Origin of the sequence: Bacillus sp. CH_48, assembly GCF_038008465.1 — a bacterium.
Classification (GTDB): domain Bacteria; phylum Bacillota; class Bacilli; order Bacillales; family Bacillaceae_G; genus Bacillus_A; species Bacillus_A thuringiensis_S.
In genome coordinates, this window is the sequence record NZ_JBBOZF010000001.1 from 2,685,843 (window position 1) to 2,741,732 (window position 55,890).

Here is a 55,890-nt window from a genome sequence, read left to right on the forward strand (position 1 = left end):
CGGTTATTGTAAGGCTCGGATATGTACAAATTGTTCGCGGTGAAGAATATAAGAATGAAGTGGAGAAGAAAGAAAACTCAACGATAAGTAATCCTGTACCGCGTGGGAAAATATTTGACCGTTATGGGCGACCTGTAGTAGATAATGCAGCCATTCGTACTATTACATTTACAAAAATGAAAGGATCAACGGCAGAGGATCGCTTAGAAACAGCGAAAAAGCTAGCAGATTTGATTGAAGTACCGACAGATAAATTAACAGATCGCGATAAAAAAGATTATTGGCTTGCTATGCATAAAGAGGAAGCTAAAGAAAAAATTACGAATAAAGATCGTCAAGAGTTTAAAGATAAAAAAATTGATGATAAAGAATTAGACGAGCGTCAGCGAAGTCGTGTAACAGAAGAAGAGATTAATCAATTATCCGCAAAAGATCTAGAAATATTAGCGATTAAAAGTAAGATGGACGGCGGATATGCAATGACACCTCAAGTTATTAAAAAGGATGCTACAGAAAAGGAATATTCGATTATTAGTGAAAACCTAGCAGCATTACCAGGTGTAGATACGAATGTTGATTGGGATCGAAAATATACGTACGATGATTTATTCCGAAGTGTACTTGGTGGGGTGTCGACATCTGATGAAGGCTTACCGAGAGAAAGACTAGATTACTATCTTGTTCGTGATTATAATCGAAATGACCGAGTAGGAAAAAGTTATCTTGAACAACAGTATGAAGATAGCCTGCACGGTACGAAAGCAGAAGTTAGAAATGTTACAGATAAAAACGGTAATATTTTAGAAACGATTAATGTATCAAAAGGACAAAGTGGTAATGACTTGAACTTAACAATTGATATGGAATTACAAAAGCGTGTGGAAGATATTCTTGCGAAGAATTTAATGAGATTTAAAGGAAGCGAACCTCTTTTAGATCGCGCATTCGTTGTAATGATGAATCCAAAAAATGGTGAAGTTTTATCTATGGCGGGGAAACAATTAGTTAACGAAGATGGTCAAACGAAAGTAAATGACTTTGCATTAGGTACCATGACAAGTTCTTATCCGATGGGGTCAACTGTAAAAGGTGCAACAGTACTTACTGGATATCAAACTGGTGCGATTCAACCAGGGTCGGTGCAATTGGATGAACCAATTAAATTAAAAGGTACACCTACGAAATCATCTTGGAAAACGATGGGATACATTAATGACCTTACAGCTTTAAAAATGTCTTCTAACGTTTATATGTTTAAAACAGCGATGAATATCGCCGGTGTTCAATATGTGAGAGGTGGTACGTTAGATATACCTCAAAAAGCATTTGATACGATGCGTTATTATTTCGGACAGTTTGGACTGGGTGTAAAAACAGGAATTGATTTACCCAATGAATCTGCTGGTCAGATGGGTAGAAGTAGTCAACCAGGTTTCTTACTAGATTTATCAATTGGACAGTATGATACGTATACACCGCTTCAATTAGCGCAATATATTTCGACGATTGCCAATGGCGGATATCGTATGCAACCACAAGTTGTAAAAGAAATTCGTCAACCAGCAGTGAAACCAGATGAAGTTGGGAAAGTTGTTCAATCTATGGAACCGAAAGTATTAAATCGTGTTGATATGCCAGAATCGCAAATTAAACGTGTTCAAGAAGGATTTAGACAAGTGTATAATGATTCAGGTGGTACAGCTACAAAATACTTTACAGGTGCAAAATATAAAGCGGCAGGGAAGACAGGTACCGCGCAAACTGTGTATGGCGGAGATAAAGAGATTGGTAGAAAGGCAAACGGTGAACGTGTGGAAACATATAACCTAACATTAGTAGGTTATGCGCCACTTGAAGATCCAGAAGTAGCATTCTCTGTTGTCGTTCCGTGGGTACATGATGATAAGACTGGTATTAATGGATATATTGGTCGTGAAATTATGGACGCTTACTTTGATTTGAAAAACAAAGAAGTAAATGGTGAAACTCCAAAAGATGACAAAGACAATAAAAATAAAGATCAAGATGATGAATAAAAAAATTGTAAAAAAGCACACTATCTGAAAAGATAGTGTGCTTTTTTTTATGGTTTATGCATATCGTGTAATAAATGTGGACAAGTATACAACACTGAAAAACACGCGGCCGTATAAATGATACTTGTATATGATGAGATAGGGGATAACTGTTTTATAGGGAAATCATCAGAGAAAATGAATAGCTACTACTGATTAAAATTGTATCGTATGTTGATCTTTGTGGAACTTTACAAAACTTTTACAAACAATTAAAACCGAATTAATAGTTTAGCAGTATTCTTATATCTGTAATCCTGTTATTTCCGGTTACTTCTAGGAGGAAGAACACGTGAAATGGATGCGTACACCGATTAAAATTTTCGTACTATCAATATGGTTCCTCTGTTTTGAAATGTCTACTGCATTTGCTTTAAATGATACGGGAGAAGTGAGAGTTGATGGATCCTCAACGGTTTTTCCTATTATAGAAGCAGTAGCGGAGGAATATACAAAGGTGCATCCAGACGTGAAAATTTCCATCAGTATTTCTGGAACTGGGGGAGGATTTAATCGTTTCGGTAAAGGAGAAGTAGATATAAATAATGCTTCGAGAGTAATGAAACAAGTCGAGAAAAATGAAATGAAGAAAAATTCTATTCAATTCACACCTTTTGAGGTGGCTAAAGATGGTCTTACAATTGTTGTGAATTGGCACAATACATGGGTAGACGATATGTCAGTAGACGAGTTACGTCTACTGTGGAGTGAAGATGGAAGTGAGAAGCGATGGTCACAAATTCATTCAACATGGCCACGTGAACAAGTGAACTTTTATGCACCAGGCGTAGACTCTGGTACGTATGATTATTTTCAAAATGTCATCTTACAAAATCATCGCATTGTAAAAAAAGTCTCTTTGTCTGAAGACGATCAAGTTATTATGCAAGGGGTAATGAATGATAAACATGCCATTGCTTTTGTAGGATATGCTTATTATATGGCTAATCGAGATAAGGTGAAAGCAATAAAAGTAAATGGTGTATTTCCGACGAAAGAGACCATTCAATCAGGTAAATATAAGCCGTTATCTAGGCCGCTACTTACTTATGTGAATAATGCATCTATCCGAAATAAAATGAATGTAGCAAACTATGTTGAGTTTATGATTCAGCATGTTGGTAACCTCGCTGAAGAGGTCGGTTATGTAAAATTGCGAAAAGAAAAATACAATGAACAGCTGCGTATGTTAACAGAAATAAAAAGGTAATGTCAGGGTGGAAAGGGGTTTTCATCTTTGGCTCATAATGACAAAAATCAAATTACATTTTCTGTACAACATTTGATTGAAAGAAATAAAAAGCAAAGAAAAAAAACGCAGCGAATCAATCGAATAGTACCTTTATTACTAAAAATAATTGCTAGCGTTTCTATTGTGACGACACTTGGAATTGTTTTTACGCTCTCTAATGAAACAATCATGTTTTTTCAAAAAATATCACTATACTCCTTTTTGACGGAGAAAGAATGGTTACCATTTTTTGAAGATCCTAAATTTGGTATAGTACCACTTATATGTGGAACGTTCCTTGTAACAGCGCTTGCTATGTTTGTGGCAATTCCTATCGGTTTAGCGTGTGCTGTATTTTTAAGCGAATATGCTTCAAATAGTGCACGGAAAATATTAAAGCCGATGTTAGAGCTATTAGCAGGTATCCCGACAATTGTATACGGTTTTTTTGCATTAACAATTGTTACACCGCTTTTACAAAGGATTATACCAGATTTACAGTTTTTTAATGCGATTAGTCCAGGAATCGTTATCGGATTTATGATGATGCCTACAGTTGCATCTCTATCTGAAGACGCGATGAGATCTGTGGCGAAAGGGACGAAAGAAGCTTCATTAGCACTCGGAGCGACGCGGTTTGAAATGGTAAAACAAGTGGTGTTTCCGTCCGCTTTTACAGGGATTATGGCAGCAATTATATTAGCGGCTTCTCGTGCAATTGGTGAAACGATGATCGTTGTAATTGCAGCAGGATCCACACCAAATGTATCGCTTGATCCGACACATTCTATTCAAACGTTAACAGCCTATATTGTGCAAGTAAGTTTAGGTGATGCTCCGCATGGAACGGTTACGTATTACAGCATGTATGCTGTAGGTGCAACTTTATTTATGTTTACTTTTATTATGAACATCATTTCGCAGTCTATTATGCGCCGTTTTAGGAGGATGACATAATATGCGAATGTTGAATCATAATAAAATACAAAAAAACATGGCATCACGCTTTTTAAAAGATCGAATTTACAAATTGTTATTTTATATAGCAATTTTATTTTCAATCGTAATTTTGTCTGTGTTACTGTTTCAAATTGTTGAAAAAGGCATAAGTTATCTTTCAATAGATTTCTTTACAAATTTCGCTTCACGTAATCCGAAAGAAGCTGGTATTGCTGCAGCTTTGTCAGGGACAATATTATTTATGAGTATTGTTATACCTGTTTCTTTTATATTTGGAGTTGGAACAGCTCTTTATTTAGAGCAATATGCGAAGGAATCTCTATTTAAAAAAATAGTAGAGATTAATAATCAAACGTTAGCAGGAGTACCATCCGTTGTATTTGGATTGCTTGGTTTAACTATTTTTGTATATGCTCTTCATTTAGGAGAGAGTATAGTTGCAGCAGCACTGACGATGAGTTTACTCGTCTTACCAACAGTTGTTGTGGCGAGTCAAGAAGCAATCCGGTCAGTACCAAGTGTATTATTAGAGGGTTCTTACGGATTAGGTGCTACGAAGTGGCAAACGATGTATCAAATTGTATTGCCATATGCTTTTCCAGGGATTATAACGGGCTGTACGTTAGCGATATCAAGAGCAATTGGAGAAGCAGCACCACTATTAGTGATCGGGGCACTTGCGTTTGCGAATTATGTTCCATTTAGTATGTTTGATAGATTTACAGTTTTACCAATCCAAATTTTTAATTGGATGAGTAGGCCACAAGAAGAATTTCAGTATGTAGCAGCAGCTGGGATGATTGTTTTGTTAGGTTTGTTGCTATTTATCAATATATTTGTTTTATGGTTACGAAATCGAAAATAAGTTGGAAGTGGATGAAAGGGGAATTCAAATGGTAGCAACAGTAGTAAATGTACAGGTGAAAAACGAAGAGAAAATCGAGACTGCGCCAAAGAAAGTAGTATTTGATACGAAAAACTTAAATTTATGGTACGGGGAAGACCATGCTTTAAAAGATATTAATTTAAGTATTCATGAGAATGAAGTTACAGCCATTATCGGTCCAAGTGGCTGTGGTAAATCAACGTACTTAAAAACGTTAAATCGCATGGTAGAGTTAGTACCGATCGTTCGAACTACAGGTGTAATTGAATATAGAGAACGCAATATATTTGATAAATCATATCCAGTTGAAGAATTAAGAACACATGTAGGAATGGTGTTCCAAAAGCCAAATCCATTTCCAAAATCTATTTATGAGAATGTAGCATACGGTCCAAAAATCCATGGTATTCGTGACAAAAAGACATTAGATGAAATTGTTGAAAAAAGTTTACGTGGAGCAGCGATTTGGGATGAATTAAAAGATCGTTTGCACGATAATGCATACGGTTTATCTGGTGGACAGCAACAGCGTCTATGCATCGCACGCTGCTTAGCTATTGAGCCAGACGTTATTTTAATGGATGAGCCAACATCGGCATTAGATCCAATTTCAACATTAAAAGTAGAAGAATTAATTCAAGAGTTAAAGAAAGACTTTAGTATTGTTATCGTAACGCATAATATGCAACAAGCAGCGCGTATTTCAGACAAAACTGCTTTCTTCTTAAGCGGGGAAGTTGTGGAGTATACAGATACAAACAAATTATTTACGACTCCTTCAGATAAGCGTACAGAAGATTATATTACAGGTCGCTTTGGCTGATATCGTCGCAAAGCTAAGAGAAAATGCCCTCTTAACAGAGGGCATTTCTTATTTTTATCTCACTTTAATAGGGAAGTAATACTTCCTTTATTTTAAGTTTTATTACAAGTGTAAGAGGCTATGTAGGAGATTTATCCCGCTATTTGCGGGCAGTAAGACCGGATTTCAAAATTCAACAAAAGCAAAGAAGTTAGATGGCGGGCCGCCTGTAAAAGCCCGATTGATGAGGGTTGATTAAAGTTTCACTTTATATATAATGGCACATAATATTGAGGGGGAAGAAAAAATGGTAAGAGAACAGTTTCAAGGTGATTTAAAAGTGTTACAGCAAAAGGTAATCGAGCTTGGAGAATTAGCAAATGCGGCTTTATTGATTGCTATGGAAGGTCTGCATACAAGGGATGTAGAGAAAGCGTTAGAGGTCATTGATGGTGATTACCGCATGGATAATTTAGAAGAGGAAATAAACGATCTTGCACTTATGCTTATTACGAAGCAGCAACCTGTAGCAAGTGACTTAAGAAGGATCTTTATTTCAATTAAAACAGCGACAGATTTAGAGCGTATTGCAGATCATGCTGTTAATATTGCAAAGGCTACAATTCGTCTTGGGGAAAAAGAAGTGGCTGTTAGTTTGCACAACCTGGATGAAATGTTTGCGATTGCAAATGAGATGTTGCATTTAGCGTTAGAAGCATATGAACAAGAAAATTTAACTTTTGCGAAACAAATCGCTGAAATGGATGATTCTGTTGATGAAATATATGGAAAATCAATTCGTGAGTTTATATCTTCAGTTCCGGAACAACCCGAAGCAATTACGCAAATTACACAATTATCATTTGTGGCGAGATATATTGAGCGTGTAGCAGATCATATTACAAATATTGCTGAAAATGTCTTTTATTTAGTAAAAGGAAAGCATTATTTATTGAATGAGTAGGAATTAAAGCAGGTGATGAGAAATCACCTGCTTTTTTTAGTCAAAACATGACAAAAAAAGCTCGTTGTTTCCTTTAGTTTATGATGATAAGATGTATCATAATGTAATGGGAAAATTAGTATATATGTTGTTCGTTAATAAGTATTATTTATCAATTAATAGTAAGCGCTTTCTTTGAGTTTGAACCGTACGTTTTTATAGGTGGGACATTTAATTATAGGGTCTTTTAAATGAGGATTCGTTTAACTAATCAAGTTTATGCTGCTAGTTCATGTGGGATAGAGAATATACATATGGTATATGGAGCTACTGAACATTATATAAGTGGAGGCTGAAGTATATGAAGGGGGTTATTTTAGCTGGAGGAAAAGGAAGACGCCTTAGACCATTAACATGTAATACTCCAAAGCCGATGTTACCGTTATTAGAAAAACCAGTTTTAGAATACAATATTGAGTTATTACGCCAGCATGGTATTCGTGAAATTGCAATTACTGTTCAATATATGAGTACGACCATTAAGCAATATTTTGGTGATGGTAGTAAATGGGGAGTTAACTTGTATTATTTTGAAGACTCTCCTCCGCTTGGTACAGCAGGGAGTATTAAACAAGCAGAACAATTTTTAGATGAAACATTTGTTGTGATAAGTGGGGATGCATTAACTGACTTTCAATTATCAGAAGGAATTAGGTTTCATGAACAAAAGAAAAGAATAGTAACAATGTTTGTGAAAGAAGTAGAAAATCCACTCTCATTTGGATTGGTTGTAATGAATAAAGACCAGGAGGTTACACGATATATAGAAAAGCCGGGCTGGAATGAGGTAGTCTCTAATGTTGTGAATACAGGCATATATATTATGGAGCCAGAAATCTTTTCTTACATACCGCCTAGGCAATTTTTTGATTTTAGTCATGATGTGTTTCCGTTATTGGCAAATAAAAATGTGTTATTCGCATATTTGTCAGAAGGTTATTGGTTAGATATCGGCACATTTAATCAATATCGACAAGCACAATTTGATTTGTTAACGAAAAAGTTACAAGTACCTATTCCTTATACGGAAGTATTACCGATGGTATGGATGGGAGAAGGGGTGACGATTGGCAAAGGGACGAAAATTCATGGCCCCTCTTTTATTGGAGAAGGAGCAAAGATTGGTACAGGAGCTGTAATTGAGCCATATTCTATTATTGGGAAAAATAGTATCGTTTCAAATTATTCTCATCTTCAAAAAAGTATTGTTTTTGCAAATGCCCACATTGGGAAGTATTGTGAACTATTAGAAACGACAATAGGAGAGCGTACAATAGTTGAAGATGACGTTACACTGTTTCAAAAAAGCGTTGTAGCGGATCACTGTCATATTGGGAGAAGCACGGTAATTAAGCAAAAAGGAAAACTATGGCCTTATAAGGCCATTGATAGTCATTCGATAGTAGGAGCAGCTGGTATTCAAGAGAGTGAAATGAGTGCAGGTTGGTTACAAAAAAGCCGCATTGTAGGAAGAGGGAATGTTGAAATTACTCCCCAGTTTATCGTGAAGATTGCGATGGCGTATGGATCTCTTTTTACAAAAGGAGAGAGTATATTAATTGGAAGTCAAGAAAATATAGAAACAACCTCTTATAAAAATTTATTTTTACATGCTATTCATGGTATAGGGATTCATACGATGGAATGTAAAGAAATGAACGAGTCACTTTTTCAATATAGTGTTCATCATTTGAAATGTGCAGGTGGTGTTTTCATTCAAGTGGAGAATGAGAATGAGATTGTTATAAAGTTATACAGTCAAGCTGGCATGCCGTTAACGTATAAGCAGCAAAAAGAGATAGAACAAGTATATATGTCCGAATTGTTTTATTACGTACATGAGAAAGAAATGGGGCGTAATGAGCTGGTTCATGTTTCTATGAATGAGTATATAGAAGTTATATTGGAGCATATTGATATCGAGAAAATACAGATGCAGAAGTTTCATCTTCTTATTAATAAGAGAAATGATACGTTGCAACATTTACTTATGCTCTTTCTGCAAAGACTTGGTTGTACAGTTACATGGATTTATGCAAGCGAACAAAAAGATCATGTGAAAGCTTTGATGAAATCAAGTAAAGCGAATATGGCTCTTATGTTTTCTGAGCAAGGAAATCATTTCGAGTTATACGATAAACATAGTAATATTTACCAGGGTACAGATTTGGAAGAGGTAGATATTCCGGATTTCTTACTCGAATCGACAGGAAATATTTACCCGATGTCTTTGAAGTTAGGAGAATGTTATCTTCTATTTTATACGCAGGATGAAAGAAAGTCGTTTCAAGTAAGGTGGAAGCGAGATATTTTATATCGAATTGGAAAATTATTCGAGCTAATAGCATTGCAAGGAAAAACGTTTCTCAGCATAGTAGAGCAATCACCGCCGCTCTATTTACTTTATGATGAAGTGGCATGTTCATGGAATGAAAAAGGGGAAATTATGAGGAAATTATTGGATGATATAGAAAGGAAGGGAGAAGGTATATTTGAAGGAGTACAGTTCAAATATACTGAAAAAGAGTGGTCTTATATCGTTTCTGACACAAAACAACCAAAATTTTTAGTGTATTCACATGCTAGAAACCCAGTAATAGCAAGGGAAAACATGAAAAATCTTATAGAAAAAATTAGACAATATCAAAAGGTGTAGAATTTTTATTTTAAAAGTGGTATTATAGTATAGTCTGATTTAAGTTATTAGTACTGGAGGGAAATAAGAATGCGTGTGAATATTACTCTAGCATGTACAGAATGCGGAGATCGTAACTATATCTCAAAGAAAAATAAACGTAACAACGCTGAGCGTATCGAGCTTAAAAAGTATTGCAAGCGTGACAAGAAGTCTACGTTACACCGTGAAACAAAGTAAGCAGTAGGAATATTTTCCTACTGTTTCTTTTTTTATTCGATTCCTATGTTAAAAGTGATACACTATCATCATAGAGAAAAGTGTCACTGTAGGGGGGGAAATGTGTGAAAGAAGAGAAAGTGCGTTTGCGTAAACAAATAATAGAACACATGAATTCTTTATCAGAAGAACAGTATACAACTTTATCAGAACAGATTGCATTTTTGCTGTATGCGCAAAAAGAGTGGGTTGAAGCTAAAACAATTGGAATTACTCTTTCAATGGAAAATGAAGTGAATACATATCCTATTATTGAAAAAGCTTGGGAAGAAGGAAAGAAAGTTGTAGTTCCTAAGTGTAATAAAGGAACAAGAACGATGTCCTTCCGGCAAATTAATAATTTTGATCAATTAGAAACGGTGTATATGAATTTACGTGAACCGATTCCTGGGCTTACGGAAGAAGTGAATGTGGATGGAATTGATCTTCAAATTGTGCCGGGCGTAGCTTATACAGAACGAGGAGAGCGAATTGGGTACGGCGGTGGCTATTATGATCGTTATCTCGTGCATTATAAAGGGAAAACGCTATCATTAGCGTATGGTTTTCAAATGGTAAAACACATTCCGGTAGAGCCATTTGATAAAAATATAGAAAAAATTATTACAGAAAAAGGAACAATGCTTATAAATGAGCTTGTCTAGACAAATAAAAATTGACGAGACTTTTTCTTCTTGATTATAATAAAATATGTGAACGTTTTCTTATTATAATTTTTTATAGTAAGCAAGCATAGAGGGTGATGAAATGGTATCTATTTATGATATTCAGCAATTGCTAAAGAAATTTGGTACGATTATTTATACGGGAGATCGAATTGCAGATTTACAATTAATGCAAGATGAATTGCGTGAATTAAATCAATCACAGCTAATCGATCCACAAGACTATCAAACAGCTTTATTTTTATTGAAGCAAGAAATTCAAAAAGAGCTAAATAAGAATTAGATAAAGGTAGGTAAGCAACATGGAAGAGAAATGGTTAGTTGGTGTTGACCTTGGTGGTACAACGATTAAATTAGCATTTATTAATGTATACGGTGAAATTTTACATAAGTGGGAAATCCCTACGAATACAGGTGAGCAAGGAAAACATATTACACTTGATGTTGCGAAAGCAATTGATAAAAAGCTAGAAGAATTAGGCGAATTGAAGAGCAAGTTAATTGGTATTGGTATGGGAGCTCCTGGCCCTGTACATGTGGCATCTGGAATGATTTATGAAGCGGTTAATTTAGGGTGGAAAAACTATCCGCTAAAAGATTTATTAGAAGTAGAAACAGGATTACCTGTTGTTATTGATAATGATGCAAACTTAGCAGCGCTTGGTGAAATGTGGAAAGGTGCTGGTGAAGGTGCAAAAGATTTAATCTGCATGACACTTGGTACGGGCGTTGGTGGTGGTGTAATCGCCAATGGTGAGATTGTACACGGCGTGAGTGGTGCTGCTGGTGAGATTGGACATATTACAGTAGTTACAGAAAATGCTTTCCCATGTAATTGCGGGAAGTCTGGTTGCTTAGAAACAGTAGCATCTGCAACAGGTATTGTACGTGTTGCTATGCAAAAAATACAAGAGACTAATAAAGAAAGCATGTTGCGTTCTATGTTAGCTGAAGAAGGACGTATTACATCAAAAGATGTCTTTGAAGCACTTGGACAAGGTGATGAATTAGCAGGCGAAGTAGTAGAAAAAGTAGCTTCTTATTTAGGATTAGCTGTAGCAAACCTTTCTAGTACGTTGAACCCAGAGAAAATTGTTATTGGTGGAGGCGTGTCTAAAGCTGGAGATGCGCTATTAGAACCAATTCAACGCTATTTCGAGCAATACGCTTTCTCACGTGCTGTAAAGAGCACGAAGTTAGCTATTGCAACACTTGGTAATGATGCAGGTGTTATCGGAGGAGCTTGGCTTGTAAAAAAGCACAAATACGAAGCGAAGATGATATAAGATGTGAAATATGAAAAGAGGAAGGGGGAACCCTTCCTCTTTTTGTGTGAAATCTCGATGAAGAATAAAGTGTAAACGAATTAAGCTGCTGGTGGATACCCGTTATATAGAACAGTCATGATCGTAAACCATCCGAAAACGAGTACAGTTGCAATTGCAAAGCCGCTCGCGAAAAAGTTTTTTTCACGAAGTGTTCTAAGCGTAGCAAATACAGCTAACAGAGTGACAAGTGTAAAAATAATAACAAGGCCCATACAATATCCTCCTCTGTCTACCCATTTCTTATTATGAGTTTTTGGAATATTTACTCTTTTATATTGTACATGTTTTAAAAATGATTGTCGAGATAGCATCCTTTCTTTTCCTCAGAGAAAGAAATGTTGTATCATTAAAAGTAAGTTTAATAACTGGAGGAGATTTCATATGAAATGGATACAAATGCCGTTAGGCCCATTGCAAACCAATGCTTATATTTTAATGAACGATCAAAAAGAGTGCATTATCTTTGACCCTGGTCATGAAGGTGAAAAGCTCGTTACATATTTACAAGAAGAACAATTAAAACCATTGGCGGTTTTATTAACACATGCTCACTTTGATCATATCGGTGCTGTTGATGCGGTAAGAGACGCTTTTTATATTCCTGTATACGTACATAAAGAAGAAGCAGATTGGTTAGGAGATGCAACTGTAAACGGCTCTCAAATTTTTATGATGAACCGCAGTATTACAGCAAAACCAGCGGATCATATTATTGATGCAGAAGGTACATTAACAATTGAATCATTTAATTTTGAAATTTTTGAGACGCCGGGACATTCTCCAGGAAGTATTTCTTATTATAGTAAAGAGGCGAATGCTGTATTCTCAGGAGATGTATTGTTCCAAATGAGCATTGGAAGAACAGATTTGCCTGGTGGAAGTTTTGCTGAATTAATTGGAAGTATTGAAGAGAAATTATTTGTATTACCAGATGAAACAGCGGTGTTATGTGGACATGGTCCAGAAACAAGCATTGGCTTTGAAAAAGAAAATAATCCATTTTTACAATAAGGAGTCATTATGGGAATGGAGCTCATTTTAAGAGAATGGATGGGGAAAGAAAAGGATTATTCAATTTCATATAGTACGTATATGAACCTTGTATTGTATACAGAAGGTCATGGATATTATATGAAAGAACGTGAAAAGATTGGAAGAAAAGGGGATTTTTTTACAAGTAGCAATGTATCCTCTGTTTTTGCAAAAACTTTTGCTAAACTTTTTATTCGTCTTGTTGAAAATGGTGAAGTTGCTTCGAATATTTGTGAGGTTGGTGGGGGAACTGGAAAGTTTGCCTATGATGTTTTACAAGAATGGAAGCAATTATCTCCAAAAACCTTTATTGATTTAAACTATTCAATGATTGAAGTGAGCCCTTTTCATAGGAAATTACAGCAGGAGCAACTTGGCTCATTTTCTAATGTATCGTACTATACCTCCTATAGTGAAATGGGAGATTCTTTCGAGGGAATTCTTTTTTCGAATGAGTTGTTTGATGCATTTCCTGTTGAAATAATTGAGAAAAGAAATGGTATGTTGTATGAAGTACGTATTACATATACAGAGGAAGGAAACCTTTCAGAAGTATGTAGGCCGTTAGATAAAAGAATTGGTCGATATTTATTGAAATATAATATTCATATTGCTGAAGGGCAACGTTTTGAAGTACCAATTGTGATGGAGGAGTATATAAAAGAAATTGCGAAATGGTTTCAAAAAGGTATATGTATTACAGTTGATTACGGATACACAAAAGAAGAATGGATGCATCCAGCACACCGTGAAGGAAGTTTGCGAGGGTATTATCAGCATAAGCTAATACGAAACCCACTAGCGTATCCAGGTGAAATGGATCTTACTACTCATATTCATTGGGACGAGCTAACTGAGATGTTTAGTCTGCAGGGAATGAGTGCAGTATGGCATAAGAAACAATCTGAGTTCTTGTTAGCTGCAGGAATATTAGAACAGCTTACGAGCCATCAAGATACGAATCCTTTTTCTGAAACGCAAAAAAAAAATCGAGCAGTTCGTTCTATGATTTTGAATGGAGGAGTAGGGAGTGCGTTTGATGTTGTTATACATACAAAAGATATGCAACATTTGCATTTGGAGCGGTATGTAACAATATAAAAAAAACAAGACACAGTATATACTGTGTCTTGTTTTTTAATACGACTTATGTAGTATTATATATTTCCTCTCATGATATATATTTATATTAAAGATATGAGATGAAAAATATAGAATACGTTCTTTTTCTTCGATTATTAGTCCCTAACCTAATAATACGCGAACGAGTTGAATTATTGTTTCGTTCTCTACTTTGTAATAAATTTCCAATCCTTTTCTTTCACTAGAAACGATTTTAGCGCTTTTTAATTTTGCTAAATGCTGTGAAATTGTAGATTGTGGCATGTTTAAGCCAGTATACATTGTAGAAACGTTGCTTGGACCGCGCTCAATTAATCCTTTTACGATACATAAACGAACAGGATGAGCTAGTACTTTTAATAATTCTGCATTACTTTCATATAGTTCTAATTCTTTTTGAAAGGTTTCTAACATGTTCTTTTCCACCTCCGTGTGAGCTATTATACCATACTATACATACCAAAAATTTAAAGAAAAGAAAATAGTTGTTGCAGAAAAAAAGTCCTAAAGTAAAGAAATTGTAAGAAAAGAGACCCTGATGTAAATAAAATAGGTAAATTAGCACGTTTTTGTAAAATAAAATTTTTGGGTGAAAATTTCGATGCGTTTTAAAAATTGAAAGATATAGATATATTTGTAACACAATTTTATCATGATTTTCTTATTCTTTCAAATGAATATACAAAATTTTTAAAATAATACGACAAAGGAATTGTAATGATATATATAGAATATAAAACAGTTTAAAAGAAAAGAAGCTGAATGTAATTCGCTTCTTTATGATGATAACGAAATATTTGATTACAGCTGATAAATCTTAGGATAATCAAGTCATTAGTCATTTATTCTAAAATTCATCTTTTAGCAACGTTAAAAACCTGTGATTCCATATGTTCTCGTAAAAATCAATCGTCTCTTTTGCGGACATAAAAGGATTCTTCAACGTAGAGGTTGTTTTCTGTGCCATAAAGTTTTCGTATCCCAGTCCGTGGGCAAACTTAATCGTAGCATCCATACAGTACTCTGTTTGGGCACCACAAAATTCAATGCGCTTTACAGATAATTGATCTAAAATTTCTTTTAAGTTTGTTTTATAAAATGAATTTGCATGTGTTTTTCTTACAAAAAAATCTTGTTCTTGAACATCTAGATCGGTATGAATAGCCCAATTTTCTTTCTCGGGTACTAAATCATCATCACAATGTTGAACAAAAAGGATTGGTTTATTTAATTTTCTGTATGAAGAAATTCTTTGATTTACTTTTGTTAGTAAGTTCTGTAAATCAAATAGATGCTCTCCGCTATAACATACTCCATTTTGTAAATCGATAACGATTAAAATATCTGTACAAGTATCCATTATTTTTGCTCCTTTTTATTTCTTAATATATCAATTAATCCATTACTTGGAAATAGATAAAAATTTTATTTTTTAATGAACTATATAGATAGAAAAGCACTAAAACGAGTATGGTAGACAGCATAAAAAAAGATATGAAAACTTAATTTCATATCTTCTATTCATTCTATGCATTTACAGGTTCTTCTACATAAGAAAGGGCATTTTCAAAATCGGATATTAAATCGTCAACATTTTCAAGGCCAACTGATAACCGAAGTAATGAATTAGAGATCCCTCTTTCATCACGAGCTTCTTGCGACAGTGCTGCATGTGACATTTTTGCTGGGTAAGAAAGAATTGACTCTACCGCTCCTAAACTAACTGCAAAAACGGGTAATTTTACTTTTGACAAAAATTGGCGGAGTGCATCTTCTGACTGCAAAGTAAACGATAAGACCGCTCCAGCTGATGTTGCTTGAGATTGTTGAATATCAAATCCGAGATGCGTTTGTAATCCAGGATAATAGACATTTTGTACTTTAGCGTGCTCTTGTAAATAATGTGCAATTTTATTGGCATTTTTAGCTGAATGCTCGAGGCGTACATGCAATGTTTTTAGGCCACGAAGTACGAGAGAACAATCTTGAGGCCCTAAAATAGCACCGAATGCATTTTGTAAAAATCCAAGCTTTTGAGCGAGTTCTGCATCTTTTACTACTGCTAATCCGGCAGTAACATCACTATGACCAGCAATAAATTTTGTAGCACTATGAAGAACGACATCAGCTCCAAGTTCAAGTGGTTTCTGGAATAGTGGTGTCAAAAAAGTATTATCAACAAAAGTAAGAGCGCCAATAGATTTTGCAAGTTTAGAAACTTCGCGGATATCTGTCACTTTTAAAAGTGGGTTAGAAGGTGTTTCTACATAAAAGAGCTTTGTATTTGGTTTAATGTTTTGTTTTATTTCTTCTAAATTGGTCATATCAACAAATGTATGTGAAACACCGTAACGGGAGAGTACCTCAGTTATCACTCTGTAAGTGCCTCCGTATACATCTTCTGAAATGAGTACGTGATCACCTTGTGAAAGAAGGAGGAATGCAGTGGAAATCGCTGCAATGCCTGATGCAAAGGCGAATCCCTTTGTTCCACCTTCTAATAAAGCAATGATATCTTCAAGAGCTTCACGAGTTGGATTTCCTGACCTGCTATAGTCATATTTTCCGAACGTATCTACATCAAACTGGTGAAAAGTTGATGTGTTATAAATGGGAACGTTCACAGCGCCCGTTTGTGAGTCATGTTTATATTGGTTGTGTAGTAAGAGTGTATCTATAGAATAGCTCATATTTTTACACCTTCTTTTACGAGTTTAATGGCTTGCTTTAAGTCTTGAATTAAATCGTTACTATTTTCAATGCCAACGGAGAATCGAAGAAGACGATTGCATACACCGTTTGCTGTTCTAATATCTTCAGGAATATCAGCATGTGTTTGCGTTGCTGGATAAGTCATTAAACTTTCTACACCACCAAGACTTTCTGCAAATGTAATTAAGGATAAAGATTGTAAGAATGGATTAATCCAAGCTTCATCTTTAAGGCGGAATGAAATCATGCCGCCTCTTCCTGGATAAAATACATCTGTCACCCCGTTTTCATCATTTAAATATGCAACAACTGCTTTCGCATTTTCTTCATGTTGTCTCATGCGAAGCGCTAACGTTTTCATACCGCGAATTAATAACCATGAGTCAAATGGGCTTAAAACCGCGCCTGATGCATTATGATAATGAGCGATTTCCTCGCAAAGTTCCATTCCTTTTGCAACGACAAGTCCGCTTAGTACATCGTTATGTCCCCCTAAATATTTCGTTGCGCTATGGAGTACAATGTCAGCACCCTCTGTTAATGGTTGCTGTATATAAGGTGTGTAGAATGTGTTGTCTACAATAAGAAGTAGTCCGTGCCTTTTCGCTACAGTTGCGACAGCAGCAATATCAGTAACTTGCATTAATGGATTAGTTGGAGTTTCTATGAAAATAGCCTTCGTTTCAGTTGTGATAGCTTGCTCAATTTGTTTAATAGATTGTGTATTTACGTATCTACATCGAACATTCCACTTTTTTTCGTGCTCAGAAAATAATCGATACGTTCCTCCGTATAAATCTTCAGATACAATAAGTTCGTCTCCAGAGCGGAATAGAGAAAGGACGAGGAGAACAGCCGCCATCCCTGAACTACAGGCATAACCTTGTTCGCCATATTCTAAGTCTGCGATTGCCTGTTCTAAAAGACCGCGAGTTGGATTGCCAGTTCGTGAATAGTCAAAGCCAGTAGATTTACCAATTCCTTCGTGACGATAAGCGGTTGAGAAATAAACCGGTGGATTAACCGTTCCTGTTGTAGTTTCACTGCGATTTCCGATTTGTGCTAGTTTTGTTTCGATTGTTGACATGTGAAAATTCCTCCTTTTTAAATTGAAACATTAAGTGAATATAAAATAAAAAAAGCCTTCTAAGAAGAAGGCTTTCGGTTTGAATAGAGTCTTCTTCTCATCTGTCAAATCTTTCACAATTTGCTGGAATTAGCACCTTATTAACAAACTGTTAATGGTTGCTGAGGCGTCATAGGGCCAGTCCCTCTACCTCTCTAGATAAGAATGTTCGTATGAAATTTTTATTATGTTTTTAACTTTACAACAAAAGATAATTGAATTGCAAGTTTATTTTAAATAATTTTTATTTTTCCGCAAGTATCATTGACTTTTACTTTTGTGCATGCTAAATTTATTAAAAAATTAACAAACATTGTTAAAAGGGGAACGCATTTCCTTTTAGCTACATAAATAAAATAATAAAGACAACTCTTATTGAGAGCGGTGGAGGGAAAGGCCCTGTGAAACCCGGCAACCTTCAAACGAAATGTTTGAAACGGTGCTAATACCTGCAAAACGAATGTTTTGCATAATAAGAGGAGGAACGATTATGTCCCCCTCTTCAAAGTGAAGAGGGGGTTTTTATATTGATAGAAATGAGGGAGATTCGTGAAATTACTAGATTTATTATCAAAAGGAATTGTAATAGGTGATGGTGCGGTTGGGACGTTATTGCATTCACATGGTTTGCAAAGTAGCTTTGAAGAATTGAATGTATCTGATCCAGACTTAATTATATCGATTCATAAACAATATGTAGCTGCTGGAGCAGATGTAATTCAAACGAATACGTATGGGGCAAATGAGACGAAATTACGTATGTATGGTTTAGAAAATCAAGTTACAGAAATTAATAGAGCGGCAGTAAAACTGGCGAAAGCATCTGTTACAGACAGAAATGCAATTTTAGGAACAATTGGTGGTATGAAACACATCGGAGCCGTTACAACGACTGATATGGAAAGGGAGTTTATGCTACTTGAACAGGCAGGGGCTTTACTAGAAGAGCAGGTTGATGGATTACTATTAGAAACTTTTTACGATGAATTTGAATTACTTCATGCCGTTAAAGTATTGCGTAAGCAAACGAATATTCCAATTGTTGCTCAATTAGCGTTACATGAAGCAGGTACGACTCAAAATGGAAATGATGTCAATGAAATATTAAAGCAACTTATAGATTGCGGTGCAAATGTTGTTGGATTGAATTGTCAACTAGGGCCGCTTCATATGACGGAAGCTTTCAAAATGATATCGATTCCGCAAAATGGCTATTTATCAGCATACCCAAATGCAGGTCTCCCGAATTATGTGGAGGGACGTTATGTATATGAGGGAAGCCCAGCTTATTTTGAAGCGATGACACCGAGATTTATTGAGCAAGGTATTCGATTATTGGGTGGTTGTTGTGGTACGACTCCAGAACATATTCAAAGTATGAAGCGCGCTGTTGCGAATATTACCCCTGTAATAGAAAAAGACACGATTCAAAGGCCGAAAGTCGTTCATACGCATGAGAAACGTTCGAAGGCTCACGTCACTCTAGCAGAGAAAGCGAAAAAACAAACGACAGTTGTAGTGGAATTAGATCCACCGAAAACGTTAGATACACAGCGTTTTTTTGAAGGAGCAAGAGCGTTAAAAAGAGCGGGAGCAGATGCTATTACTCTAGCAGATAATTCATTAGCATCGCCTCGCATCTCGAATATGGCAATGGGTGCGTTATTAACCAAGCATGATATCCCAGTATTGACACATTTAACGTGTAGAGATCATAACGTCATTGGACTACAATCTCATTTGTTAGGTTTATCGGCGTTAGGGATGGAAGAAGTGTTAGCTTTAACTGGTGATCCAGCGCGCGTTGGTGATTTTCCCGGTGCAACTTCTGTATATGATTTATCCTCTATTGAGCTCATTAAAATGATTAAAGAAATGAACGATGGACGTTCAATTTTAGGGAAATCAATTGGACCGGCGACAAGGTTTTCTGTAGGCGGCGCATTTAATCCTCACGTGAGGCACTTAAAAGCAGCGGTTAAGCGAATGGAACGAAAAATAGATGCTGGAGCGGAGTATTTTTTAACTCAGCCAATTTACGATATCGCGCTAATTGAAGAAGTGTATGAAGCGACAAAGCATCTGGAACAACCTATTTTTATTGGAATTATGCCGTTAGTAAGTAAGCGGAATGCAGATTTTCTTCATTTTGAGGTGCCGGGTATTACTCTTCCTGAAGAAATAAGAGAGAGAATGGATGGACACGAAACGAAAGAGGCAGCAATTGAGGAAGGGATTCGCATTTCGCAAGAATTAATCGACATAGCGATGAAATATTTTAATGGTATTTATCTTATTACACCATTTTTAAAGTATGAAATTACAGAACATCTTGTTAAATATGTAAGAGAAAAGCAAGAAGTGAAAGAAGGTATTAATTGATGAAGTGTATAGAAGAAAAATTACAGAATAGCATTTTAATATTAGATGGGGCAATGGGGACAATGATTCAGCAAGAGGATTTAACTGCTGAAGATTTCGGAGGAGAAGAGTACGAGGGCTGTAATGAATATTTAGTAGAAACAAGACCAGACGTTATTTTAAAAATTCATAAAGCTTATATTGAAGCTGGAGCGGATATTATTGAAACAAATACATTTGGGGCAACGAATATTGTACTAAGTGATTATGAGCTGTCTCATTTAGATGAAGAACTAAATGAAAAGGCAGCACTTTTGGCGAAGCAAGCTGTTAAAGAAAGCGGGAAGGAAGTATATGTTGCGGGAGCAATGGGACCAACAACGAAAGCAATTAGTGTTACAGGTGGTGTGACTTTTGAAGAATTGATTGAGGCTTATACAAGGCAGGCACGAGGATTGTTAAAAGGAGAAGTTGATGTATTACTCGTTGAGACGAGTCAAGATATGCGTAACGTGAAAGCAGCTTATATTGGAATTCAAGCTGCTTTTGAAGAAATGAAAAAAACGGTTCCTATTATGATTTCAGGAACGATTGAGCCAATGGGAACGACTCTGGCTGGGCAAACAATTGAAGCTTTTTATTTATCAGTAGAACATATGAAACCATTATCTGTTGGATTAAACTGTGCGACTGGTCCGGAGTTTATGAGGGACCATATTCGTTCACTATCTGATTTATCGGAGTGTTACATTTCTTGTTATCCAAATGCAGGTCTTCCTGATGAAGATGGACATTACCATGAATCTCCATCTTCTCTTGCTGAAAAGGTGAAGCGATTTGCTGAAGAAGGATGGGTTAATATTATCGGTGGTTGTTGTGGCACGACACCAGAACATATAAAAGCAATGAAATCCGCGCTAGCATCTCTTAAGCCTCGTGACCATCATGAGAGAGAAGGACATGGAATTAGTGGATTGGAGGCACTGCAATACGATGAGTCTATGAGACCGTTATTTGTAGGTGAAAGAACGAATGTTATTGGATCACGTAAATTTAAACGATTAGTAGCAGAAGGGAAATTTGAAGAGGCTGCTGAAGTGGCAAGGGCGCAAGTGAAGAAAAATGCTCATATTATTGATATTTGTATGGCAGATCCTGATCGTGATGAAATAGAAGATATGGAGAAATTTTTGACAGAAGTTACGAAAGTGTTAAAAGTACCGATTATGATTGATTCAACGGATGAAAATGTTATGGCAAGAGCACTTACTTATATTCAAGGAAAAGCTGTTATCAACTCTATTAATTTAGAAGATGGAGAAGAGCGTTTTGAAAAGGTAACACCGCTTCTTCGTAAGTATGGTGCTGCAATTGTAGTTGGTACAATCGATGAAGATGGTATGGCAGTAAGTGCTGAAAGAAAATTAGAAATTGCAAAAAGAAGTTACGAATTATTAACGACGAAATATGGAATACGTCCGTCAGATATTATTTTTGATGCACTTGTGTTTCCAGTAGGGACAGGTGATGAAGAATATATTGGTTCAGCGGCAGCGACTATAGAAGGAATTCGTCTTATTAAAGAAGCGTTACCAGAGTGTTTAACGATTTTAGGTGTAAGTAACATATCATTTGGTTTACCACCAGCTGGACGTGAAGTATTGAATTCCGTCTTTTTATATCATGCTACGAAGGCTGGATTAGATTACGCGATTGTTAATACGGAAAAATTAGAACGCTATGCGTCGATTCCAGAGGAAGAAAAACACCTTGCAGATGCATTACTGTTTGAAACGACTAAAGAGACGTTAGAAGAATTTACAAACTTTTACCGAGTCGCTAAAAAGAAAGATGTCGTTGTGCAAGAAACGTTAACGCTTAATGAAAGACTAGCAAATTATATTGTAGAAGGTACGAAACAAGGATTACACGAGGATTTAAGTCTTGCACTTGAAGAAGGAAGAAAACCTCTTGATATTATTAACGGTCCGCTTATGACAGGGATGGACGAGGTAGGACGACTATTTAATAATAATGAACTTATTGTTGCTGAAGTATTGCAAAGTGCCGAAAGTATGAAAGCTGCTGTAAGTTATTTAGAGCCATATATGGAATCTAGTGATAGTGCGAAAAAAGGGAAAGTATTATTAGCAACTGTAAAAGGTGACGTGCATGATATTGGGAAAAATCTCGTTGAAATTATTTTAGCGAATAACGGATATGAGATTATTAATTTAGGAATTAATGTACGTTCAGATCGAATTGTTCAAGAAGTACAAGAAAAGAATCCGGACATTATAGGACTTTCAGGTTTATTAGTAAAATCAGCGCAACAAATGGTAACGACTGCTGAAGATTTAAAAGCAGCAAATATTGATGTTCCCATTGTTGTAGGTGGTGCAGCGTTAACGAGAAAGTTTACAGATAATCGGATTTCACCATCATATAAAGGGCTCGTTTGTTATGCGAGTGATGCGATGACGGGGCTCGATATTATTAATAAGCTTCAAAAAGAAGAAGAGCGTGAGAAGATGAAACAGGATAAGAAAGAACGGCATCTTCATATCGTAAAAAAAGAGGAGAAGAAAGTAGAAATTCCAGCAGTAATTGAGCCATTACCAAAGGCTGAGGTTATCGTGCCTGATTCAACAAAACGAATTGTATTACGCGATATTCCCGCCCTTCATCTCGCTCCATTTTTAAATAGACAAATGCTACTTGGGCATCACCTTGGATTAAAAGGAAATGTGAAGAAGCTTTTGAAAAAGGGAGATAAGAGAGCGCATGAATTAAATGATTTAATAGATGAATTATTGCAAGAAGGACAATCTTGGTTAAAGCCAAAAGCAGTGTATCAATTTTTCCCAGCGCAAAGCGATGGACAAAACATTGTAATATATGATCCAGAAGATCATACGCGTGTTATAGAGCGTTTCACGTTCCCTAGACAAGGAAAGGCCCCCTATCGTACTTTAGGCGATTATTTGCGCCCAATTGGAGATGAGATGGACTATGTTGCTTTCTTATCTGTTACGGTTGGGGAAGGAGTTCGGGACATTGCTGAAGAGTGGAAGGCGAAAGGTGATTACTTACGTAGTCATGCCATTCAATCGTTAGCGCTTGAATTAGCAGAAGGACTTGCTGAAAAAACACATATGCTCATTCGTGACCGCTGGGGCATTCCAGACTCACCTGAACTGACGATGGAAGAACGTTTCCGTACGAAATATAGAGGAATACGCGTGTCATTTGGTTATCCGGCGTGTCCAGAACTTGCAGATCAAGAAAAGCTATTTCGCTTAATTCATCCAGAGGAAATAGGTATTTCATTAACAGAAGGATTCATGATGGAGCCAGAAGCGTCCGTAACGGCTATGGTATTTTCTCACCCTGAGGCAAGATATTTTAGTGTATTATAGTCTAGAAGGGGGAGACGTATGAAGAAAATAGTCTTTACAGGTGGCGGTTCGGCAGGACATGTAACACCTAATTTAGCCATTATCCCACATTTACAGGAAGACAACTGGGATATCTCTTATATTGGTTCTCATCAAGGTATTGAGAAAACGATTATAGAAAAGGAAGGCATTCCCTACTATAGTATTTCGAGTGGAAAGCTACGTCGTTATTTTGATTTGAAAAATATAAAAGATCCTTTTCTTGTAATGAAGGGTGTTATGGATGCGTATGTAAGGATTCGAAAACTAAAACCAGATGTGATTTTTTCAAAAGGCGGTTTCGTATCTGTACCAGTCGTAATTGGAGGATGGCTAAATAGAGTACCAGTTTTATTACATGAATCTGATATGACGCCAGGACTAGCAAATAAAATTGCGCTTCGTTTTGCTTCGAAAATATTTGTTACATTTGAAGAAGCAGCGAAGCATTTACCGAAAGAAAAAGTAATATATACGGGATCTCCTGTACGTGAAGAAGTGCTGAAGGGAAATCCTGAAACAGGTTTAGCATTTTTAGGTTTTTCACGTAAAAAGCCAGTTATTACGATTATGGGAGGCAGCTTGGGCGCGAAGAAAATTAATGATACGGCTCGAGAAGCATTACCAGAACTTCTTAAAAAGTATCAAATTGTTCACCTTTGCGGAAAAGGTAACCTTGATGAAAGTTTACAAAATAAAGAAGGATATAGACAATTTGAATATGTACATGGAGAACTGCCGGATATATTAGCGGTAACAGATTTTGTTATTTCACGCGCGGGCTCCAACGCAATTTTTGAATTTTTAACATTACAAAAGCCGATGGTTTTAATTCCATTATCGAAATTTGCAAGCCGTGGAGATCAAATATTAAATGCAGAGTCCTTTGAAAGGCAAGGGTATGCCTCCGTATTATATGAAGAAGATGTAACTGTAAAATCTCTGATAAAGTATGTCGAAGAATTGAATCAAAATAATGAGAAGTATAAAACAGCACTAAAAAAATATAATGGAAAAGAAGCAATTCAAACAATCATTCAAAATATTTCAGAGGCATGATGAAACAATCATGCCTCTTTTAGTAGGGTGAAAGATTCCAAGAATTGATATTTTTATGTTACAATAAAGTGAAACTTTAATCAGTTGGGTGCATCCCACATCTAACTTCTTTACTTTTACTGAAATTTGAGGAGGGAGTCTTACTGCCCTCAAATAGCGGGATAATAACTGGGTTAATAGAGAAATTCCAATTAATGAGGCGTGAAAATACGAATGGATTAGGAGTGACTGTGTTGGAGCTAAGTCTCTATGAAAATACTGCACTTATTATATGCTTTGTGTTGTACGTTGGTAGTGTTATTGTTTATATTTCAAGGAAATTTTCGCAAGAAAGAGAGCTTGAAAAGTCAGAGATAACAGCTGAACTAGAAATGTTAGCTGATGAAAGTTATAAAAAACAAAAAATAAAAGAAGACCATGAAGCATCCCATCATTTAAACGCAAATAAGTTTTAAAGATGGGGATTTTTTTTGAAGTTGTTATTTATTATAGCTATAACAAATAACGCTAAAAAGGAGTTTCCCTATACATAATGAAGGAGTGTATATAAATGAATTTTTATATCGCCTCAGGTTTCCAAAATAAACATCTTGTATGTTCCGTAGCAAATGAACTGAAACATGCAGGATGGCACCATACATATGATTGGGCCAAAAACGAAAGAGCAGTGAATCAAGAACAATTAAGAGAAATTGGTCAGGCAGAAAAAAATGCTGTAAAAGAAGCGGATGTGTTTTTACTTATATTAGATGGCGGAAACGGGAGCCATACAGAGTTTGGAATGGCGATTGCGCTAGAGAAAACTATATATGTATATCATGCAGGAAATCCGCTCCAAACAACGTTCTATCACTTGCCAGAAATAAATATTTTTGAAGGAGATGTAGCTGAGTTTGCATCTTATGTTATGAATCATGTGAAATAATAGTAACTACCTAAAAGGTTATAAAAGTGATCTTTTGGGTACAGTGATGATAAGAAACGTATATAAAGGAGTACATAATATGAAATTAGAAAATGGATGGGAAACGAGCTTTTTAGAAGTCGTACAAAATAGTGAATTTAAGAAAGAGGCACTTCTTAGTCAATTGCTTTGTCAGGATAGTGAAGAAGTAGAAGAGCTTGTGGATGATTACGGCTACGAAGAGCTTGTTGAACGCGAACATGATGATGAGTTAGCTGAAATTTTAGGAGAAGAACTTTTTAGTGAGATGGAACGACAAGTATTCTTATCTTCAAACCCAGAAGAAAAACTTATTTCATTCGTCAATGGATTAGGTTTTCATGTATTAGATTGGATCGTTCTTCTTGAAACAGAATTTGGAATTGATAGTGCAAACTTTACATCAGATGCTGTGAAGGTGTTAGAAAAGCGTTTCAGCCAGTTTCCATACATAGAGGACAAGACAATTTTTGATATGACATTTGGAGAATCTATGGATGTATTAGAATCTGTTACAGGATTACAACTAAAGGAAAAGATGAACGTATAATGAAAAAAGAACGTGATTGGATCACGTTCTTTTTTTACATTATAATAATTTTGTCATCTAGTTTTGTTTGTCCGCTAAGAAGTGCGTTTAAATATTCCACTTTTCTTATACAGGCTTGTATATGTCTTTCAACCTCTTGTAACTCTGCTTGGTGATGTGTTTCAATCGGATGAATTTGTACGTTGAATTTTTCAAATTGACTACTATATGTTATTTCTGCATAGCCGCTCATAATATCGGTTTCGTTATGAAATAAAAATTGCTTCGTTTTGTCACAGAATGATACATCCTGAAAGCCATATACTTTTAATGCTTCAATTACTTTTTTTATCATTTTTGTATTCATTTTTTTAACCCTCTTTACGAAGTTCTACTTATACATTATACCATAAAAAATTACATAGAAAGCGCTTCCAAGTGTATTTTATTATAAACTTTACGTTTCAATCACAAAAATGAAACAAAGAAAAAATAATTGTAAAGAAGGAAGGACTCTTTTATTGTTTCGTCATATATATAGAGAAATAGTGCAATGAAAGGAAATTTTCCGAGTTGGAGATCGTATTTCCAATTTGAGCGCAGTAAAAGAGGTGAAAATCTTGAACTTTGATATTGTAGGACAAAAAGCATATATAAAAGATGGACCGCATCGGAACCGAATTGGAATTGTAAAGAAAAACGAGACAAAATTAGCATCGCATTTTGCTATTGTAATTGGAGAACAAATTATTGATGTAGAGCTAAAGGATATCGTGTTAGTTGGAGTAGACGTAGGACAATTTCATAAATGGTGCGAACAAAATGGTTATTTGTGAAAAGGACGGGCTGTGAGATAATGAAATATATTTGAGGAAAGAGAATATATTATTGTATTCTCTTTTTCTATGTTTAAGGAGGCGAAAATGAAATATACAGAACAGGAGTTTACGTTGGAGTTAAAAGAGAACATTCAATGTATGGAGAAGGAAATAGAGCCAATGTCACTTAAATTGTATAAAGAGTATTCGCATTTATACATAGAAAAAAACATGGAATTAGATATGGGATTTGCAAGAGAAAAAGAGAATCCCTTTGAGGTGGGTTATTATTCATCAGTTGCTATAGCTATATAGATGAAGAAAAAGAAATGATTGAATTTCACGATATTCCAATTTAGAAATGTGAAAGAATCTTTTTAGGAATGCCAATTCAATTAAACATTTTGGGTAGTAAGAAAGTAGGGGAACTCGCTGATGAATCTTGTTATGAGATTGAGGAAGAGTTAAAAGAGCAATTAAAAGAATACTTGGAGTGATAATTCTCAAGATAAGATCTATAAAGAGGGAACGGAATAAAAAAGACGCTAACAATTGTATGTTAGCGTCTTTCTTTCATTATGAAGCAATTTCACCAGTTTTTGTATCGTCTTGATTGTACGTATCTTGATCTAATTCACCAAGCCATTTACTTGAAATAAGACCTGCTGTCATAGAACCACTTACGTTAAGAGCTGTACGACCCATATCGATTAATGGCTCAACTGAGATAACTAGAGCAACAATACCGATTGGTAAGTTCATTGTAGATAGTACGATTAAAGCTGCGAATGTTGCACCGCCACCAACTCCGGCAACACCGAATGAGCTAATAGCAACAACAGCGATTAAAGTTAAAATAAATTGTGGTTGTAATGGATCAATTCCTACAGTTGGAGCGACCATCATTGCAAGCATTGCTGGATAAATACCTGCGCAACCGTTTTGTCCGATAGATACCCCAAATGAAGCTGCGAAGTTTGCAATTCCTTCGGAGATACCAAGCTTTTCTTTTTGAGCTTCAATATTTAATGGTATCGCACCAGCACTAGAGCGAGATGTGAATGCAAAAGTTAGTACAGGGAACACTTTTTTCAAATATTGAATTGGATTTAAACCAGACAATGCAATTAATAATAAGTGAATGATAAACATTACGATAAGTGCTACATAAGAGGCTAACACGAAGTTACCAAGCTTTAAAATAGCATTTATATCGCTACCAGCAACTGTTTTTGCCATAAGAGCTAATACGCCGTATGGAGTAAGGCGTAAAATTAATGTTACCATACGCATTACGATTGCATATACAGCATCAAGCATTTTCTTAAATAGCTCTGCTTGTTCTGGATATTTTCGTTTTACACCTATAAAGGCAATGCCGATAAAGGCTGCAAATATTACGACAGAAATTGTTGATGTTGGACGAGCGCCTGTTAAATCAAGAAACGGATTTGTAGGCAATAGCTCTAATAATTTATCTGGAATTGTTGTCTTTTCAATAGAAGTAAATCTTTCTTCAACTAGTTTCAGACGAGCAGATTCTGCATCACCTTGTTGCAAGCCTGTTGCAGATACATCAAATCCTGCACTTGCAGCGATACCGACAGCTGCAGCGATTCCTGTAGTAAGAATTAAAATTCCGATAATAAGACCACTAATTTTACCAAGGTTTTTCGTTAACTGTAATTTTGTAAAGGCTGAAATAATAGATACTAAAATAAGTGGCATAACGATCATTTGAAGTAATTTCACATAACCGTTACCAATTAAGCCAAACCAAGTATTTGATTCAATAATTACTTTAGAAGTTGGCTCATAAATGAATTGTAATATAAGACCGAATAAAATTCCGACTCCTAAAGCGGTAAATACACGTTTATTAAAAGATACATGCTTACGTTGCATATAATATAATACGCCAACTAAGATGAGCATGACTGCAACGTTAATTCCGACAAGCAGTGTATTCATGTTGATTCCCCCTAATTCCAATCTGTTATATAGAATATAAGGTAATAAAACCTATAAGTCAACTAGGAAATTCCGGGATTAAAAAAAAGATGGCAAAATGCCATCTTTTAATGTCCAGCCCCAGGGACAAGTAAAAATGTCGTGTAGTATGTAAATCCTATGAAGAAAACAGTTAAATATGCCCCGAATACGTATATATACATACGCTCTGTTAATTTTAAATAGCTTAAAAGTACGAAGAAACCTGTTTGTCCTAAAAATAGTAGTGCAGCCTGTTGCATATCTCCTACGTAAAACATAACCGAGAAAATTCCAGTCCAAAAGCCGAGAACGCGAAACATGCGATCCATGCTATTTCCCTCCTTTTCTAGAAAAAGTAAAACCTCTTTTCATTATAGTTTATTTTTCTTACTATTGTAAATATTCATTCATATAAAAAGAAGCCAATTATTATTGGCTTCTTTTTATATGAGAAATTAAATTGTTAGTTTATAATTACAAGATTTACATCCATCTAATAGACTATCATTTCGAGTTAATTCCATGTTAGGGAATAGGATTTCAAAAATTCCTTTCATCATATCTCCGTGCATGTTACAAATTTCAGTTGGATGATGAACAGCCACTTCTTTAAATGGACAATTGTGTACATCATAGAAAATTTTTGTTCCATCTGCACTTAATTCAAATGCAGGTGATAAGCCGGCTGTTGAGAAAGCTTCTTTTGCAATTTGAACTTTTTGTTCTACTGTTAAAGCACCTTCACTCACATTTAAACGTTGCATATGTTGTTGCATTAATTCGGCCCCGAATTGTTTTCCTGTTTCGTATAGCGCTTTCTCACCAGCAGCGCCAAGGCTAAGTAAAGAATTAAATGCTATTCTTGCTAACAATTGATAATCACGGAATGGAAATTGCAATTGAATAACATCTTCAGATAAGACATATAATCTGCTTGGTCTTCCACCTTTTCCAGTTTTCTTTGTTTCCGATTTAAGCATATGAACATCTTCTAATTTAGATAAATGTAAACGTGCTACGTTTGGATGAATATCGAATTCATCTGCAATTTCTTGTACAGTTACGTAACTATGTTTTTGCGAAATATATTTATAAATGTAATAACGAGTTGGGTCAGCTAAAACACCTGTAATTTTTAAAGCTTGTTCCATGAGGATCTCCACCTTTATCACTTTATCCAAGATAATAACATTATAATACAGATAAACATGAGTATAGGTAATTTCAGACAATAATTCGGAAATTGTTCATAATTTCACAAACATATTTTTCCTTTTTCCTCTATTGAAAATACAAAAATCCAAATTTTTATTGTGCATGTTTTCATGCTATATACATAGTGAGGAGGGAAAAGTGATGAATGGGATTGAAATTTTTGCGAATACAATTTTAAAAGAAGCGTGTAGGGTACAAGCGTCAGATTTACATATTGTGCCCCGGCAGAAGGATGTAGCGGTGCAACTACGTATAGGAAAAGATTTAATGACGAGACAATGTATTGAAAAGGAGTTTGGAGAAAAACTTGTCTCACATTTTAAATTTTTAGCATCTATGGATATAGGAGAGAAACGGAAGCCACAGAATGGTTCGTTGTATTTGCGAATTGATGGACAAGAAGTGTATTTACGCCTTTCAACACTTCCAACAGTATATCAAGAAAGTCTCGTTATTCGCCTTCATTTACAAGCATCTGTTCAGCCCTTATCACATCTTTCGTTATTTCCAAGTACGGCAGCAAAACTACTCTCGTTTTTACGCTATTCACAGGGGCTACTCGTGTTTACTGGACCGACTGGTTCTGGGAAGACAACGACAATGTATGCATTATTAGAGGTAATTAGAAAAAAGAAAACACGTCGTATCATTACACTTGAAGATCCGGTTGAAAAAAGAAGTGACGATGTATTACAAATTCAAATAAATGAAAAAGCGGGTCTTACATATGAAACAGGATTAAAGGCTATTTTACGTCATGATCCAGATATTATTTTAGTCGGTGAAATCCGTGATGAAGAAACAGCAAAAATAGCTATAAGAGCAAGTTTGACAGGACATTTAGTAATGACAACGCTGCATACGAATGATGCGAAAGGAGCAATCATTCGTTTCATGGATTATGGTATAACGAGGCAAGAGATTGAACAGTCTTTATTGGCTGTAGCTGCACAGCGACTTGTCGAATTGAAATGTCCGTTTTGCAGAGGGAAGTGCTCAACTTTATGTAAATCAATGAGGCAAGTAAGGCAAGCAAGCATTTATGAGCTGCTATATGGGTATGAGTTAAAACAAGCGCTTAAAGAAGCGAATGGAGAATGTGTTACTTACAAACATGAGACTTTAGAATCGTCAATACGAAAAGGATATGCTTTAGGGTTTTTAGAAGATGATGTTTATGTTTAAGAAAACTTGGAGTTTAAGTAATCAAGTAGTATTGTTGAAACGTTTAGGAGAATTATTAGAAAAAGGCTACTCTCTTTTACAAGCATTAGAATTTTTACAGTTTCAATTACCTGTAGAAAAGAAAGTACAATTGCAAAGCATGGTTGAGGGATTAAAAGATGGGAAAAGTCTACACGATTCTTTTCATCAGTTAAGGTTTCATCAGGACATGTTAAGTTATTTATTTTATGCCGAGCAACATGGTGATATTTCTTTCGCTTTGCAACAAGGAAGTGCACTTCTTTATAAGAAAGATAAGTATAGGAGAGACATGATGAAAATAATGCAGTATCCTATGTTTTTGGTGTTTTTTCTACTAATCATGCTTTTTATTTTCAACCTCATCTTATTACCGCAGGTTGAAATGGTTTATAGTTCGTTCGGTTCTAATACACCACTACTTACAGAACAAATTTTAAGTGCAATAAAAATGCTACCTTACATTATTTTAACCGCTATTGTAACTGTTATTATTGGATGTAGTTTATATATGTTGTATTTTAGGAAACTTCCACATATTAGACAGGTAAAAATCATGCATCGTATTCCCTTCATCAAAACATTTCTTATTTTAAAGCATTCACATTATTTTGCTACTCAGTTGAGTGGTTTATTAAATGGTGGACTATCAGTATGCGAAGCTTTAACAATAATGATGGAGCAAAGATATCATCCGTTCTTTCAATATGAAGCGAGCCGAATTGAAAGACAATTAATTGGAGGAGAACAGTTACAATCTATCATTGCTAAAAGTGGGTATTACGAGAAAGAACTTTCTTATGTTATTACGCATGGACAAGCAAACGGTAATTTAGCGATTGAATTAGGTGACTATAGCGATCTTATTATGGAAAAGATGGAACGGAAAATTAAACATATGGTAGTTATCATTCAGCCTATTTTATTTACATGTATTGGAGGAATCGTTGTCCTTATGTATTTAGCGATGATTATGCCGATGTTTCAAATGATGAATTCTATTTAGGAGGCATTTGTATGCAGAATGAGGAAGGATTTACTCTGTTAGAGATGCTATTAGTAATGGTTGTCATAACTATATTATTACTATTAATTATTCCGAATGTAGTTACACAGCGCTCATCGATCCAAGGAAAAGGGTGTGCAGCTTACGTGAAATCTATAGAAGCGCAAATACAAGTATATCAATTACAACATAATAAAATTCCATCGTTAAAAGAACTGATAGATGAAAAGTATATTACAATTGATAAGTGTCCGAATGGCGAATCTATTCATATTTCAGATGATGGCACAGTATCAATTAGGACATTGTGAAACAACAGGGGTTTACTTTTTTAGAGATGTTACTCGTTTTATTTGCTATTTCTGTATTGAGTATAGTTACGTATTTTAGTGTTCATTCCTTATACGAGCGACAAAAAGTTGAACAATTTTTGAGACAGTTTTCAAATGATGTTTTGTATATGCAGCAATTAGCGATAAACCGTCAAAAGCACTATACATTACGTTGGTATAAAGATAGAAATTTGTATGCTATAAAAGAGTTAGGTACAAAGTATTATATCGTCAAGCGGGAGTATGAAGAAGATATACAAATTGATTTGCATACGTTTCCAAACCCGATGACATATAATCCAAGTGGAAATATTAATAGAGGTGGTACGATTATAATTTCGTATCGAAATTATAAATATGAAATTGTATTTCAGCTTGGAAGAGGGAGATTTACGTATCGTGAAATGTCAAAAAGGGTCCATAATGGCTGAAATGATTGTGTCGTTAAGTGTTTTAATGATGGCTGTATCGTTACTACTACCGCAAACAGTATTAGTTATGCAAGAAAGAAAAAATATACAAATTCGTTATAAGGCATCTGGGTTATTAAAAAAAGAAGCAGCTATATATATGTATGGAAATGAAGAAAAGCGAATAATAGAAAAGAATATGAATGGAATTGTGTATTACACATATTGGGGAGGCAATGAAGTTTGTACCATGTGGAGAGATGTGAAAGAAAGAATGGTGGAACAATGCTTTTATGTAGGAGAAAAAGTAAATTAGAATTTGGTTTTTCATTAATAGAAATGATTGTATGTCTGTTTCTATTATCAATATTTTTTTTGCTCTTTCCCCGCCTACATTTCATTGAAATGGAAAATAAACAGTCAAAAGGATTAAATGATTGGGAGTGGGATGTGTTTTTAGGTCAAACGCAATTGGAGTTTCGTGAAGTATCATCTGGAGAACAGCTAGCATTTGAAAATGGAGAAAGTATTTTAAGATTCCGATCGCGTAATGGGAGTGAAGTATCATATGAAAAAGAGAATAGTCGTCTTATAAGAAAGGTAAATAGGCGTGGGAGAGAAGTTGTTTTACAAAATATTGGAACGGTTTCTTACAAACTAACACCTCATGTACTCATTATAAATGTGAAAGATACTAGTGGGAAAATATATGAAGGGGTAGTTATGCGATATAGTGAAATGGAAATGAATGTATGAGAGGGCAAAATGGGTTTACAATGCCTGGAACGATCATCTTTCTTATTTTATTAACTTCTTTTTTTATATACGAAACCAATATGCTGCTTACAGGTAAAAATTTTTATATGGAAATAGAACAAAAGTTTTTACTGGATGAACTACTTAACCGATCTATTACAGATATAAAAAAAGACTTACAGCAAAAAGAAAAAGAAGGTGCATTTTTCTTTCAGTATGAAAAGGGAGAAGCGAGTGGGAATTATGTTTTTGAAAATGATTCAATTTTCGTTGCGTTGCAGTGCAAACTCAAACAGGAAGCTTTCTATACGGTGAGCTTTCGGTATAGAAAAAAGGATGGAAAAATAGTCGATTGGATAGAAGGATAATATGTGAAATATATGGAGATAAACCAGGGGTTTCTATTATAAATTGAATTGACTTTTTAGAAGAAATGGATAAATATAATGATTAAAAGTTTAAATTTTCTCAAAAAAGAGAAAGGTAGAAAGAATATGATATATTCATGCTATCCAATCATTATTTTTAGGGAGAATAGGGAAATGACAAATAACAATCAAATAGGTGAAAATAAGGAACAAACTATTTTTGATCATAAAGGAAATACGATTATGACAGAAGATAGAGAAATACACATTATTTCAAAATTCGAAGAACCTCTTATTGTCGTATTAGCAAATGTACTAAGTGATGAAGAGTGTGATAAATTGATTGAAATGTCTAAAAATAAAATGAAGCGTTCTAAAGTTGGTTCATCACGTGATGTAAATGATATTCGAACAAGTAGCGGTGCATTTTTGGAAGACAATGAACTTACTTCAAAGATTGAAAAACGAATTTCATCTATCATGAATGTTCCTGCGTCGCATGGTGAAGGATTGCACATTTTAAATTATGAAGTGGATCAACAATATAAAGCACACTATGATTATTTTGCGGAACATAGTAGATCAGCTGCTAACAATCGTATTAGTACGCTTGTAATGTACTTAAATGATGTAGAAGAAGGCGGGGAAACGTACTTCCCGAAATTAAATCTTTCTGTACATCCTAGAAAGGGAATGGCAGTATACTTTGAGTATTTTTATCAAGATCAATCACTAAATGAGCTTACGTTACATGGAGGGGCACCTGTAACGAAAGGCGAGAAATGGATTGCAACGCAGTGGGTGAGAAGAGGTACTTATAAGTAAAAGCGAGTGTTACGTTTTGTTCTTCATAGTATAAGAACAAAACGTTTTTTTATTAAACAAAGTAGCATCTTTCGTTATAATAACAATTAATAAATGACGATTGAGAGGACAGAAAATGAAATCTATATACATAACCGGCTATATGGGAGCAGGGAAAACAACAATTGGAAAAGCATTAAGTCAAGAACTTCAAATGGATGTTGTAGATACTGATCAAAAAATCGAAGAGAAGCAAAAGAAGGCAATTCGTGATATTTTTGCCGAAGAAGGCGAAATGACTTTTCGGGAATATGAAAGCGAAATGTTACGTTCGCTACCAGTCCATAATGTCATTATTACAACTGGTGGGGGAATTATTGAACGAGCGGAAAATCGCAAGTGGATGAAAGAGAACGGAACTGTCGTGTATTTATATTGTGATCCAAATGTAATTGCAGAAAGGCTTCGTGAAGATACGACACGTCCACTATTTCAAAAGAAAGATATAGCTGCATTCGTAAAGAAATTTGAATCACGCCGAGCTTATTATGAAGAGGCTCATATTCATATCGATACGACAAATAAGTCTGTAAAGCAAATTATGAATGAATTAAAGGAAAAGATTAATGTATAAAAAAGTGGACATACTAATCAAGTAGAGGTGATGATAATATGTCTACTAATGATTATGTTCGCTTTGTGACGCAGCAGTTTGTGTCGTATATGGATGCTCCAAAAGAAGATCGAAAACAAAAGAAAGAACAACGCCGTGCTGAAAAAGAGCCATTTATGAATAAGTGGTTTGGTGTTATGCCGCTGAGTGCTGCTTTGTTTTATCGAAATGTAAAAAGTAAAAGAAAAAAATCAAGTTAAATTTTAGTCATATGTCTAGCAAAACAAAGATCCCCTAGTGTCGTAATACACTAGGGGATCTTTGTTTACTGTACGGATTCTTGTTCTTCCGTAACGGCATGTATTTTATTGTTCACCCATACGAACCCTATTCCGATACAAATAGAAATGCCCCAGCCGACAGCGGTCATAATCGCTCTCATTTCACCGTAGCCATCTACACCAAAAACAGAGATGAAATAAATTTTTAAAAAGCTTTTTAATATAAATTGTAGCCCGAAAAATAACGTTAAATATTGCAGTGCTGGATATATACGACTATCACGATAAAGCTCACGACTTTTATCGCGGTCATGGCCTTGCAGCGCTGCAATATCTGCTGCGAAATATAACATAAGTGGTTTTTTTATAAAAATTGTACATATGACGATAATACCGAGTACGATGTGATAATACGCATCGTTCCATAACATTCGTTCAGCTGACCCAGATAATAGATCTACCGTTGTATTAGAAATGAGTGTAATTAAAATAAAGAATCCTGTCACGTTAAACTGTTTTTCTTTTTTAAAGGTATACAGTGTATAAATAATCCCCGGAACAGAGGAAAGTAACATCGCGTAATAAGGATCGATATAAGGTTTTGCAAATTTCCAAATGAGGAATGGGATTACGAGATAAAAGACAAGATCTAATATAGCTTTTTTATTTTGATTCATACAAAGCCTCCTTAAGTCATACATATATTTTATAATATAATTTCTGAAAATTGTATAAGGTTTAATGGGAAAAGAAAAAATATATCAATTTTTGAGGGATTAGTAGATTGAAAAAAATTGCCCCTAGCGTAGTAAGTTTTTTTAGTATATAATAAAGGAAACGCTTTCATTTTTAGTTTGTTCACAAAATGGACGGAAAATCACATATTTACTATCGATATGTTGCTTTATAATGAAACTAATTAAATATACATGCATACAATATTGTGAAATAAATAACATAAATAATCTATATAAATGTAAACGTTATCAAAAGAGAGAGGTGGAGACAATGAGTAAATTTTTCTTCAATCATAATCCAGCAACAGTAGAGGATGGAAGGCTTGTTAAATATGCTGAAATTATTTATGGAGAAGGTGGCCGTTCTGTATTAGAAAATTTAATGGTGAAGGCATCTATCAGATTGCGTGATCGTTATCCGAATAAATCTGACGAGCAGATCTCGAACCTAGTAAATAAAGGCATCCATGATATGTTTCAAAAATATGTGAGCGAGTAAGAGTAGCCAATGGCTGCTCTTATTTTTTTGTATAAGGATTGAAACTCTAGCTGAAAATAAACATGTATTTTGAAAAACGAAAAAAGGAGTGGGAAAGATGAGCAATGGAATTGGACGTTCGAAAGAAAATCTTCCAACTGATGCAAATCATGTGAGCGCAAAGGATCGTGCACAGCAGAAACGTATGGCACAGAAAAAACAGCAAGAGCGTAGTGGCGATAGCGAGTAGGGTAGAAAATAGCTCAAAAGAGGCTCCTTCTAAAGCAGAAGGAGCTTCTTCAAGATAGAAAATGATTCGCGGTAACATAAAAAAGGCCACCGTTAATAATTTGCACTGTAATACGTGGTTCATACTGTTCTTGCAGAGCTTGTTTTTCAATTTCATAGCTCTCAGGAAGTTCGTCACTTTCTTCATAAAAACGGTTTAAAAGGTCTAGATCATGATTCCAACGCACTCTTGCTTCTTTTGCCCACGTATGGTCATCTTCTGCAATTATATTTTTTAAAGCGTCTTCTATGCGTTGTAAACCACTTTGAGGTTTAATGATGGGCGAGAGCGTAAAACAAAAATCAGGTATTTTTGGTGTAAGTTTAATGTTTGTTAATGTTTCATGAAAGTTTGCCATCATTGTTCCAGAAATGAGATGAATGCCAATCGAGTGAAGGATGTCTTTTTTTCGATCACATTGATAGGAAACTTTTATATTAATACCGAGCCAAGGGTGGAGCGGTGTATGTGTTGCCCCATTATGTCTTACATCCTCATATAAACGTATGTAAGAGCCTAATTCTTTTGTCGTTTGGAAAATTTGATGTAGACGTGGTGAACCGTAGTGAATAAGCTCACCATCATTTTCTTCATTTTCTTCATTTTCTGGATTTGTAATAAGAGTAAGGCGCATCGGATTCGGTACGCCTCCTGTTTTCTCAAGATAGTGCCAATAAAAAGGGCGATTCATTAATAATTTATCCATCTCAATTGTTAACTGTACATCTAATAAATGAGGAGAACGTTCTAAAATTTCACAGTTATTCGCCTCAAAGAAATTGTATAAGTAATTATGAATTTCATGTTGCTGCATAGCCTTGCACCTCAGCTTCATTTCGTTTCGCAAAGTCGATAATAGATGTTAAGTTTTCCATCTTAATTCTAATTTCACCTTCGCTTTTTGATTGCGCGAAAATTTCTTGAATGTGCGCGTCGATGTTTTTCATATTAATTCTCGTTAAAATTTCATCGAGTTCACCGATAACACGCTCGAATAAGTTGATTTTTTCATATAACAGTTTCAAAATATGTTCTTCAACAGTATGCTTTGTAGCTAAGTTATAAATATGAACATCATTCTTTTGACCGAGACGGTGAATACGTCCGATTCTTTGCTCAAGACGCATTGGATTCCATGGCAAATCATAATTGATCATATGGCTACAAAACTGTAAGTTAATGCCTTCTCCGCCAGCTTCCGTTGCAATTAACACTTGGGCACGATTTTGGAAAAGTTCCTTCATCCAATCTTTCTTCCCGCGTTTAAATCCGCCGCGGAATGGGACAGAAGAAATACCGTGTTGTTGTAAAAACCATTGTAAGTACATCTGTGATGCTCGGTATTCCGTGAAAATGACGACTTTATCGTCAATTTCTTTTATAAGCTCTAGAGCTTTAGTTGCTTTCGAGTTGAAAGGAATATGATTAATTTTGTCCATTAGCACATCGATATGTGGATCTTTTATATAATGTTCATTTTCTTTCTGTCTTTTTTCTACATGCTTTTTCAATGAATAGTAAACAGCCTCACGACTACTACACGCTTCCCGTTTTAAAGTTAACGATGAGAAAGCAGATGTGAAGGCGTCTTGTCCTCGCCAATTTTCGATATCATTATATAGAGCTTGTTCTTGTTCATTAAACTCAACAAAAATTGTACGTACATGTCTCTTCGGCCAATCGATACCGGTATTATGTCGTCTATTTCGCACCATTACTTTGTTAATGAGAGCTTTTAAGTCTTCATCTGATTCGGCTGAGCGATTTTTGGAAGCGTAATATTCTTCAAAGTTGGATTGATTGCCTAAATGTCCTGGCTTTAATAAAGAAACAAGGTTAAAAATTTCATCAATCTTATTTTGAACAGGAGTAGCGGTTAGTAATAAACAAAACTTCTTTTTTAATCGTTGTGCAAATTCATAGTTTTTTGTTTTATTATTTTTCAGTTTATGTGCTTCATCGATAATAATAAGGTCATATTCTAAGTTCAACACGATATCGCGATGTGGTGAACGTTTCGCAGTATCAATTGATGATACGATTACGTCAGCTTGTTCCCACGAGTAGCTTTTCTTTTGTGCTACAGCGGGAATGAAAAACTTTGTATTCAGCTCGTATGCCCATTGTGATACGAGAGAGGCTGGGACAAGTATAAGTACCTTTTTCACAAGCCCGCGGACCATGTATTCTTTCAAAATAAGTCCAGCTTCGATTGTTTTTCCAAGACCTACTTCATCTGCTAGAATCGCTTTACCATTCATTTGTTCAATCACATTTTGAGCGACTTCTAATTGATGCGGAAGCGGCGTGAAATGGGATAAATGTTTCGGTGCTTGTAGTCCATCAAAAGTAGGAACAAGTAACGATTTTTCTGTTTCATAAGCTAAGTGATATAAATCCCAGTTTGTCCAAGGACCATCTTCATCAATTCTATTTAAAAAATTGTTTTGCCACGTCCGATCTACGGAAATATCGACATTCATTACGACTCTCCCACCTTTTATAAACTAAAGTAATTATTTTTTAATGTATGATGATTTGCCTCAAAAGAAGGCATAATTATCGTTATTAAAGGCTATATGATAGACAATAATAAAGTATTAAATCTCAAAAGCTGTATTTATTGTGTTTTAACATAAAAAATTCTAAATTATTTTTTATGCTAGAATATTGATGAAATATAGCGAATGATGTTAGGATAATGGTGTGAAATGTGTGGAATCTTTCGTATTTTATCCAAGAAAGTGATTTTTTATTTACGCTTTCATAAAAAAATATAATGAGATTCCGTATATCCTATCTTTTCAGAATGAAAATGTTTAGAAAAAGGAAGCAACTTTTATTGATTTGTCAAAGCATAAGGGGGAGAGAGCATGATTACATTACAACGTACACCGTTATTTGATGTATACGCGAAGTATGGTGGGAAAACAATCGACTTCGGTGGTTGGGAATTACCAGTTCAATTTTCAAGCATTAAAGAAGAACACGAAGCTGTACGTACAGCTGCAGGTTTGTTCGACGTGTCTCATATGGGAGAAGTTGAAGTAAAAGGTGTAGATAGTTTAGCATTTTTACAACGTGTTGTTACAAATGACGTATCTACCTTAAAGGTAGGGGGCGCACAATATACAGCTATGTGCTACGAAAATGGTGGTACAGTAGATGATTTATTAATCTACAAACGTGGTGAAGAAGACTATTTATTAGTAATCAATGCATCAAATATAGAGAAAGATTACGAATGGTTAGCAAGTCATGTAATTGGCGATGCGACAGTAGTCAATGTTTCTAGTGAAGTTGCACAGCTTGCAATTCAAGGACCAAAAGCAGAAGGCATTTTACAAAAAGTTGTGTCAGAAGATTTGAAAGAAATTAAGTTCTTTAAATTTAAAAACAATATTCTTGTAGATGGAATTCCAGCACTTGTATCTCGTACAGGTTACACAGGTGAAGATGGATTCGAAATTTACTGTAAGAGTGAAGATGCTGCAAAACTTTGGGAGAAACTTCTTGAAGTTGGAGCAGAAGAGGGCTTAAAAGCATGTGGTTTAGGTGCTCGTGATACACTTCGATTCGAAGCAACATTACCACTTTATGGACAAGAATTATCAAAAGATATTACACCGATTGAGGCTGGAATTGGCTTTGCGGTAAAAACAAATAAAGAAGCAGACTTCTTTGGAAAAGCAACGTTAAAAGAGCAAAAAGAAAACGGTGCGCCTCGTAAATTAGTCGGCATCGAAGTAATCGAACGTGGAATTCCTCGTACGCATTACCCTGTATTTATTGGTGAAGAAAAAATTGGGGAAGTAACGAGTGGTACACAATCTCCAACGTTAAAGAAAAGCATTGGTTTAGCACTAATTGATGTAAAATACGCAGCAGTTGATACAGAAGTAGAAATTGAAATTCGTAATAAACGCGTCAAAGCAGTAGTTGTTCCAACACCATTTTACAAACGTTCAAAGTAACGGGGAGAGGGGTAGATTTCATGTTGCATCGTTATCTTCCAATGACAGAAGAAGACAAAAAAGAAATGTTACAAACGATCGGCGTTCAAACGATCGATGAATTATTCTCTGATATTCCAGAGAGTGTTCGTTTTAAAGGGGATTTAAAAATTAAAGAAGCAAAATCAGAGCCAGAGCTTTTAAAAGAGCTATCTCAAATGGCTAGTAAAAATGCTAACTTAAAAGAATACGCTTCTTTCTTAGGAGCAGGCGTATACGATCATTATGCTCCAGTAATTGTAGATCATGTTATTTCTCGCTCAGAATTTTATACAGCTTACACACCATACCAACCGGAAATTTCACAAGGGGAATTACAAGCAATCTTTGAATTCCAAACAATGATTTGTGAATTAACAGGAATGGATGTAGCAAACTCTTCTATGTATGACGGGGGTACAGCTTTAGCTGAAGCGGCAATGTTAGCAGCTGGCCATACTCGCAAAAAGAAAATTCTTGTATCTAGCGCGGTTCATCCAGAATCAAGAGCAGTACTTGAAACGTATGCAAAAGGTCAAAATCTTGAAGTTGTTGAAATTAATCATAAAGATGGTGTAACAGATTTAGACGTATTACAAAGTGAAGTAGATGATACAGTTGCTTGTGTAATCGTTCAATATCCAAACTTCTTTGGACAAGTTGAAAAATTAGCTGATATTGAAAAAATCGTTCATCAACAAAAATCATTATTTATCGTTTCTTCAAATCCATTATCATTAGGCGCATTAACACCACCAGGGAAATTTGGTGCTGATATTGTAATCGGTGATGCACAACCATTTGGTATCCCAACGCAGTTTGGTGGACCGCATTGTGGTTACTTTGCAACAACGAAAGCATTTATGCGTAAAATTCCAGGACGTCTTGTTGGACAAACTGTAGATTCAGATGGTAAACGTGGATTTGTATTAACGTTACAAGCACGTGAACAGCATATTCGCCGTGATAAAGCGACATCTAACATTTGTTCAAACCAAGCGTTAAATGCATTAGCAGCTTCTGTTGCAATGACGGCACTTGGCAAACAAGGTGTGAAAGAAATGGCACGTCAAAACATTTCTAAAGCACAATATGCAAAACGTCAATTTGAAGCGAAAGGCTTTACTGTAACATTTGCTGGACCATTCTTCAATGAGTTTGTTGTAGATTGCAAACGTCCAGTGAAAGAAGTAAACGATGCATTATTACAAAAGAATATTATCGGCGGTTACGATCTAGGCCGTGATTATAAAGAGCATGAAAACCATATGCTTGTAGCGGTAACTGAGCTTCGTACGAAAGAGGAAATTGACACACTTGTAAACGAAATGGGGGCTATCCAATGAAGAACCAAGACCAAGCACTTATCTTTGAAGTGACTAAAGAAGGACGCGTAGGATATAGCTTACCCAAATTAGATGTAGAAGAAGTGAAACTAGAAGATGTGTTTGAGAGCGATTATATTCGAGTAGAAGATGCAGAGCTACCAGAAGTATCTGAACTTGATATTATGCGCCACTATACAGCACTTTCAAACCGTAACCACGGTGTTGATTCTGGATTCTATCCACTTGGATCTTGTACGATGAAATATAATCCGAAAATTAATGAGAGTGTAGCTCGTTTCGCAGGATTTGCAAATATTCATCCACTGCAAGATGAAAAGACAGTACAAGGTGCAATGGAATTAATGTACGACTTACAAGAGCATTTAATCGAAATTACAGGTATGGATACTGTTACTTTACAACCAGCAGCTGGTGCACACGGAGAATGGACAGGTTTAATGTTAATTCGTGCATACCATGAAGCAAATGGTGATTTTAACCGTACGAAAGTAATTGTGCCTGACTCTGCTCACGGAACGAATCCAGCATCTGCAACTGTAGCTGGTTTTGAAACAATTACAGTAAAATCAAATGAAAATGGCCTTGTTGATTTAGAAGACTTAAAACGTGTTGTCAATGAAGAAACAGCAGCACTTATGTTAACAAATCCTAATACATTAGGTCTATTTGAAGAAAATATTTTAGAAATGGCAGAAATTGTCCATAATGCAGGCGGTAAATTATACTATGATGGTGCAAACTTAAATGCGGTATTAAGCCAAGCGCGCCCAGGAGATATGGGATTTGACGTTGTGCATTTAAACCTTCATAAAACATTTACAGGTCCTCACGGCGGTGGTGGCCCAGGTTCTGGTCCAGTAGGTGTGAAAGCTGATTTAATTCCGTACTTACCAAAACCGATTTTAGAAAAAACGGAAAATGGTTATCACTTCAACTACGACCGTCCAGAAGCAATTGGTCGTGTGAAGCCATTCTATGGTAACTTCGGAATTAACGTTCGTGCATACACGTATATTCGCTCTATGGGTCCAGATGGCTTGCGTGCAGTAACTGAGTATGCTGTATTAAATGCGAACTATATGATGAGAAGATTAGCACCATTCTACGATCTTCCATTCGATAGACATTGTAAGCATGAATTTGTATTATCAGGTCGTCGTCAAAAGAAACTTGGCGTACGTACATTAGATATTGCAAAACGTCTGCTTGATTTCGGTTACCATCCACCAACAATTTACTTCCCATTAAATGTGGAAGAATGTATTATGATTGAGCCGACAGAAACAGAATCAAAAGAAACATTAGATGGTTTCATTGATAAGATGATTCAAATCGCTAAAGAAGTAGAAGAAAATCCAGAAGTTGTACAAGAAGCACCGCATACGACAGTCATTAAACGTTTAGACGAAACGATGGCTGCACGTAAACCAGTTTTACGTTATGCAAAGCCAGCTCCTGTACAAGTTTGATTAGAATAACAAAAAAAGAACTCGCTGCGGCGGGTTCTTTTTTTGTATGGAGAATTTGTGCAGAAATAGTGAAGAAAATGTTAAAAAATTATATTTTTTGTTTCCTAATGGTGTAAAGGTGTAGTTTTATAGGTAGTTTTGTTGAAAAAGTCGGTTTGATAAAAGTATTTATTTTTGTTAGAATTTTATTGAAATTAAGAAGATGTGATGAGGCAAAAATTACTCATTTTATGTATATGTGAAAAAACGAGCAAGACGGGGGTGAAAGTGTGGGATATCGATGTTATAGAATGGTATACCATTTAGAAAATGGAGAAACAATTAAAGATGTAAAAGAATTTTGCTATCGAGACCAAGGGAAAGTGTTAGAAAGAGTAGCAAATCGTGTAATGGATAATAGAGAAGTGACGGCAATTGATAAACAAGGAACAATCATTTCAATAGCATGTGAGGACATTGTAAAGGTGGAACTTGATTACATAACAGAAAGTTAACCTTGAGTCATATCGAATTATTCGATAAAATAAACTGTTGAATGGTGAAGTGAGAAGAGAGGAGTTTATCATGGGTAGTACAAGACACTTTTATATGTTTATCTTAGCGTTTGTTCTTGTTGTGGCATTAACGATTTACTTAATCGTTGACAGCAGCTGGTACAACACAGTTCATCCGGCATTTCTTCTGTTTATGTATATAGGAATTGCAGTAGTAAGTTTCGGAATGAGAGACGAGATGTTAGATCGCTTTGAAAAGTGATACATATACGAAAGACCAACAGGGAAATGTTGGTCTTTTTTTCTTGGGGAAATTTCAAAAGGCACGTTCTTCAATAACGACAATACGAGAGCAGTAGTTTATAAAAAGAAACGCTATTTGGCACATCTTTTGGAGTATGTAATATAAAGCTGAAAATGATAACGAGAATGAGAAAGAAGAAAAATAAAAATAGGATCTGCTTATGTATAGAATTTTGCATATTATTCACTCCTTTTTTAGGTAGTATGTCCAAAAGAAAGGAGTGTATGAAGAATTTTAGGAGGGGAGAATGATGAACAAAAGAAAATGGTTATATAGAATAGGGGTACTTTTCGTTTCAATCGGTCTCATATTAGCAAATTTTTATTCAGACATACCATCACCGTTTCCTAATTTGCATAAAGGGATTGGTATAAGTATTGTCATAGTTGGTCTGTTTTGTCTTATTGCATCTAACTTTTATAGAAAATCTGAATGAATACAAAAAAGGACAGTTACTCTTTTTTAGAAGTACTGTCCTTTTTAAATAACTTATTCCATAGCTTGGCGATACTTCATATAATGACGATTGCAATGGAGGCGATAATGGACCAAACAATCGATATAATTTCAAGTGTCATGTTAGGAAAGAATGTGAGAATGGATAATACTTTATGAAACAATGATTCTATTATATGAAAACTTATTTGTAATAGAATGACAATCCCGAGTGTAATCCATGCTAACAGTTGATTCCCTTTTTCTTTCCACATGACATTCACCTCACGTTAGCTTAATAGTTTTAAGCCAACAGCGCCGCATAAAATGCAGCTTAAGAAAGCAAGACGACGCCAATCCGCTGATTCTCGGAAAATGAGAATGCCTAGAAGTGCACTTCCAGCAGTTCCGATTCCAGTCCAAATCGCGTAAGCAGTTCCCATCGGTAACGTGTTCATCGCAAGAGATAAGAAGAAGAAGCTTACGCCGAAGTTAGCGATTAAAATAACTTTTGGTGCCCAGCCTTTCTTTTCAGTGGCTACTTTCATAAAGAGTACACCAATAATTTCACAAATACCAGCTAGAATTAAAAATACCCAAGCCATTTTATGCAGCCTCCTTCGTTTCTTTTTCTTCTGTTACTCGTTTTAGACCAATTACTCCGAAGAAGATTAAACCGATTAATAAAACTTTTACAATAGAGAAAGGTTCTCCGAAGATGAAAATCTCTGTAAGAACGATTCCGCCAGCTCCGATTCCTGTGAAGACTGCATATACAGTGCCGACAGGTAAATCTTTATAAGCTCTAAATAATAAGACGAAACTAATTGTAATTAATAGAGCAACACCAGCCCACTCAAGTGGTGCCTCCGCTTTTTTTAGTCCAATCACCCAAAAGATTTCAATAATACCAGCGATGATTACATAAATCCATGCCATATGTCATTTCTCCTTCCTACCAGTCGTTAGGTAAAGTGCTTAAAAACGACGCATTGCAAAGGAGCAATCCGTCAGTTTGAAAGTCCGCGCCAAAATACTTTCCAAGAAGCGTCTAAACGTGTCTCAAAACGATTTAAACCTGCGTATAATAGTTCAACCATAAGACCATCGAGTAAGCATAGAAAAGCCTCTAAGGCGTCTTTTACTTCAATGTTATGCAGCTCATCTTGTTCGCTTGCTCTTTTAAATACAGGGAATAAAAGTTTTCCGACGTTTTCAATGTGTACATTTGCTTTATCAATAATTTGTTCGCGAAATGCATCAGGCGGAAAATAAGAAGTTCGTAACCAAAACATTGATTCTTCACTTTCACCAAATCGTTTTGCATACCCTTTTAATAATTTTAAAAGCAATTCTTCAGTGGACGAATTGGAAAAGCTTTCGATATCGCCTGTGAAGCTCTGCAAATCTTTTTGAAGAGCAGATTCTAAGCATATGAAATATAGCTCTTCTTTTCCTTTAAAGTGTGCGTAAATCGATGGTTTTTTAATCCCAACTTCTTGAGCAATATTTGCCAATGAAGTTCCTTCATAGCCGTAGCGTGCGAAATGAGAAAGTGCTACAGCTTTAATGCGGTTTGCTGTCATTTTCATCCCCTACCTACCGTTCGTTAGGTTAATTATATGAGATGAAAAATATAATGTCAATAGGTGAAGAGCTGAAAAAGAGCGTTATAGGTAACGCTCTTTTTAGACAGTCTCTCGCTTAATTAAATGGAATGAAAGCTCTTTTGCACTGCCGACAATTTGCTCGCTTTGAATCTGCTTATGGAATAAAGAAAAAGCATGTGAGCCCATTGCGAGACCGGGATGTTCAATTGTGGAAATTTCTAATGCCTTTGAAATTTCATGATTATCAAATCCAAGGATAGCAAGGTCTTCAGGTACTCGGATGCCATGTTTTCGAGCCTCTGTTAATAAACCAGCTGCAACTTGATCGTTCGCTGTGAAAATAGCAGTTGGACGATTTTTCATATTTAAAATACGATGGAGTATTTGTGCTCCGTCCTGCATTGTATAGCATTGGTGGAAAATCCATTCAGGATGCAACGTCTTCCCTTCGTTACAAAGTGTATCGGCGAACGCCTTTTCACGCTCCATGGAATTTACACTTGTTTTTCTCGCTAAACAAATTCCGATCTTTTCATGGCCTTTACTTAGTAAATAGGTAGTACCGAGACGAAAGCCTTCATAATGATCTACGTAGATGGATGAAATGAGGGGATGGTTCATTTTTTCACATGAAATAATAGGGGCAAATTTTGCGAAAGGTTCGATTTGTTCCCAAGAGCTCGTCCGGGAGCAAATAATCATCCCATCAAATTGTTTCATTTTCATCATTTCAAGAACACGAATTTCCTCAAGGCTATCGTAATTTGTTTGGCATAAATTAATGTGATACCCAGCTAATAATGCTTCGTTACCAATTCCTTCAATAATGGTACTGAAGTAGGGGAGGTTAATGAAAGGGAGCATAACGCCAATTGTATATGTTTTCCCTCTTATTAAATGGACAGCATTTATATTTTTTGCGTAGTTTAATTCTTCAACAGCATCTAGAACACGCTTACGCTTTTCTTCTTTTACGTAAGGGTGATTATTCAGGACACGAGAAACAGTTGATATCGATACACCAGCAGTTTTAGCAATTTGTTTTATATTGGCCATATGTATCACCTCTTTCTCTTATTATAAAGGGAAAATAATAAGAAAGAAAAAATCTTGACCTGAAAAGCTTTTCACAAACTATGGTATTAATAAGACTTCTTTTTATTCGCGTAACCTTTTCACTTGGGCGTAAGAATGATAGGGGTCTTTTTTGTTTGCAAAAAGTGTTGTCAAAATGTGTGAGAATAACGTGGAAAGTTTTCAAAGGTGTAGTTTGGTGACAAAGCGAATATGAAGAGCATATAAAGTGAAACTTTAATCAGTGGGCGCCATCCCCCACTGATTATTAGCCGGCACTAATCGGGCCGTTAGTGCGGGATCAACGCTTCGTTCGTTAAGAGAGCGGTATGAAAGGGCGGAAACAAATTGAAAAAAAGAATCATTTGTTTCGTGTTTTCTAGTTTTGTACTTAGTTCGTGTTCGTTTCAGCAAACGATGCAAGAAGAAAAACACTTTGTGGGAACAACAGGAGGAGCTATGGATCGTGTTACGGATCCTATTCCGCTAAAGGAAATTCCAAAATATTTTCCGGTGAAGTTTAAAGTTCCAACGTTTTTACCGTACGACATTATAAGTGATGTAAAGGGTGAAGTAAGAACGCTTGGGAAAAAGAAGGCTGTCTTAACGATTAAATATAAACAGCAGGAGCAAGGTAGAAATGAGTATATTGAGTTAAATGTCGCGAACTTTCCTTATAGTTTTCCGGATTTCGTGGAAGAGAAGCGATTTCAAGAACAAATGAAACTAAATAATGGAACGTCTGCTTATTTTAAAAATAAAGATGATTATGAACGTGGTGACGAATTTGCTACGCTTCTATGGAAAGAGAAAGGAATTGAATATCAGCTATTGTATCGGAATGTAGAAGAGAGCGATAAAGACACGATTAAGCAAAATTTATTATACATTGCGAATAAGATGAAATGAAAAAACTAGCTGATTTATTCAGCTAGTTTTTTGTATGTTATTATTTCTTTTTAATTTTGCCTGTCCAAGATTTAAATCCACCTTGTAATTGGTAGAAATCTTTGTAGCCTTGTTTTTTTAAGTATTGCGCTGCACGACCTGTACGGAATCCGCTTTGGCAATATAAGTAAACAGGTTGATCTTGACGAAGTTCTTTATGGCGAAGGCGAATTTGTGATAACGGAATGTTACGTGCACCTAAAATGTGCCCTGCGTTATATTCATCTGTTTCACGAATATCGATAAGCTGTGCTTTACGGTAGCCAGCGCGAAATTCTTCTTCTGTAAGAGTTTTAATTAATTTTTTCTGATAGAAGTACATCCATACAGTGTAGCCGATGAATGCTACGATTACGGCTAATAAAATAATCCAAGTTGTTGACACGATTCTATCGCTCCCTTTTTTCTTATCCTACTTTCAATATTATAATGCCCATATGTATTTATGCAACAGATTCATTTGCATATAAGAAGAAATTTCGTATTCTTTCACAAATTTTGTCGAATTTGGTAGACTAGAGAATGTGAAAAATACTTGGTTATATGAGGTGCAGGATGGGAAAAGAAAAATGGTGTTATATTAACTCTGGTCAATGTTCACCGGCATTTAATATGGCGTTAGATGAATGTTTATTAAATTGGCAAAGTGAAAAGAAAATGCCACCAACAATTCGTTTTTATGAATGGGAAGTACCAACATTAACAGTTGGATATTTTCAACGTGTTGAAAAAGATATTAATATGGATGTAGTTAACGAAAAGAAATATGGATTCGTTCGTCGTCAAACAGGCGGCAGGGGTGTACTACATGACAAAGAGTTAACGTATAGTGTTATTGTGTCTGAAGATCATCCGAATATGCCGAAAACAGTTACAGAAGCGTATCGTGTTATTTCGCAAGGCTTATTAGATGGTTTTAAGGCATTAGGGCTAGAAGCATATTATGCAGTTCCAAAAACAGAAGCAGATCGTGAAAATTTAAAAAATCCACGTTCAGGCGTATGTTTTGATGCACCATCTTGGTATGAAATTGTAGTGGAAGGAAGAAAAATTGCTGGTAGTGCTCAAACACGTCAAAAAGGTGTTATTTTACAGCATGGATCGATTCCATTAGAAATTGATTTAGATGAACTATATGATCTATTTTTATTCCCAAATGAACGTGTGAAGGAACGTATGAAAAGTATGTTTTCTTCTAAAGCGGTAGCAATTAATGAATTAACAGACCGTACATTTACGATAGAACAGTTAATTAAAGCGTTTGAAATTGGGTTTGAAAAAGGATTGGATGTAGAACTTGTTCCATATGAATTAACAGAAGAACAGTTACATGAAGTTCAAACGTTAGCGAAAGAGAAGTATGAAAGTAATGAGTGGAATTATAAAAAATAAGAGATGGCAATTGCCACCTCTTATTTTTTTATAGTAAATTAAGTACTTTTTCTACTTTGATTCCTTTATCTTGTAAAGAACGAAGGCGACTTACAACGTCCATAATTTCTTTGTCAAATGTAACGCTAATACCTTGGCTTTGTAGTTCTTCTTTTAAGCTTTCAATAGAATCATCTATGTCGATGCCAAGCTCATAATCTTGACAAACTTCAATTGTCTTTTTCACGAGTTTAACATAATTTTCTTGTAGTTTTGAATTTGTTTCAGTCAAAGCAGGCTGCTTCGGTTTTGCAGGAGCAACCGGTGCTGTTTCTTGCTTTGTAACTGGAGTAGGGACTACTTTTTTCACAGGTGCTGGAGTAGTTAGTTCTACAGCCGCTTCTACACTTACTGGCTTCGGTGTCGGTACCGGAGTAGGCTTAGGTGCCATAGCAGGTGTTTCCACACGCGTAACAGGCTTAGGAGCGGGTGGAATTGCTTTTGGAGCTTCTACAACTACTTCTTTTTTCGGCGCTGCTTCTACCTGTGTTTCTTCTTGCTCGGCAGCGTCTTTATTTTCTTTACTCCACATAACGCGTTCAATTTCTAGAGAAACATTGTTTTTGTTCATCGCTGTTAATGTAACTTTACCAACTTCAGCGTTTCCAGTGAAATCAACAATTTTATAAATAACACTCTTGTTCCAATCCACGTTTCCGCTCAAAAATAATTCTTCGTTACATTTCGGCGTTAAGCCCTCGATTTTAATTTCTGCGTTTACACCGTTTTCACTATATACCATAATTAGCGAAGCATTTACATCTTCGTCTGCTAACATTAGTTCACGTACCATTTTGCCGGTGCGTACTTGCGTTTTCTTCTTAACTGACATCTAATTTCTCCTCTCAAAAATTCAGTAATAATAAAAAAATCGTATAACGAAAAATAATTGCTCACGAAGATTTATGATACCGATAATAAAAGCATCACGTCAACAATTAACTTTAATTATTTTGCATTTTTCTTATTTTCTTTATGAAATTTTTCAATTTGTAAAATTAGACAGAAGAAAAACAGCCTTTTGAAGGGCTGTTAAAAATTTGATTTTTTGTATAGTAATTTATATAAAATAAAAAATAAGATAGCAATTAAGGCACTTTGCCAAAAGTTTAGATGGTAAATGAGATAAGGTTGCTTTTGGAAATAAATATTTAAGAATACAGCGGAACAAAATGGAGTAGCAAATGCGAATCCAAATAGAATTCTTCTTTTCCAATTCATTTTCTGATCAAAGGAGTAACGCTTTAATAAATATAAAATAAATAGTATACCTAGTATAATTATTGAAACAGACAAAGTAGTTCCAAGGATGCTAAAAGGCGGACTTGATAATGTATTGTTTTTTTCAAAGAGAAACATAAAAAATGAAATAATTGCATTTATGCCAAACTGTATAGCAAGAAGTAAGCTAATAGAAAATCCAATTAAAGAAGTTTTTTCTAACTTTGTTTGAGTTGGTAAAGCTGATATAAGTTCATCGCAATAAGATTGTAAATTATCTCCAAAGATGTCATAAGCGTTTTTATTTTCTGCTTGTGCTTCGATGAGGTGATCTAATATTTCTAGTAACAGTTCCTCCATTTGTTGCTCGGGTACGTTTGATATTCGAAGATATACTAACATATCACCATAAGCAGCCTCGTTTTCGGAAGTTAGAAGCTCACGTTTTTTATTATTCAATTCAATCATGTCTTGTGCATTCATCCCTATCACTCCCCCTGTAATAAGTTATTTACCGTAGTAGAAACCATTCCCCAGCTTTGTTTAAATTCTTCAAGTTGTTCTAACCCTTTATCGGTTACGTGATAATATTTTCGCTTTGGACCGAGTGAGGAAGCTTTTAATGTTCCTTCAATCAATTTTTCTTTTTGCATACGTAACAATAACGGATATATGCTTCCTTCGCTTACGAATGTAAAGCCGTGCTTATTTAATTTTGTACTCAGTTCATATCCGTACACTTCTTCTTGTGAAATAATGTATAGGATGCAACCTTCGAGCACACCTTTTAACATTTGGCTGTGCATGATTTCACCACCTTTTATTTAGGTAACTTGCGTTGCAAGGTAGCTGTTATCCAAATTATAACATTCAGTAACTTGCAAAGCAAGTTACTGAAGTGGAAAACTTTAATGCGTGTTAATTTTTCAATGCTTCCCATACTAACGAGAGGAGGGAAGCATATGAAACCATTTATGCCAAAACTCGTTTACTTTGAACCAAAGGCACTTGAATATCCACTTGGAAAAGAGCTTTATGAGAAGTTTACGAAGATGGGATTAGAAATTCGTGAAACGACATCACATAATCAAATTAGAAATTTGCCAGGAGAAAATGATTTGCAAAAGTATCGTAATGCAAAGGCTACACTTGTCGTTGGAGTGAGGAAGACGCTAAAGTTTGATACGTCAAAACCGTCAGCTGAATATGCAATTCCGCTCGCAACAGGGTGTATGGGACATTGTCATTATTGCTATTTGCAAACGACACTTGGGAGTAAGCCTTACGTTCGTGTGTATGTCAATCTTGATGAAATATTTGAGAAGGCAAAGCAATATATGGATGAAAGGGCACCTGAAATAACAAGATTTGAAGCAGCGTGTACATCAGACATTGTTGGAATTGATCATTTAACACATGCATTAAAGCGGGCGATTGAATTCATTGGAGAAAGTGAATATGGGCGCTTACGTTTCGTCACGAAATATTCGCACGTTGATCATTTATTAGATGCAAAGCATAATGGGAAAACTCGTTTTCGATTTAGTATAAATTCACGATATGTAATTAAAAATTTTGAACCAGGGACATCGCCGTTTGAGGAGCGAATAGAGGCTGCACGTAAAGTAGCAGGTGCGGGTTATCCACTTGGATTTATAGTTGCGCCGCTTTATATGCATGAAGGGTGGGAAGAAGGATACCGTGAACTATTTGAGCGACTGTACAATGCACTAAAAGATTTATCGATACCAAATTTAACATTTGAATTAATTCAACATCGCTTTACAAAACCGGCAAAAAAGGTCATTCAAGAGCGTTATCCGAAGACGAAACTTGAAATGGATGAAGAGAAGCGTAAATATAAATGGGGACGATACGGCATCGGAAAATACGTATATAAAAAAGATGAAGCAGCAGTATTGGAAGAAACGATAAGAGGTTATATAAATGAGTTTTTTCCTAATGCAGAAATACAATACTTTACTTAAGGGGAGTCTGTATGCAAATACAGATTCTTTTTTGTTTTATATATTTAGGCTCGTTTCCACCTTGTCACGTTATTCTTTCTGGTGTATCATTTTATTGATTGCTTCGTACGGAATAAGCAAAATGAACTTGGATGGAGGAAACCGATGCCTACCCCTAGTATGGAAGATTATATTGAACAAATTTATTTGTTGATTGATGAAAAGGGTTATGCCCGCGTATCTGATATTGCTGAAGCGCTTAGTGTACATCCATCCTCTGTAACAAAAATGGTGCAAAAATTAGACAAAGATGAATATCTAATTTATGAAAAATATAGAGGGCTTGTATTAACAACAAAAGGTAAAAAAATCGGAGAACGTCTCGTATATCGTCATGACTTGCTAGAGCAATTTATGCGTATTATCGGTGTGGATGAAGGTAAAATTTACAATGATGTAGAAGGAATTGAGCATCATTTAAGTTGGGAAGCGATTGATCGCATTGGTGATTTAGTGGAATACTTTGAACAAGATGCAGTCCGAGTGGAAACACTTCGCGGTGTTCAAAGAGCAAATGAAGAGAAAAGTAATTAAGGGGAACGTATGGCGTTTCCTTTTTTATTTCAATTCGAAAAGGATGGGAGAATTATGAAAGCAATTATTTTTGATTTTGATGGATTAATTGTGGACACAGAAACGATATGGTTTCACTCTTTCAGAGATGCTGTTCGTGAATACGGCGAAGAACTACCTTTAGAGGAATTTGCGAAATGCATTGGAACAACAGATGAGGTACTTTATGCATATTTAAATGATCAATTAAAAGAGAAGTTTAACAAAAGTGCATTAAAAGAAAAAGTGGCAACTTTACATAAAGAGAAAATGAAAATACCAAAAGCTCGTGACGGGGTAAAAGAATATTTAGAAGAAGCGAAAGAAATGGGATTAAAAATCGCACTAGCTTCTAGTTCGTCTAGAGAATGGGTTATTCATTTTTTAGAAGAGCTACAGATTCGAGATTATTTTGAAGTTATTAAAACGAGAGAAGATGTTGAGAAGGTAAAACCAGATCCAGCTCTTTATCGAATTGCAATAGAAGAATTAGGAATTAAGCCGTCTGAAGCTGTTGTGTTTGAAGATTCATTAAATGGATTGAGAGCAGCAATTGCAGCGGGATTAACGTGCGTTGTGGTACCTAATGATGTGACACGGAATTTACCATTTGAAAATCATCATCTTCGAATTGAAAGTATGAGAGAGAAAAGTTTAAAAGAAGTGCTTCAAAGTATAAAAAAAGACCGTATTTCCTAAAAGGAAGCACGGTCTTTCTTTTTGCTTTTTTTGCCTTCAATGACAGTTAAATGAGACTGTTTTCTTTTTCGTTTCAAAGTGGAAGAATTCCCTTTTTTACTTTTGTCATTAGAAGTATTTGACTTAAAGAAAGAATTGCCTAGGGGTGCTACATTTTGTTTCCCATGTTTGCGGTTCGATTGTTTTGCCGCACGCTTATATGAGCTTTGCGAATTTGCAGAACCACTGGAATTTGTAAACATCTTGTATAGCAAGTAAAAGATACCGACAACAAGTAACATGTACCCGATATTTCTTAATACACCCATGGGATTTGTAATAACAGATGAAACAAGGCCGAATATTGCCAATCCGATAATAAGCACAAATATAGCGAAAGTAAACGAACGACCGTTCATAAGGGACACCTCCTAAAAACGTATATTAAAATTAGTATATTAACGATGAGGAAAGGAGTTGAACACCATTTTTAAATAATTATTGTTTGTTCTCTAAACGTAATAATTCTTCAAACGATGCAATTGCTACTTCCACTTGATCATCCGTTGGTTCTTTCGTTGTTAATAGTTGTAGCCATAATCCAGGATATCCAAGTACGCGTAATACGGGAATATCTCGTAATCGATTTGTAAATTGCAATACTTCAAAAGAAATACCAAGTACAACTGGAATTAATAAAATTCTGTTTATAACTCGTGCCCAAAGAGGATCTGTAGGGACTAGGAAATAAACGAACATTCCAATAATGACTGTAAATATAATAAAGCTACTGCCGCATCTATAATGGAGACGAGTTTG

67 protein-coding genes, 1 pseudogene and 2 riboswitches (2 of these 70 running past the window's edge) are annotated in these 55,890 nt (G+C 35.4%); of the genes and pseudogenes, 44 read left to right on the forward strand and 24 right to left on the reverse strand.

Annotated features, from left to right (window positions below; genetic code table 11):
* From N2V92_RS13510 to glcK, 11 genes are all read left to right on the forward strand, one after another.
* Positions 1-2,036 carry the 3' portion of a peptidoglycan D,D-transpeptidase FtsI family protein gene (locus tag N2V92_RS13510; protein ID WP_000038980.1) on the forward strand. It extends 91 nt beyond the left edge of the window, so only the last 2,036 of its 2,127 coding nucleotides appear in the window; its start codon lies off the left edge, out of view; its stop codon occupies positions 2,034-2,036.
* Positions 2,037-2,367: 331 nt separating this feature from the next.
* On the forward strand, positions 2,368-3,285 hold the full coding sequence (locus N2V92_RS13515; protein WP_000871818.1) for a PstS family phosphate ABC transporter substrate-binding protein: 918 nt from the start codon (positions 2,368-2,370) through the stop codon (positions 3,283-3,285).
* A gap of 27 nt (positions 3,286-3,312) precedes the next feature.
* A complete protein-coding gene (gene pstC, locus N2V92_RS13520) occupies positions 3,313-4,263 on the forward strand; it encodes a phosphate ABC transporter permease subunit PstC (RefSeq protein WP_000940890.1) in 951 nt (316 codons plus the stop codon).
* Between the two features lies 1 nt (position 4,264).
* Positions 4,265-5,131: a phosphate ABC transporter permease PstA gene (gene pstA, locus N2V92_RS13525; protein ID WP_001242568.1), complete on the forward strand. Its 867-nt coding sequence runs from the start codon at positions 4,265-4,267 to the stop codon at positions 5,129-5,131.
* A gap of 28 nt (positions 5,132-5,159) precedes the next feature.
* The gene (pstB, locus tag N2V92_RS13530) at positions 5,160-5,975 is read left to right on the forward strand and encodes a phosphate ABC transporter ATP-binding protein (protein ID WP_000226681.1); all 816 of its coding nucleotides are present in this window, start codon (positions 5,160-5,162) and stop codon (positions 5,973-5,975) included.
* Between the two features lie 286 nt (positions 5,976-6,261).
* Positions 6,262-6,918 carry a phosphate signaling complex protein PhoU gene (gene phoU, locus N2V92_RS13535; protein WP_000251245.1) on the forward strand — a complete coding sequence of 219 codons (657 nt, stop codon included), beginning with the start codon at positions 6,262-6,264 and terminating at the stop codon, positions 6,916-6,918.
* A gap of 340 nt (positions 6,919-7,258) precedes the next feature.
* Positions 7,259-9,613 carry a sugar phosphate nucleotidyltransferase gene (locus N2V92_RS13540; RefSeq protein ID WP_000679326.1) on the forward strand — a complete coding sequence of 785 codons (2,355 nt, stop codon included), beginning with the start codon at positions 7,259-7,261 and terminating at the stop codon, positions 9,611-9,613.
* Positions 9,614-9,682: 69 nt separating this feature from the next.
* A complete protein-coding gene (rpmG, locus tag N2V92_RS13545) occupies positions 9,683-9,832 on the forward strand; it encodes a 50S ribosomal protein L33 (protein WP_001265616.1) in 150 nt (49 codons plus the stop codon).
* 104 nt (positions 9,833-9,936) lie between these two features.
* Complete coding sequence (locus tag N2V92_RS13550) at positions 9,937-10,515, forward strand: 5-formyltetrahydrofolate cyclo-ligase (RefSeq protein WP_000656859.1); 579 nt, start codon at positions 9,937-9,939, stop codon at positions 10,513-10,515.
* Positions 10,516-10,618: 103 nt separating this feature from the next.
* On the forward strand, positions 10,619-10,819 hold the full coding sequence (locus N2V92_RS13555; protein WP_000253699.1) for a YqgQ family protein: 201 nt from the start codon (positions 10,619-10,621) through the stop codon (positions 10,817-10,819).
* Positions 10,820-10,838: 19 nt separating this feature from the next.
* Positions 10,839-11,822 carry a glucokinase gene (glcK, locus tag N2V92_RS13560; RefSeq protein WP_000391701.1) on the forward strand — a complete coding sequence of 328 codons (984 nt, stop codon included), beginning with the start codon at positions 10,839-10,841 and terminating at the stop codon, positions 11,820-11,822.
* A gap of 80 nt (positions 11,823-11,902) precedes the next feature.
* On the opposite strand, the gene N2V92_RS13565 is transcribed toward glcK, so the two are convergent.
* A complete protein-coding gene (locus tag N2V92_RS13565; protein WP_000524852.1) occupies positions 11,903-12,076 on the reverse strand; it encodes a DUF2759 domain-containing protein in 174 nt (57 codons plus the stop codon).
* A gap of 169 nt (positions 12,077-12,245) precedes the next feature.
* Between N2V92_RS13565 and N2V92_RS13570 the strand changes: the two genes are divergently transcribed.
* Both N2V92_RS13570 and N2V92_RS13575 read left to right on the forward strand, forming a co-directional pair.
* Complete coding sequence (locus N2V92_RS13570; RefSeq protein WP_000871229.1) at positions 12,246-12,875, forward strand: MBL fold metallo-hydrolase; 630 nt, start codon at positions 12,246-12,248, stop codon at positions 12,873-12,875.
* Between the two features lie 9 nt (positions 12,876-12,884).
* On the forward strand, positions 12,885-13,997 hold the full coding sequence (locus N2V92_RS13575; RefSeq protein ID WP_000525135.1) for a class I SAM-dependent methyltransferase: 1,113 nt from the start codon (positions 12,885-12,887) through the stop codon (positions 13,995-13,997).
* A gap of 144 nt (positions 13,998-14,141) precedes the next feature.
* Here N2V92_RS13575 and N2V92_RS13580 read toward each other — a convergent pair whose 3' ends face one another.
* From N2V92_RS13580 to metI, 4 genes are all read right to left on the reverse strand, one after another.
* Entirely contained in the window at positions 14,142-14,432 is a 291-nt protein-coding gene (locus N2V92_RS13580; protein WP_000894377.1) for an ArsR/SmtB family transcription factor, read from the reverse strand.
* A gap of 433 nt (positions 14,433-14,865) precedes the next feature.
* The gene (locus N2V92_RS13585; RefSeq protein ID WP_000379186.1) at positions 14,866-15,378 is read right to left on the reverse strand and encodes a cysteine hydrolase family protein; all 513 of its coding nucleotides are present in this window, start codon (positions 15,376-15,378) and stop codon (positions 14,866-14,868) included.
* A 166-nt stretch (positions 15,379-15,544) separates the two neighbouring features.
* Positions 15,545-16,708, reverse strand: a complete 1,164-nt coding sequence (gene metC, locus N2V92_RS13590; RefSeq protein ID WP_000122296.1) for a cystathionine beta-lyase — start codon at positions 16,706-16,708, stop codon at positions 15,545-15,547.
* Positions 16,705-17,817 (reverse strand): cystathionine gamma-synthase/O-acetylhomoserine thiolyase, encoded by a 1,113-nt coding sequence (metI, locus tag N2V92_RS13595; protein ID WP_000103895.1) that lies wholly within the window; start codon positions 17,815-17,817, stop codon positions 16,705-16,707. The genes metC and metI overlap by 4 nt, the downstream gene beginning before the upstream one ends.
* A 94-nt stretch (positions 17,818-17,911) precedes the next feature.
* Positions 17,912-18,022: riboswitch (SAM riboswitch) on the reverse strand.
* A gap of 203 nt (positions 18,023-18,225) precedes the next feature.
* Positions 18,226-18,335, forward strand: a riboswitch (SAM riboswitch).
* A 70-nt stretch (positions 18,336-18,405) separates the two neighbouring features.
* Here metI and N2V92_RS13600 point away from each other — a divergent pair.
* The 6 genes from N2V92_RS13600 to N2V92_RS13625 all read left to right on the forward strand — a co-directional run bounded on the left by N2V92_RS13600 (position 18,406) and on the right by N2V92_RS13625 (position 26,206).
* Positions 18,406-20,238: a bifunctional homocysteine S-methyltransferase/methylenetetrahydrofolate reductase gene (locus tag N2V92_RS13600; RefSeq protein WP_000770367.1), complete on the forward strand. Its 1,833-nt coding sequence runs from the start codon at positions 18,406-18,408 to the stop codon at positions 20,236-20,238.
* A complete protein-coding gene (metH, locus tag N2V92_RS13605) occupies positions 20,238-23,636 on the forward strand; it encodes a methionine synthase (RefSeq protein ID WP_000649726.1) in 3,399 nt (1,132 codons plus the stop codon). Before N2V92_RS13600 ends, metH begins: the two co-directional genes overlap by 1 nt.
* Positions 23,637-23,654: 18 nt before the next feature.
* Positions 23,655-24,713: an undecaprenyldiphospho-muramoylpentapeptide beta-N-acetylglucosaminyltransferase gene (murG, locus tag N2V92_RS13610; protein WP_000724741.1), complete on the forward strand. Its 1,059-nt coding sequence runs from the start codon at positions 23,655-23,657 to the stop codon at positions 24,711-24,713.
* A 194-nt stretch (positions 24,714-24,907) separates the two neighbouring features.
* On the forward strand, positions 24,908-25,168 hold the full coding sequence (locus tag N2V92_RS13615) for a DUF3966 domain-containing protein (RefSeq protein ID WP_001250699.1): 261 nt from the start codon (positions 24,908-24,910) through the stop codon (positions 25,166-25,168).
* Positions 25,169-25,263: 95 nt separating this feature from the next.
* Positions 25,264-25,638 carry a nucleoside 2-deoxyribosyltransferase gene (locus N2V92_RS13620; RefSeq protein WP_001012330.1) on the forward strand — a complete coding sequence of 125 codons (375 nt, stop codon included), beginning with the start codon at positions 25,264-25,266 and terminating at the stop codon, positions 25,636-25,638.
* A 79-nt stretch (positions 25,639-25,717) separates the two neighbouring features.
* Complete coding sequence (locus N2V92_RS13625) at positions 25,718-26,206, forward strand: hypothetical protein (RefSeq protein WP_000764268.1); 489 nt, start codon at positions 25,718-25,720, stop codon at positions 26,204-26,206.
* Between the two features lie 34 nt (positions 26,207-26,240).
* On the opposite strand, the gene N2V92_RS13630 is transcribed toward N2V92_RS13625, so the two are convergent.
* A complete protein-coding gene (locus tag N2V92_RS13630) occupies positions 26,241-26,552 on the reverse strand; it encodes a hypothetical protein (RefSeq protein ID WP_001093238.1) in 312 nt (103 codons plus the stop codon).
* A gap of 253 nt (positions 26,553-26,805) precedes the next feature.
* Here N2V92_RS13630 and N2V92_RS13635 point away from each other — a divergent pair, with 253 nt between their 5' ends.
* Entirely contained in the window at positions 26,806-27,021 is a 216-nt protein-coding gene (locus tag N2V92_RS13635; protein WP_001008325.1) for a DUF3912 family protein, read from the forward strand.
* Between the two features lie 87 nt (positions 27,022-27,108).
* Positions 27,109-27,500 (forward strand): annotated as a pseudogene (locus N2V92_RS13640) (hypothetical protein).
* 79 nt (positions 27,501-27,579) lie between these two features.
* Here N2V92_RS13640 and N2V92_RS13645 read toward each other — a convergent pair.
* The 3 genes from N2V92_RS13645 to N2V92_RS13655 form a co-directional block, all read right to left on the reverse strand.
* Positions 27,580-28,974, reverse strand: a complete 1,395-nt coding sequence (locus N2V92_RS13645; RefSeq protein ID WP_016077255.1) for an L-cystine transporter — start codon at positions 28,972-28,974, stop codon at positions 27,580-27,582.
* 107 nt (positions 28,975-29,081) lie between these two features.
* The gene (locus N2V92_RS13650; protein ID WP_000375619.1) at positions 29,082-29,324 is read right to left on the reverse strand and encodes a DUF2626 domain-containing protein; all 243 of its coding nucleotides are present in this window, start codon (positions 29,322-29,324) and stop codon (positions 29,082-29,084) included.
* Positions 29,325-29,450: 126 nt separating this feature from the next.
* Entirely contained in the window at positions 29,451-30,146 is a 696-nt protein-coding gene (locus N2V92_RS13655; protein ID WP_000434110.1) for a helix-turn-helix transcriptional regulator, read from the reverse strand.
* Positions 30,147-30,351: 205 nt separating this feature from the next.
* Here N2V92_RS13655 and comGA point away from each other — a divergent pair, with 205 nt between their 5' ends.
* The 10 genes from comGA to N2V92_RS13705 all read left to right on the forward strand — a co-directional run bounded on the left by comGA (position 30,352) and on the right by N2V92_RS13705 (position 35,962).
* Positions 30,352-31,395 (forward strand): competence type IV pilus ATPase ComGA, encoded by a 1,044-nt coding sequence (comGA, locus tag N2V92_RS13660; protein WP_001013183.1) that lies wholly within the window; start codon positions 30,352-30,354, stop codon positions 31,393-31,395.
* Positions 31,382-32,419 carry a competence type IV pilus assembly protein ComGB gene (gene comGB, locus N2V92_RS13665; RefSeq protein WP_025989085.1) on the forward strand — a complete coding sequence of 346 codons (1,038 nt, stop codon included), beginning with the start codon at positions 31,382-31,384 and terminating at the stop codon, positions 32,417-32,419. Before comGA ends, comGB begins: the two co-directional genes overlap by 14 nt.
* 11 nt (positions 32,420-32,430) lie before the next feature.
* Complete coding sequence (gene comGC / locus N2V92_RS13670; protein ID WP_001178680.1) at positions 32,431-32,730, forward strand: competence type IV pilus major pilin ComGC; 300 nt, start codon at positions 32,431-32,433, stop codon at positions 32,728-32,730.
* Complete coding sequence (gene comGD / locus N2V92_RS13675) at positions 32,727-33,182, forward strand: competence type IV pilus minor pilin ComGD (protein WP_002082168.1); 456 nt, start codon at positions 32,727-32,729, stop codon at positions 33,180-33,182. Before comGC ends, comGD begins: the two co-directional genes overlap by 4 nt.
* Positions 33,175-33,477, forward strand: coding sequence for a hypothetical protein (locus tag N2V92_RS13680; protein WP_000829465.1), 303 nt, complete (start codon positions 33,175-33,177; stop codon positions 33,475-33,477). Before comGD ends, N2V92_RS13680 begins: the two co-directional genes overlap by 8 nt.
* Positions 33,447-33,917 (forward strand): competence type IV pilus minor pilin ComGF, encoded by a 471-nt coding sequence (gene comGF, locus N2V92_RS13685; protein WP_000923110.1) that lies wholly within the window; start codon positions 33,447-33,449, stop codon positions 33,915-33,917. Before N2V92_RS13680 ends, comGF begins: the two co-directional genes overlap by 31 nt.
* A complete protein-coding gene (gene comGG / locus N2V92_RS13690; RefSeq protein WP_042595685.1) occupies positions 33,914-34,285 on the forward strand; it encodes a competence type IV pilus minor pilin ComGG in 372 nt (123 codons plus the stop codon). The genes comGF and comGG overlap by 4 nt, the downstream gene beginning before the upstream one ends.
* Positions 34,286-34,459: 174 nt before the next feature.
* On the forward strand, positions 34,460-35,110 hold the full coding sequence (locus tag N2V92_RS13695) for a 2OG-Fe(II) oxygenase (protein WP_000183866.1): 651 nt from the start codon (positions 34,460-34,462) through the stop codon (positions 35,108-35,110).
* A 115-nt stretch (positions 35,111-35,225) separates the two neighbouring features.
* Entirely contained in the window at positions 35,226-35,723 is a 498-nt protein-coding gene (locus N2V92_RS13700) for a shikimate kinase (RefSeq protein WP_000836665.1), read from the forward strand.
* Between the two features lie 38 nt (positions 35,724-35,761).
* Positions 35,762-35,962: a YqzE family protein gene (locus tag N2V92_RS13705; RefSeq protein ID WP_000106083.1), complete on the forward strand. Its 201-nt coding sequence runs from the start codon at positions 35,762-35,764 to the stop codon at positions 35,960-35,962.
* A 65-nt stretch (positions 35,963-36,027) separates the two neighbouring features.
* Here the strand turns inward: N2V92_RS13705 and N2V92_RS13710 are convergent, their stop codons facing one another.
* Both N2V92_RS13710 and N2V92_RS13715 read right to left on the reverse strand, forming a co-directional pair.
* Entirely contained in the window at positions 36,028-36,660 is a 633-nt protein-coding gene (locus tag N2V92_RS13710) for a VC0807 family protein (RefSeq protein WP_001073111.1), read from the reverse strand.
* 141 nt (positions 36,661-36,801) lie between these two features.
* Entirely contained in the window at positions 36,802-36,918 is a 117-nt protein-coding gene (locus tag N2V92_RS13715; protein WP_003279814.1) for a hypothetical protein, read from the reverse strand.
* A 73-nt stretch (positions 36,919-36,991) separates the two neighbouring features.
* Here N2V92_RS13715 and N2V92_RS13720 point away from each other — a divergent pair, with 73 nt between their 5' ends.
* Both N2V92_RS13720 and N2V92_RS13725 read left to right on the forward strand, forming a co-directional pair.
* Positions 36,992-37,219 (forward strand): hypothetical protein, encoded by a 228-nt coding sequence (locus N2V92_RS13720; protein ID WP_000032702.1) that lies wholly within the window; start codon positions 36,992-36,994, stop codon positions 37,217-37,219.
* Between the two features lie 97 nt (positions 37,220-37,316).
* Positions 37,317-37,448 carry a hypothetical protein gene (locus tag N2V92_RS13725; RefSeq protein ID WP_000064665.1) on the forward strand — a complete coding sequence of 44 codons (132 nt, stop codon included), beginning with the start codon at positions 37,317-37,319 and terminating at the stop codon, positions 37,446-37,448.
* Between the two features lie 49 nt (positions 37,449-37,497).
* Here N2V92_RS13725 and N2V92_RS13730 read toward each other — a convergent pair whose 3' ends face one another.
* A complete protein-coding gene (locus N2V92_RS13730) occupies positions 37,498-38,301 on the reverse strand; it encodes a YqhG family protein (protein ID WP_001183974.1) in 804 nt (267 codons plus the stop codon).
* Positions 38,288-39,970 carry a DEAD/DEAH box helicase gene (locus N2V92_RS13735; protein WP_001100040.1) on the reverse strand — a complete coding sequence of 561 codons (1,683 nt, stop codon included), beginning with the start codon at positions 39,968-39,970 and terminating at the stop codon, positions 38,288-38,290. The genes N2V92_RS13730 and N2V92_RS13735 overlap by 14 nt, the downstream gene beginning before the upstream one ends.
* 390 nt (positions 39,971-40,360) lie before the next feature.
* On the opposite strand from N2V92_RS13735, the gene gcvT reads away from it, so the two are divergent.
* The 6 genes from gcvT (at position 40,361) to N2V92_RS13765 (ending at position 45,531) form a co-directional block, all read left to right on the forward strand.
* On the forward strand, positions 40,361-41,461 hold the full coding sequence (gcvT, locus tag N2V92_RS13740; RefSeq protein ID WP_000631776.1) for a glycine cleavage system aminomethyltransferase GcvT: 1,101 nt from the start codon (positions 40,361-40,363) through the stop codon (positions 41,459-41,461).
* 20 nt (positions 41,462-41,481) lie between these two features.
* Positions 41,482-42,825, forward strand: a complete 1,344-nt coding sequence (gcvPA, locus tag N2V92_RS13745) for an aminomethyl-transferring glycine dehydrogenase subunit 1 (RefSeq protein WP_000903240.1) — start codon at positions 41,482-41,484, stop codon at positions 42,823-42,825.
* Positions 42,822-44,297 (forward strand): aminomethyl-transferring glycine dehydrogenase subunit 2, encoded by a 1,476-nt coding sequence (gene gcvPB, locus N2V92_RS13750; protein WP_000795712.1) that lies wholly within the window; start codon positions 42,822-42,824, stop codon positions 44,295-44,297. Before gcvPA ends, gcvPB begins: the two co-directional genes overlap by 4 nt.
* A gap of 290 nt (positions 44,298-44,587) precedes the next feature.
* On the forward strand, positions 44,588-44,791 hold the full coding sequence (locus N2V92_RS13755) for a DUF3929 family protein (RefSeq protein WP_000262496.1): 204 nt from the start codon (positions 44,588-44,590) through the stop codon (positions 44,789-44,791).
* Between the two features lie 70 nt (positions 44,792-44,861).
* The gene (locus N2V92_RS13760; RefSeq protein ID WP_000535933.1) at positions 44,862-45,053 is read left to right on the forward strand and encodes a hypothetical protein; all 192 of its coding nucleotides are present in this window, start codon (positions 44,862-44,864) and stop codon (positions 45,051-45,053) included.
* 289 nt (positions 45,054-45,342) lie between these two features.
* The gene (locus N2V92_RS13765) at positions 45,343-45,531 is read left to right on the forward strand and encodes a hypothetical protein (RefSeq protein ID WP_002082175.1); all 189 of its coding nucleotides are present in this window, start codon (positions 45,343-45,345) and stop codon (positions 45,529-45,531) included.
* Between the two features lie 76 nt (positions 45,532-45,607).
* On the opposite strand, the gene N2V92_RS13770 is transcribed toward N2V92_RS13765, so the two are convergent.
* The 5 genes from N2V92_RS13770 to N2V92_RS13790 all read right to left on the reverse strand — a co-directional run bounded on the left by N2V92_RS13770 (position 45,608) and on the right by N2V92_RS13790 (position 48,196).
* Positions 45,608-45,805: a DUF3975 family protein gene (locus N2V92_RS13770; RefSeq protein WP_000265400.1), complete on the reverse strand. Its 198-nt coding sequence runs from the start codon at positions 45,803-45,805 to the stop codon at positions 45,608-45,610.
* A gap of 15 nt (positions 45,806-45,820) precedes the next feature.
* Positions 45,821-46,135 carry a DMT family transporter gene (locus N2V92_RS13775; protein WP_000312623.1) on the reverse strand — a complete coding sequence of 105 codons (315 nt, stop codon included), beginning with the start codon at positions 46,133-46,135 and terminating at the stop codon, positions 45,821-45,823.
* A gap of 1 nt (position 46,136) precedes the next feature.
* Positions 46,137-46,469, reverse strand: a complete 333-nt coding sequence (locus N2V92_RS13780) for a DMT family transporter (protein WP_000312340.1) — start codon at positions 46,467-46,469, stop codon at positions 46,137-46,139.
* Between the two features lie 71 nt (positions 46,470-46,540).
* Positions 46,541-47,122 carry a TetR/AcrR family transcriptional regulator gene (locus tag N2V92_RS13785; RefSeq protein ID WP_002082177.1) on the reverse strand — a complete coding sequence of 194 codons (582 nt, stop codon included), beginning with the start codon at positions 47,120-47,122 and terminating at the stop codon, positions 46,541-46,543.
* 96 nt (positions 47,123-47,218) lie between these two features.
* Positions 47,219-48,196, reverse strand: a complete 978-nt coding sequence (locus tag N2V92_RS13790; RefSeq protein ID WP_001273990.1) for a LacI family DNA-binding transcriptional regulator — start codon at positions 48,194-48,196, stop codon at positions 47,219-47,221.
* Positions 48,197-48,586: 390 nt separating this feature from the next.
* On the opposite strand from N2V92_RS13790, the gene N2V92_RS13795 reads away from it, so the two are divergent.
* A complete protein-coding gene (locus tag N2V92_RS13795) occupies positions 48,587-49,123 on the forward strand; it encodes a hypothetical protein (RefSeq protein WP_033668925.1) in 537 nt (178 codons plus the stop codon).
* Between the two features lie 40 nt (positions 49,124-49,163).
* Here N2V92_RS13795 and N2V92_RS13800 read toward each other — a convergent pair whose 3' ends face one another.
* Positions 49,164-49,547 (reverse strand): rhodanese-like domain-containing protein, encoded by a 384-nt coding sequence (locus tag N2V92_RS13800; protein ID WP_000108654.1) that lies wholly within the window; start codon positions 49,545-49,547, stop codon positions 49,164-49,166.
* A gap of 170 nt (positions 49,548-49,717) precedes the next feature.
* Between N2V92_RS13800 and N2V92_RS13805 the strand changes: the two genes are divergently transcribed.
* A complete protein-coding gene (locus tag N2V92_RS13805; RefSeq protein ID WP_000514076.1) occupies positions 49,718-50,554 on the forward strand; it encodes a lipoate--protein ligase family protein in 837 nt (278 codons plus the stop codon).
* A gap of 28 nt (positions 50,555-50,582) precedes the next feature.
* On the opposite strand, the gene N2V92_RS13810 is transcribed toward N2V92_RS13805, so the two are convergent.
* The 3 genes from N2V92_RS13810 to N2V92_RS13820 all read right to left on the reverse strand — a co-directional run bounded on the left by N2V92_RS13810 (position 50,583) and on the right by N2V92_RS13820 (position 52,620).
* On the reverse strand, positions 50,583-51,425 hold the full coding sequence (locus tag N2V92_RS13810; protein ID WP_000111891.1) for a hypothetical protein: 843 nt from the start codon (positions 51,423-51,425) through the stop codon (positions 50,583-50,585).
* A gap of 200 nt (positions 51,426-51,625) precedes the next feature.
* Positions 51,626-52,297 (reverse strand): DUF1129 family protein, encoded by a 672-nt coding sequence (locus N2V92_RS13815; RefSeq protein WP_000993585.1) that lies wholly within the window; start codon positions 52,295-52,297, stop codon positions 51,626-51,628.
* A gap of 5 nt (positions 52,298-52,302) precedes the next feature.
* A complete protein-coding gene (locus N2V92_RS13820; protein ID WP_000556083.1) occupies positions 52,303-52,620 on the reverse strand; it encodes a PadR family transcriptional regulator in 318 nt (105 codons plus the stop codon).
* Positions 52,621-52,776: 156 nt separating this feature from the next.
* Between N2V92_RS13820 and splB the strand changes: the two genes are divergently transcribed.
* From splB to N2V92_RS13835, 3 genes are all read left to right on the forward strand, one after another.
* Positions 52,777-53,802 carry a spore photoproduct lyase gene (gene splB, locus N2V92_RS13825; protein WP_000802106.1) on the forward strand — a complete coding sequence of 342 codons (1,026 nt, stop codon included), beginning with the start codon at positions 52,777-52,779 and terminating at the stop codon, positions 53,800-53,802.
* A gap of 144 nt (positions 53,803-53,946) precedes the next feature.
* The gene (gene mntR / locus N2V92_RS13830; protein WP_001143081.1) at positions 53,947-54,375 is read left to right on the forward strand and encodes a transcriptional regulator MntR; all 429 of its coding nucleotides are present in this window, start codon (positions 53,947-53,949) and stop codon (positions 54,373-54,375) included.
* A gap of 54 nt (positions 54,376-54,429) precedes the next feature.
* Positions 54,430-55,092 (forward strand): HAD family hydrolase, encoded by a 663-nt coding sequence (locus tag N2V92_RS13835; protein WP_014894887.1) that lies wholly within the window; start codon positions 54,430-54,432, stop codon positions 55,090-55,092.
* Here N2V92_RS13835 and N2V92_RS13840 read toward each other — a convergent pair.
* Positions 55,089-55,490: an SA1362 family protein gene (locus N2V92_RS13840; protein WP_001014463.1), complete on the reverse strand. Its 402-nt coding sequence runs from the start codon at positions 55,488-55,490 to the stop codon at positions 55,089-55,091. The two genes, N2V92_RS13835 and N2V92_RS13840, sit on opposite strands and share 4 nt — an antisense overlap.
* Positions 55,491-55,569: 79 nt before the next feature.
* Positions 55,570-55,890, reverse strand: partial view of a DUF1385 domain-containing protein gene (locus N2V92_RS13845; RefSeq protein WP_000807119.1) — the 3' end only. It continues 600 nt past the right edge of the window; the window shows 321 of its 921 coding nt (coding positions 601-921); its start codon lies beyond the right edge, outside the window — the gene reads right to left on this strand; its stop codon occupies positions 55,570-55,572.

Bases quoted from the DNA above. Each gene is read 5' to 3' on its own strand.
- N2V92_RS13570 (WP_000871229.1), top strand. From the start codon at position 12,246: ATGAAATGGATACAAATGCCGTTAGGCCCATTGCAAACCAATGCTTAT.
- splB (WP_000802106.1), top strand. From the start codon at position 52,777: ATGAAACCATTTATGCCAAAACTCGTTTACTTTGAACCAAAGGCACTT.
- murG (WP_000724741.1), top strand. From the start codon at position 23,655: ATGAAGAAAATAGTCTTTACAGGTGGCGGTTCGGCAGGACATGTAACA.
- N2V92_RS13585 (WP_000379186.1), bottom strand. From the start codon at position 15,378: ATGGATACTTGTACAGATATTTTAATCGTTATCGATTTACAAAATGGA.
- metC (WP_000122296.1), bottom strand. From the start codon at position 16,708: ATGAGCTATTCTATAGATACACTCTTACTACACAACCAATATAAACAT.
- N2V92_RS13755 (WP_000262496.1), top strand. From the start codon at position 44,588: ATGGTATACCATTTAGAAAATGGAGAAACAATTAAAGATGTAAAAGAA.
- N2V92_RS13775 (WP_000312623.1), bottom strand. From the start codon at position 46,135: ATGGCTTGGGTATTTTTAATTCTAGCTGGTATTTGTGAAATTATTGGT.
- pstB (WP_000226681.1), top strand. From the start codon at position 5,160: ATGGTAGCAACAGTAGTAAATGTACAGGTGAAAAACGAAGAGAAAATC.
- N2V92_RS13655 (WP_000434110.1), bottom strand. From the start codon at position 30,146: ATGGAACAAGCTTTAAAAATTACAGGTGTTTTAGCTGACCCAACTCGT.
- N2V92_RS13555 (WP_000253699.1), top strand. From the start codon at position 10,619: ATGGTATCTATTTATGATATTCAGCAATTGCTAAAGAAATTTGGTACG.
- N2V92_RS13540 (WP_000679326.1), top strand. From the start codon at position 7,259: ATGAAGGGGGTTATTTTAGCTGGAGGAAAAGGAAGACGCCTTAGACCA.
- N2V92_RS13620 (WP_001012330.1), top strand. From the start codon at position 25,264: ATGAATTTTTATATCGCCTCAGGTTTCCAAAATAAACATCTTGTATGT.
- N2V92_RS13730 (WP_001183974.1), bottom strand. From the start codon at position 38,301: ATGCAGCAACATGAAATTCATAATTACTTATACAATTTCTTTGAGGCG.
- mntR (WP_001143081.1), top strand. From the start codon at position 53,947: ATGCCTACCCCTAGTATGGAAGATTATATTGAACAAATTTATTTGTTG.
- comGA (WP_001013183.1), top strand. From the start codon at position 30,352: ATGAATGGGATTGAAATTTTTGCGAATACAATTTTAAAAGAAGCGTGT.
- N2V92_RS13785 (WP_002082177.1), bottom strand. From the start codon at position 47,122: ATGAAAATGACAGCAAACCGCATTAAAGCTGTAGCACTTTCTCATTTC.
- N2V92_RS13700 (WP_000836665.1), top strand. From the start codon at position 35,226: ATGAAATCTATATACATAACCGGCTATATGGGAGCAGGGAAAACAACA.
- glcK (WP_000391701.1), top strand. From the start codon at position 10,839: ATGGAAGAGAAATGGTTAGTTGGTGTTGACCTTGGTGGTACAACGATT.
- rpmG (WP_001265616.1), top strand. From the start codon at position 9,683: ATGCGTGTGAATATTACTCTAGCATGTACAGAATGCGGAGATCGTAAC.
- N2V92_RS13840 (WP_001014463.1), bottom strand. From the start codon at position 55,490: ATGAACGGTCGTTCGTTTACTTTCGCTATATTTGTGCTTATTATCGGA.
- N2V92_RS13770 (WP_000265400.1), bottom strand. From the start codon at position 45,805: ATGTGGAAAGAAAAAGGGAATCAACTGTTAGCATGGATTACACTCGGG.
- N2V92_RS13630 (WP_001093238.1), bottom strand. From the start codon at position 26,552: ATGAATACAAAAATGATAAAAAAAGTAATTGAAGCATTAAAAGTATAT.
- N2V92_RS13695 (WP_000183866.1), top strand. From the start codon at position 34,460: ATGACAAATAACAATCAAATAGGTGAAAATAAGGAACAAACTATTTTT.
- pstA (WP_001242568.1), top strand. From the start codon at position 4,265: ATGCGAATGTTGAATCATAATAAAATACAAAAAAACATGGCATCACGC.
- N2V92_RS13565 (WP_000524852.1), bottom strand. From the start codon at position 12,076: ATGGGCCTTGTTATTATTTTTACACTTGTCACTCTGTTAGCTGTATTT.
- N2V92_RS13680 (WP_000829465.1), top strand. From the start codon at position 33,175: ATGGCTGAAATGATTGTGTCGTTAAGTGTTTTAATGATGGCTGTATCG.
- N2V92_RS13625 (WP_000764268.1), top strand. From the start codon at position 25,718: ATGAAATTAGAAAATGGATGGGAAACGAGCTTTTTAGAAGTCGTACAA.
- N2V92_RS13580 (WP_000894377.1), bottom strand. From the start codon at position 14,432: ATGTTAGAAACCTTTCAAAAAGAATTAGAACTATATGAAAGTAATGCA.
- comGC (WP_001178680.1), top strand. From the start codon at position 32,431: ATGCAGAATGAGGAAGGATTTACTCTGTTAGAGATGCTATTAGTAATG.
- N2V92_RS13720 (WP_000032702.1), top strand. From the start codon at position 36,992: ATGAGTAAATTTTTCTTCAATCATAATCCAGCAACAGTAGAGGATGGA.
- N2V92_RS13645 (WP_016077255.1), bottom strand. From the start codon at position 28,974: ATGAATACACTGCTTGTCGGAATTAACGTTGCAGTCATGCTCATCTTA.
- gcvT (WP_000631776.1), top strand. From the start codon at position 40,361: ATGATTACATTACAACGTACACCGTTATTTGATGTATACGCGAAGTAT.
- N2V92_RS13705 (WP_000106083.1), top strand. From the start codon at position 35,762: ATGTCTACTAATGATTATGTTCGCTTTGTGACGCAGCAGTTTGTGTCG.
- comGG (WP_042595685.1), top strand. From the start codon at position 33,914: ATGAGAGGGCAAAATGGGTTTACAATGCCTGGAACGATCATCTTTCTT.
- N2V92_RS13725 (WP_000064665.1), top strand. From the start codon at position 37,317: ATGAGCAATGGAATTGGACGTTCGAAAGAAAATCTTCCAACTGATGCA.
- gcvPB (WP_000795712.1), top strand. From the start codon at position 42,822: ATGAAGAACCAAGACCAAGCACTTATCTTTGAAGTGACTAAAGAAGGA.
- N2V92_RS13820 (WP_000556083.1), bottom strand. From the start codon at position 52,620: ATGCACAGCCAAATGTTAAAAGGTGTGCTCGAAGGTTGCATCCTATAC.
- N2V92_RS13765 (WP_002082175.1), top strand. From the start codon at position 45,343: ATGATGAACAAAAGAAAATGGTTATATAGAATAGGGGTACTTTTCGTT.
- N2V92_RS13815 (WP_000993585.1), bottom strand. From the start codon at position 52,297: ATGAATGCACAAGACATGATTGAATTGAATAATAAAAAACGTGAGCTT.
- N2V92_RS13835 (WP_014894887.1), top strand. From the start codon at position 54,430: ATGAAAGCAATTATTTTTGATTTTGATGGATTAATTGTGGACACAGAA.
- gcvPA (WP_000903240.1), top strand. From the start codon at position 41,482: ATGTTGCATCGTTATCTTCCAATGACAGAAGAAGACAAAAAAGAAATG.
- metH (WP_000649726.1), top strand. From the start codon at position 20,238: ATGAAGTGTATAGAAGAAAAATTACAGAATAGCATTTTAATATTAGAT.
- N2V92_RS13805 (WP_000514076.1), top strand. From the start codon at position 49,718: ATGGGAAAAGAAAAATGGTGTTATATTAACTCTGGTCAATGTTCACCG.
- comGF (WP_000923110.1), top strand. From the start codon at position 33,447: ATGCTTTTATGTAGGAGAAAAAGTAAATTAGAATTTGGTTTTTCATTA.
- N2V92_RS13790 (WP_001273990.1), bottom strand. From the start codon at position 48,196: ATGGCCAATATAAAACAAATTGCTAAAACTGCTGGTGTATCGATATCA.
- N2V92_RS13780 (WP_000312340.1), bottom strand. From the start codon at position 46,469: ATGGCATGGATTTATGTAATCATCGCTGGTATTATTGAAATCTTTTGG.
- N2V92_RS13615 (WP_001250699.1), top strand. From the start codon at position 24,908: ATGAGGCGTGAAAATACGAATGGATTAGGAGTGACTGTGTTGGAGCTA.
- metI (WP_000103895.1), bottom strand. From the start codon at position 17,817: ATGTCAACAATCGAAACAAAACTAGCACAAATCGGAAATCGCAGTGAA.
- N2V92_RS13760 (WP_000535933.1), top strand. From the start codon at position 44,862: ATGGGTAGTACAAGACACTTTTATATGTTTATCTTAGCGTTTGTTCTT.
- N2V92_RS13810 (WP_000111891.1), bottom strand. From the start codon at position 51,425: ATGTCAGTTAAGAAGAAAACGCAAGTACGCACCGGCAAAATGGTACGT.
- N2V92_RS13710 (WP_001073111.1), bottom strand. From the start codon at position 36,660: ATGAATCAAAATAAAAAAGCTATATTAGATCTTGTCTTTTATCTCGTA.
- phoU (WP_000251245.1), top strand. From the start codon at position 6,262: ATGGTAAGAGAACAGTTTCAAGGTGATTTAAAAGTGTTACAGCAAAAG.
- N2V92_RS13735 (WP_001100040.1), bottom strand. From the start codon at position 39,970: ATGAATGTCGATATTTCCGTAGATCGGACGTGGCAAAACAATTTTTTA.
- N2V92_RS13650 (WP_000375619.1), bottom strand. From the start codon at position 29,324: ATGGATCGCATGTTTCGCGTTCTCGGCTTTTGGACTGGAATTTTCTCG.
- N2V92_RS13715 (WP_003279814.1), bottom strand. From the start codon at position 36,918: ATGCATGTATATTTAATTAGTTTCATTATAAAGCAACATATCGATAGT.
- N2V92_RS13575 (WP_000525135.1), top strand. From the start codon at position 12,885: ATGGGAATGGAGCTCATTTTAAGAGAATGGATGGGGAAAGAAAAGGAT.
- comGB (WP_025989085.1), top strand. From the start codon at position 31,382: ATGTTTATGTTTAAGAAAACTTGGAGTTTAAGTAATCAAGTAGTATTG.